General features: G+C 64.1%; 53 protein-coding genes and 1 pseudogene (1 of these 54 running past the window's edge). 30 read left to right on the top strand and 24 right to left on the bottom strand.

Annotated elements, in window-relative coordinates:
• The 15 genes from CHB90_RS07985 to folD form a co-directional block, all read left to right on the top strand.
• Nucleotides 1-230, top strand: the 3' portion of a protein-coding gene (locus CHB90_RS07985) for an HNH endonuclease (RefSeq protein ID WP_089277337.1). Its footprint begins 73 nt before the window's first position; the window shows 230 of its 303 coding nt (coding positions 74-303); its start codon lies beyond the left edge, outside the window; it ends in the stop codon at nt 228-230.
• An 88-nt stretch (nt 231-318) separates the two neighbouring features.
• Nucleotides 319-705 (top strand): tol-pal system-associated acyl-CoA thioesterase, encoded by a 387-nt coding sequence (gene ybgC / locus CHB90_RS07980; RefSeq protein ID WP_089277336.1) that lies wholly within the window; start codon nt 319-321, stop codon nt 703-705.
• 134 nt (nt 706-839) lie between these two features.
• The gene (gene tolQ / locus CHB90_RS07975) at nt 840-1,535 is read left to right on the top strand and encodes a protein TolQ (protein ID WP_089277335.1); all 696 of its coding nucleotides are present in this window, start codon (nt 840-842) and stop codon (nt 1,533-1,535) included.
• A gap of 3 nt (nt 1,536-1,538) precedes the next feature.
• A complete protein-coding gene (tolR, locus tag CHB90_RS07970) occupies nt 1,539-2,015 on the top strand; it encodes a protein TolR (RefSeq protein ID WP_089277334.1) in 477 nt (158 codons plus the stop codon).
• Between the two features lie 7 nt (nt 2,016-2,022).
• On the top strand, nt 2,023-3,210 hold the full coding sequence (locus CHB90_RS26110; RefSeq protein ID WP_141135821.1) for a cell envelope biogenesis protein TolA: 1,188 nt from the start codon (nt 2,023-2,025) through the stop codon (nt 3,208-3,210).
• Between the two features lie 197 nt (nt 3,211-3,407).
• A complete protein-coding gene (gene tolB, locus CHB90_RS07955) occupies nt 3,408-4,733 on the top strand; it encodes a Tol-Pal system beta propeller repeat protein TolB (protein ID WP_089277332.1) in 1,326 nt (441 codons plus the stop codon).
• 67 nt (nt 4,734-4,800) lie between these two features.
• Nucleotides 4,801-5,322, top strand: coding sequence for a peptidoglycan-associated lipoprotein Pal (pal, locus tag CHB90_RS07950; RefSeq protein ID WP_089277331.1), 522 nt, complete (start codon nt 4,801-4,803; stop codon nt 5,320-5,322).
• A gap of 3 nt (nt 5,323-5,325) precedes the next feature.
• Nucleotides 5,326-6,156: a tetratricopeptide repeat protein gene (locus CHB90_RS07945; protein WP_089277330.1), complete on the top strand. Its 831-nt coding sequence runs from the start codon at nt 5,326-5,328 to the stop codon at nt 6,154-6,156.
• Between the two features lie 46 nt (nt 6,157-6,202).
• Nucleotides 6,203-7,552, top strand: a complete 1,350-nt coding sequence (tilS, locus tag CHB90_RS07940) for a tRNA lysidine(34) synthetase TilS (protein WP_245823196.1) — start codon at nt 6,203-6,205, stop codon at nt 7,550-7,552.
• Nucleotides 7,553-7,629: 77 nt separating this feature from the next.
• The gene (gene ftsH / locus CHB90_RS07935) at nt 7,630-9,549 is read left to right on the top strand and encodes an ATP-dependent zinc metalloprotease FtsH (protein ID WP_089277328.1); all 1,920 of its coding nucleotides are present in this window, start codon (nt 7,630-7,632) and stop codon (nt 9,547-9,549) included.
• The gene (locus CHB90_RS07930) at nt 9,546-10,361 is read left to right on the top strand and encodes a methyltransferase domain-containing protein (protein ID WP_089277327.1); all 816 of its coding nucleotides are present in this window, start codon (nt 9,546-9,548) and stop codon (nt 10,359-10,361) included. The genes ftsH and CHB90_RS07930 overlap by 4 nt, the downstream gene beginning before the upstream one ends.
• A gap of 11 nt (nt 10,362-10,372) precedes the next feature.
• On the top strand, nt 10,373-10,957 hold the full coding sequence (locus CHB90_RS07925; RefSeq protein WP_089277326.1) for an MOSC domain-containing protein: 585 nt from the start codon (nt 10,373-10,375) through the stop codon (nt 10,955-10,957).
• Nucleotides 10,958-11,195: 238 nt separating this feature from the next.
• Nucleotides 11,196-12,872 (top strand): formate--tetrahydrofolate ligase, encoded by a 1,677-nt coding sequence (locus CHB90_RS07920; RefSeq protein ID WP_089277325.1) that lies wholly within the window; start codon nt 11,196-11,198, stop codon nt 12,870-12,872.
• A 100-nt stretch (nt 12,873-12,972) separates the two neighbouring features.
• Entirely contained in the window at nt 12,973-13,287 is a 315-nt protein-coding gene (locus CHB90_RS07915; protein ID WP_089277324.1) for a chorismate mutase, read from the top strand.
• Entirely contained in the window at nt 13,284-14,186 is a 903-nt protein-coding gene (gene folD / locus CHB90_RS07910) for a bifunctional methylenetetrahydrofolate dehydrogenase/methenyltetrahydrofolate cyclohydrolase FolD (protein ID WP_089277323.1), read from the top strand. The genes CHB90_RS07915 and folD overlap by 4 nt, the downstream gene beginning before the upstream one ends.
• Before the next feature lie 113 nt (nt 14,187-14,299).
• Here folD and CHB90_RS07905 read toward each other — a convergent pair whose 3' ends face one another.
• Complete coding sequence (locus CHB90_RS07905) at nt 14,300-15,034, bottom strand: helix-turn-helix transcriptional regulator (RefSeq protein WP_170941008.1); 735 nt, start codon at nt 15,032-15,034, stop codon at nt 14,300-14,302.
• A gap of 128 nt (nt 15,035-15,162) precedes the next feature.
• Here CHB90_RS07905 and CHB90_RS07900 point away from each other — a divergent pair, with 128 nt between their 5' ends.
• Together CHB90_RS07900 and CHB90_RS07895 are read left to right on the top strand one after the other, a co-directional pair.
• Nucleotides 15,163-15,519, top strand: coding sequence for a VOC family protein (locus tag CHB90_RS07900; RefSeq protein ID WP_089277322.1), 357 nt, complete (start codon nt 15,163-15,165; stop codon nt 15,517-15,519).
• Nucleotides 15,520-15,596: 77 nt separating this feature from the next.
• Nucleotides 15,597-16,484 carry an NAD-dependent epimerase/dehydratase family protein gene (locus CHB90_RS07895; RefSeq protein WP_089277321.1) on the top strand — a complete coding sequence of 296 codons (888 nt, stop codon included), beginning with the start codon at nt 15,597-15,599 and terminating at the stop codon, nt 16,482-16,484.
• Nucleotides 16,485-16,489: 5 nt separating this feature from the next.
• Here the strand turns inward: CHB90_RS07895 and CHB90_RS07890 are convergent, their stop codons facing one another.
• The 3 genes from CHB90_RS07890 to CHB90_RS07880 form a co-directional block, all read right to left on the bottom strand.
• On the bottom strand, nt 16,490-17,047 hold the full coding sequence (locus CHB90_RS07890) for a PaaI family thioesterase (RefSeq protein WP_342744949.1): 558 nt from the start codon (nt 17,045-17,047) through the stop codon (nt 16,490-16,492).
• 286 nt (nt 17,048-17,333) lie between these two features.
• Complete coding sequence (pdeM, locus tag CHB90_RS07885) at nt 17,334-18,014, bottom strand: ligase-associated DNA damage response endonuclease PdeM (protein WP_089277320.1); 681 nt, start codon at nt 18,012-18,014, stop codon at nt 17,334-17,336.
• Between the two features lie 68 nt (nt 18,015-18,082).
• Entirely contained in the window at nt 18,083-20,506 is a 2,424-nt protein-coding gene (locus tag CHB90_RS07880) for a ligase-associated DNA damage response DEXH box helicase (RefSeq protein WP_089277393.1), read from the bottom strand.
• Between the two features lie 318 nt (nt 20,507-20,824).
• Here CHB90_RS07880 and CHB90_RS07875 point away from each other — a divergent pair, with 318 nt between their 5' ends.
• Entirely contained in the window at nt 20,825-21,901 is a 1,077-nt protein-coding gene (locus tag CHB90_RS07875; RefSeq protein ID WP_089277319.1) for a CaiB/BaiF CoA transferase family protein, read from the top strand.
• On the top strand, nt 21,898-22,566 hold the full coding sequence (locus tag CHB90_RS07870) for a nitroreductase (protein ID WP_245823195.1): 669 nt from the start codon (nt 21,898-21,900) through the stop codon (nt 22,564-22,566). The genes CHB90_RS07875 and CHB90_RS07870 overlap by 4 nt, the downstream gene beginning before the upstream one ends.
• A gap of 64 nt (nt 22,567-22,630) precedes the next feature.
• On the opposite strand, the gene CHB90_RS07865 is transcribed toward CHB90_RS07870, so the two are convergent.
• Entirely contained in the window at nt 22,631-23,560 is a 930-nt protein-coding gene (locus CHB90_RS07865; RefSeq protein ID WP_089277318.1) for an aldo/keto reductase, read from the bottom strand.
• A gap of 126 nt (nt 23,561-23,686) precedes the next feature.
• Here CHB90_RS07865 and CHB90_RS07860 point away from each other — a divergent pair, with 126 nt between their 5' ends.
• From CHB90_RS07860 to CHB90_RS07850, 3 genes are all read left to right on the top strand, one after another.
• Entirely contained in the window at nt 23,687-24,442 is a 756-nt protein-coding gene (locus CHB90_RS07860; protein WP_245823194.1) for a vWA domain-containing protein, read from the top strand.
• Nucleotides 24,443-24,555: 113 nt separating this feature from the next.
• Nucleotides 24,556-25,062 (top strand): pilus assembly protein N-terminal domain-containing protein, encoded by a 507-nt coding sequence (locus tag CHB90_RS07855; RefSeq protein ID WP_089277317.1) that lies wholly within the window; start codon nt 24,556-24,558, stop codon nt 25,060-25,062.
• A 99-nt stretch (nt 25,063-25,161) separates the two neighbouring features.
• Complete coding sequence (locus tag CHB90_RS07850) at nt 25,162-26,268, top strand: hypothetical protein (protein ID WP_089277316.1); 1,107 nt, start codon at nt 25,162-25,164, stop codon at nt 26,266-26,268.
• Nucleotides 26,269-26,340: 72 nt separating this feature from the next.
• On the opposite strand, the gene CHB90_RS07845 is transcribed toward CHB90_RS07850, so the two are convergent.
• From CHB90_RS07845 to CHB90_RS07800, 10 genes are all read right to left on the bottom strand, one after another.
• Complete coding sequence (locus tag CHB90_RS07845) at nt 26,341-27,417, bottom strand: BMP family ABC transporter substrate-binding protein (protein WP_089277315.1); 1,077 nt, start codon at nt 27,415-27,417, stop codon at nt 26,341-26,343.
• Nucleotides 27,418-27,461: 44 nt separating this feature from the next.
• Nucleotides 27,462-28,385 carry an ABC transporter permease gene (locus CHB90_RS07840; RefSeq protein WP_170941007.1) on the bottom strand — a complete coding sequence of 308 codons (924 nt, stop codon included), beginning with the start codon at nt 28,383-28,385 and terminating at the stop codon, nt 27,462-27,464.
• 103 nt (nt 28,386-28,488) lie between these two features.
• Entirely contained in the window at nt 28,489-29,574 is a 1,086-nt protein-coding gene (locus CHB90_RS07835; RefSeq protein WP_089277314.1) for an ABC transporter permease, read from the bottom strand.
• An 81-nt stretch (nt 29,575-29,655) separates the two neighbouring features.
• Entirely contained in the window at nt 29,656-31,179 is a 1,524-nt protein-coding gene (locus tag CHB90_RS07830; RefSeq protein ID WP_089277313.1) for an ABC transporter ATP-binding protein, read from the bottom strand.
• Complete coding sequence (gene xdhC / locus CHB90_RS07825; protein ID WP_141135820.1) at nt 31,115-32,125, bottom strand: xanthine dehydrogenase accessory protein XdhC; 1,011 nt, start codon at nt 32,123-32,125, stop codon at nt 31,115-31,117. The genes CHB90_RS07830 and xdhC overlap by 65 nt, the downstream gene beginning before the upstream one ends.
• Nucleotides 32,122-34,464 carry a xanthine dehydrogenase molybdopterin binding subunit gene (gene xdhB, locus CHB90_RS07820; RefSeq protein WP_089277312.1) on the bottom strand — a complete coding sequence of 781 codons (2,343 nt, stop codon included), beginning with the start codon at nt 34,462-34,464 and terminating at the stop codon, nt 32,122-32,124. Before xdhB ends, xdhC begins: the two co-directional genes overlap by 4 nt.
• The gene (gene xdhA / locus CHB90_RS07815) at nt 34,461-35,876 is read right to left on the bottom strand and encodes a xanthine dehydrogenase small subunit (protein WP_089277311.1); all 1,416 of its coding nucleotides are present in this window, start codon (nt 35,874-35,876) and stop codon (nt 34,461-34,463) included. Before xdhA ends, xdhB begins: the two co-directional genes overlap by 4 nt.
• 198 nt (nt 35,877-36,074) lie before the next feature.
• A complete protein-coding gene (locus tag CHB90_RS07810) occupies nt 36,075-36,572 on the bottom strand; it encodes an SRPBCC family protein (RefSeq protein ID WP_089277310.1) in 498 nt (165 codons plus the stop codon).
• Nucleotides 36,573-36,704: 132 nt separating this feature from the next.
• On the bottom strand, nt 36,705-37,034 hold the full coding sequence (locus tag CHB90_RS07805; protein WP_089277309.1) for an ArsR/SmtB family transcription factor: 330 nt from the start codon (nt 37,032-37,034) through the stop codon (nt 36,705-36,707).
• A gap of 54 nt (nt 37,035-37,088) precedes the next feature.
• On the bottom strand, nt 37,089-37,691 hold the full coding sequence (locus tag CHB90_RS07800; protein ID WP_089277308.1) for a MarR family winged helix-turn-helix transcriptional regulator: 603 nt from the start codon (nt 37,689-37,691) through the stop codon (nt 37,089-37,091).
• A 164-nt stretch (nt 37,692-37,855) separates the two neighbouring features.
• Between CHB90_RS07800 and CHB90_RS07795 the strand changes: the two genes are divergently transcribed.
• The 3 genes from CHB90_RS07795 to CHB90_RS07785 all read left to right on the top strand — a co-directional run bounded on the left by CHB90_RS07795 (nt 37,856) and on the right by CHB90_RS07785 (nt 43,804).
• A complete protein-coding gene (locus CHB90_RS07795) occupies nt 37,856-39,364 on the top strand; it encodes an MDR family MFS transporter (protein WP_089277307.1) in 1,509 nt (502 codons plus the stop codon).
• 53 nt (nt 39,365-39,417) lie between these two features.
• Complete coding sequence (gene dnaE, locus CHB90_RS07790; protein ID WP_089277306.1) at nt 39,418-42,933, top strand: DNA polymerase III subunit alpha; 3,516 nt, start codon at nt 39,418-39,420, stop codon at nt 42,931-42,933.
• Nucleotides 42,934-43,030: 97 nt separating this feature from the next.
• On the top strand, nt 43,031-43,804 hold the full coding sequence (locus CHB90_RS07785) for a hypothetical protein (RefSeq protein ID WP_141135819.1): 774 nt from the start codon (nt 43,031-43,033) through the stop codon (nt 43,802-43,804).
• Between the two features lie 72 nt (nt 43,805-43,876).
• On the opposite strand, the gene CHB90_RS07780 is transcribed toward CHB90_RS07785, so the two are convergent.
• Entirely contained in the window at nt 43,877-44,083 is a 207-nt protein-coding gene (locus CHB90_RS07780; protein WP_089277304.1) for a SlyX family protein, read from the bottom strand.
• 131 nt (nt 44,084-44,214) lie between these two features.
• Here CHB90_RS07780 and hisS point away from each other — a divergent pair, with 131 nt between their 5' ends.
• From hisS to hisG, 3 genes are read left to right on the top strand one after another with little or no spacing between them, the layout of a single operon-like run.
• The gene (hisS, locus tag CHB90_RS07775) at nt 44,215-45,687 is read left to right on the top strand and encodes a histidine--tRNA ligase (protein WP_089277303.1); all 1,473 of its coding nucleotides are present in this window, start codon (nt 44,215-44,217) and stop codon (nt 45,685-45,687) included.
• Nucleotides 45,684-46,769, top strand: coding sequence for an ATP phosphoribosyltransferase regulatory subunit (locus CHB90_RS07770; RefSeq protein ID WP_089277302.1), 1,086 nt, complete (start codon nt 45,684-45,686; stop codon nt 46,767-46,769). The genes hisS and CHB90_RS07770 overlap by 4 nt, the downstream gene beginning before the upstream one ends.
• Nucleotides 46,766-47,458, top strand: a complete 693-nt coding sequence (gene hisG, locus CHB90_RS07765; RefSeq protein WP_089277301.1) for an ATP phosphoribosyltransferase — start codon at nt 46,766-46,768, stop codon at nt 47,456-47,458. Before CHB90_RS07770 ends, hisG begins: the two co-directional genes overlap by 4 nt.
• A gap of 34 nt (nt 47,459-47,492) precedes the next feature.
• Here the strand turns inward: hisG and CHB90_RS07760 are convergent, their stop codons facing one another.
• Nucleotides 47,493-48,647: a hypothetical protein gene (locus CHB90_RS07760; RefSeq protein ID WP_141135818.1), complete on the bottom strand. Its 1,155-nt coding sequence runs from the start codon at nt 48,645-48,647 to the stop codon at nt 47,493-47,495.
• A 310-nt stretch (nt 48,648-48,957) separates the two neighbouring features.
• Nucleotides 48,958-49,788, bottom strand: coding sequence for a glutathione-dependent disulfide-bond oxidoreductase (gene yghU / locus CHB90_RS07755; protein ID WP_089277299.1), 831 nt, complete (start codon nt 49,786-49,788; stop codon nt 48,958-48,960).
• Nucleotides 49,789-49,885: 97 nt separating this feature from the next.
• Between yghU and CHB90_RS07750 the strand changes: the two genes are divergently transcribed.
• Entirely contained in the window at nt 49,886-50,380 is a 495-nt protein-coding gene (locus CHB90_RS07750) for a YdcF family protein (RefSeq protein WP_089277298.1), read from the top strand.
• A 26-nt stretch (nt 50,381-50,406) separates the two neighbouring features.
• On the opposite strand, the gene CHB90_RS07745 is transcribed toward CHB90_RS07750, so the two are convergent.
• Complete coding sequence (locus CHB90_RS07745; protein ID WP_089277297.1) at nt 50,407-50,790, bottom strand: hypothetical protein; 384 nt, start codon at nt 50,788-50,790, stop codon at nt 50,407-50,409.
• An 83-nt stretch (nt 50,791-50,873) separates the two neighbouring features.
• Nucleotides 50,874-51,305, bottom strand: coding sequence for a DUF1489 family protein (locus tag CHB90_RS07740; RefSeq protein WP_089277296.1), 432 nt, complete (start codon nt 51,303-51,305; stop codon nt 50,874-50,876).
• 194 nt (nt 51,306-51,499) lie between these two features.
• On the opposite strand from CHB90_RS07740, the gene CHB90_RS07735 reads away from it, so the two are divergent.
• Entirely contained in the window at nt 51,500-54,001 is a 2,502-nt protein-coding gene (locus tag CHB90_RS07735; RefSeq protein WP_089277295.1) for an adenosylcobalamin-dependent ribonucleoside-diphosphate reductase, read from the top strand.
• A gap of 427 nt (nt 54,002-54,428) precedes the next feature.
• On the opposite strand, the gene CHB90_RS07730 is transcribed toward CHB90_RS07735, so the two are convergent.
• The 4 genes and pseudogenes from CHB90_RS07730 to istB all read right to left on the bottom strand — a co-directional run.
• On the bottom strand, nt 54,429-54,827 hold the full coding sequence (locus tag CHB90_RS07730) for a hypothetical protein (RefSeq protein WP_141135817.1): 399 nt from the start codon (nt 54,825-54,827) through the stop codon (nt 54,429-54,431).
• Nucleotides 54,817-55,167, bottom strand: coding sequence for a hypothetical protein (locus tag CHB90_RS07725; RefSeq protein ID WP_089277293.1), 351 nt, complete (start codon nt 55,165-55,167; stop codon nt 54,817-54,819). The genes CHB90_RS07730 and CHB90_RS07725 overlap by 11 nt, the downstream gene beginning before the upstream one ends.
• 317 nt (nt 55,168-55,484) lie before the next feature.
• The gene (locus CHB90_RS07720) at nt 55,485-55,898 is read right to left on the bottom strand and encodes a hypothetical protein (RefSeq protein WP_089277292.1); all 414 of its coding nucleotides are present in this window, start codon (nt 55,896-55,898) and stop codon (nt 55,485-55,487) included.
• A 630-nt stretch (nt 55,899-56,528) separates the two neighbouring features.
• Nucleotides 56,529-56,744: pseudogene (gene istB / locus CHB90_RS07715) on the bottom strand (IS21-like element ISPkr1 family helper ATPase IstB); the annotation flags it as partial.

Genomic DNA, 56,744 nt, shown 5'->3' with positions numbered 1-56,744 from the left:
ATCACCTTGTGCCCAAGCTGAAAGGTGGCAAAGGCGGGCCGGTGGTCCTGTTGCACCAGATCTGCCACAACGAAATCCATGCGCGGTTTACCGAGGCCGAACTTGCCCGCGATCTGAACACTCCGGAAAAACTGCGCGCGCATCCCGATCTGGCGGGATTCCTGAGCTGGGTGGCCAGGCGTCCGCCGGGGTTCCACAGCCGCAGCGCGGGCGGGCGGCGCAAGCGATGAGTTGGGTTTCGTATGAAATTCGGCGCGCGGGCTGCTTGCCGCTCAGGATTGGCCCGCCTAGGGTCACCCTGCCAGAGAGGAGCCCGGCATGCACAGTTTCCCGATCCGTGTTTATTACGAAGATACCGACATGGCGGGGATCGTCTACCACGCCAACTACCTGAAATTCATCGAACGTGCGCGCTCGGACTGGGTCAAGGAACAGGGGCTGGACCAGAACGTCATGCGTGAACAGGACGGCATTGTCTTTGTGGTGCGGCGGATCGAGGCGGATTATCTGATGACCGCGAAATACGACGACGCGCTGGAGGTGCGCACCACGGTGCGCAGCATGACCGGCGTGCGGCTGGTCATGGGCCAGGAGGTGCTGCGCGGCCAGGAGGTTGTCTTTCGCGCCGAGGTGACGGCGGTCTGCGTGACACGTGACGGCCATCCCGCGCGCCTGCCGGCCAAACTGCGGCAGCGGGTACACTAGCCGATTTGCGCCGACACCCGTCCGGCGCGTCCTGCGGAATGCCGCCTATTCAGTAGCGTTCCCCCTGCAAATCGGGTAAAGAACGCGGTAATCAGAGCCCCGGTCACAGGGGCCGACAGGAAATGAGCAGGTCTATGGAAGCAGGAACGCTTGCACTCGCGTCGGAGATCGACTTCTCCTTCTGGGGTCTTTTCATGCGCGCGACGCTGACGGTGAAACTCGTCATGCTGTTGCTGATGGTGGCCTCGGTCTGGGCTTGGGCGATCATCGTCGAGAAATTCGTCAGCTACCGCAAGGCGCGGCGCGAGGCGACGCGCTTCGACCGCGCCTTCTGGTCCGGTGAGCCGCTGGATGAACTGTTCGAACAGTTGGGGCCAGAGCCCAAGGGCCGGTCTGAACGGGTGTTCGCCGCTGGCATGATGGAATGGCGTCGCAGCCACCGTGAGGACGGCGGGCTGATCGCCAATGCCCAAAGCCGGATCGACAGGTCGATGGATGTGGCTATCCAGAAAGAGGCCGACGTGTTGCAACGCGGCCTGCCGGTGCTGGCGACGGTCGGCTCGACCGCACCGTTTATCGGGCTGTTCGGGACGGTTTTCGGGATCATGAACGCCTTTATCGAGATCGCGGCGCAGCAGAATACGTCACTGGTGGTGGTCGCGCCCGGCATCGCAGAGGCGCTGTTGGCCACAGGCCTTGGCCTGCTGGCGGCCATCCCGGCGGTGATCTTCTACAACAAGTTTTCGGCGGATGCGGACCGGATCGTGGGCAACTACGAGGCGTTTGCCGACGAGTTCGCCACCATCCTCTCACGCCAGCTGGATTCCTGAGCGATGGGCGCAGGGGTCGTCAAATCCGGAGGGGGCAAGCGGCGGCGCGGATCGCGCCGCAGCCGCGCCCAGCCGATGGCCGAAATCAACGTGACGCCTTTTGTGGACGTCATGCTGGTGTTGCTGATCATCTTCATGGTGGCCGCCCCATTGCTGACGGTCGGCGTACCGGTGGAACTGCCCAAGACGGCGGCGCAGGCGCTGCCTGCGGAAACCGAAGAACCGCTGACAGTAACCCTGTCGGCGGATGGCGAGGTGCTGATCCAGACCACGGTGGTCTCACGCGATGAACTGGTGGGGCGGCTGCGGGCGATTGCGGCGGAACGGTCGGATGACCGGGTCTACCTGCGCGCGGACGGGTCAGTGCCCTATGAACAAGTGGCCCAGATCATGGGTGCGTTGAACGCGGGTGGATTTTCGTCGATCGGTCTGGTGACGGATGTGGGTGGCCCGGCACTCGACGGACCTGACGGCGGCTGAGGCGCAAATGAACCGCTATCTGTACATATCAGGCGGGGCGCATGCCCTTGTGCTTGCTTGGCTGCTGCTGGGCAATGTGTTTGCGACGGATCCGCCGCAGATGCAGGTGGCAGACGTGACAATCCTGAGCGAAGCGGATTTCGCCGCGCTGACCGCGCCTCCGACACCCGAGCCGGTGGCAGAGCCTGTGACGCCAGTGGTGACGCCTGAACCGGCACCCGAGCCAGCGCCAGAACCGACGCCAGAACCGACGCCAGAACCAACCCCCGCACCGACACCAGAGCCGGAGCCTGCCCCGACGCCGGAACCTGTGCCCGAACCTGTGCCAGAGCCGGAGCCTGTGCCTGAACCTCAACCGCTTCCAGAACTCGTGCCGGAGCCAACGCCGGTCCCCGCGCCACTGCCCGAACCTGAACCGATCCCGGTGCCTCCGGCCCCGCTGCCCGCACCGCCGCCCGCGCCAGTCGCGCCGACCGCGTCGCTGCGTCCCAAGGCGCGCCCGGCGGACCGGGTGGCCAACACCCCCGTGGCGCCGCCGGACCCGAACACCGAACGCGCCGAAGAACGGGTAGAGGCCGCCGACCCGGATGCCGTCAGCCCTGACGTGGCCGAGGAGTTGCGCGAGGCGACTGCACCGCCCGAAACCACGACCGAGATCGTGACCGAAGCGGACGAACGCTTTGCCCCGTCCGAGTCGATCCGTCCGCAGGCGCGACCGCAACGCGCCGCGCAGGCGGCCCGACCCGATCCGGCGCCGCAACCTGAGGCCGCGCAACCCGATCCCGATCCGATCAGCGGGGCGGATGACGCCATCACTTCGGCGCTGGCCGAGGCGCTGTCGGCCGCCCCCGCGCCCGCCGCGCCCTCAGGTCCGCCGATGACCAGCGGAGAGCGCGAGGCGCTGCGGTTGGCGGTGCAGGCGTGTTGGGTGGTGGATGTCGGGTCCGAGGCGTCAAGCATCACGGTCACGGTGGGCTTTGAGATGGAGCAGGACGGCCGCGTCGTTCCGAGCAGCCTGAAGATGGTGGGTGCGTCGCAGGGCAGCGCCGCTGCGGTCCAGACCGCCTTTCAGGTGGCGCGGCGCGCAGTGCTGCGGTGTCAGGGGGCCGAAGGCTATGGTCTGCCTGCCGAAAAATACGATCAGTGGCGAGAAATCGAGATGACCTTCAACCCCGCCACCATGCGGTTGCGATGACTGCTGGAACCGCGACCCGTCGGGCGGTGTTATACTCTGAAGGAATTAGATGGAAATGAGCGGCTTCCTGCGCAAATTCCCCCTTGCGCCCCATGTATTGCCTGTTTTGCGACAGGCCAAATGCGGATAGGTTGATGCAGGGCGGGCACAGACCCGCCGCATCCGGTCCGAGCAGCACCCGAAGGAGGGTCCCCGAGATGATCGCACGCCTTGCCGCCTTGGTTCTAGTCTGTGCCACGGCGCTTTTGCCGGTGCAGGCCACGGCCCAGTCTGGTCCGCTTCGTATCGAGCTCACCGAAGGTGTGATCGAACCCATGCCGTTTGCGGTGCCTGACTTCGTCGCCGAAAGCCCGGCGGCGCAACAGTTTGCCACCGACATCAGCCGCGTGATCGCCGCTGACCTGACGGGCACGGGACTGTTCCGCGAAATTTCGCGCGATGCCCACATCGCACGCGTCAGCAGCTTTGGTGCGCCGGTGCAATTCGCCGACTGGAAAGCGATCAACGCGCAGGCGCTGATCACTGGATCGGTCGCGGCGGATTCCTCTGGTCGCGTGGTGGTCAAATTCCGCGTCTGGGACGTCTTTGCCGGGCAAGAGCTGGGGCAGGGAATGCAGTTCGTCTCGGACGCCAGTGGGTGGACCCGACTGGCGCACAAGGTTGCCGATCAGGTCTATAGCAGGCTGACCGGCGAGACGCCCTATTTCGACAGCCGAGTGGTCTTTGTTTCAGAAACCGGACCCAAGGATGCGCGCCAGAAGCGGCTGGCAATCATGGATTACGACGGCGCAAACGTGCAGTTCCTGACCGATGACTCCTCTCTGGTTCTGGCCCCGCGCTTTTCACCGAACGGCGAGCGGGTGCTGTACACCAGCTATGCCACCGGGTTTCCGCGCATCCATGTTCTGACCGTCGGAAACGTCGATAGCCGCATCTTGCAGGTGGGCGATGGCGAGATGAGCTTTGCGCCGCGCTTTTCTCCGGACGGGCGCATGGTGGTCTTTTCGCTGACCCAAGGGTCCAATACGGACATATACGCCATGGATCTTGCCTCGGGCGCGACCCGGCGGCTGACGTCGACCCCGGCGATCGAAACTGCGCCCAGCTTCTCCCCCGACGGCAGTCAGATCGTATTCGAATCCGACCGATCCGGCAGTCAGCAGTTGTATGTCATGCCCGCCATGGGCGGAGAGGCGCAGCGGATCAGCTTTGGCGAGGGCCGGTATGGCACACCGGTCTGGTCGCCGCGCGGTGACCGGATCGCCTTTACCAAGCAGAACGCCGGGCGCTTTCACATCGGGGTGATGCGCACCGATGGCAAGGAGGAACGCCTGCTGACCGCCTCTTTCCTGGATGAGGGCCCGACATGGTCACCCAACGGGCGCGTTATCATGTTCGCCCGTGAGACCCAGGGCGCGCAGGGCTCATCGGCGCTGTATTCGGTCGACATCTCGGGGCGCAATCTGAAACGGGTGCGCACACCCGCCGGTGCCTCGGACCCCAGTTGGGGCCCGCTTCAATAACATCAATTCCCATATGTTGCGTGTTGTGGTAAACCAAACGCAACAACCAGAGCAGGACCGCTAAACAATGAAACATACAACCATGGCCCTCCTTATGGTCGCGGCGCTGGCCACCGCGGCCTGTACAAACCCCAACAGGTTTGGCGGACCGGACGCCAGCCGCGGCGCCGGCGGACCCGATACATCGACGGTTGTACCGGGCAGCGTGGACGACCCCCGGTCGCCTGCCTATTTCTCGGCCCGTGTCGGGGACCGGGTGCTGTTTGCCGTCGACCAGTCGTCGCTCAGCCCCGAGGCGCGGGTGGTGCTGGACGGTCAGGCGACATGGCTGCAAACCAATCCGGACTATCTGGCGATCATCGAGGGTCATGCGGATGAGCAGGGCACACGGGAATACAACCTTGCGCTGGGCGCCCGGCGAGCCAACGCGGTGATGGAATATCTTGTCGCCAAGGGTATCCCGCAAAACCGGCTGAAGTTTGTCAGCTACGGCAAGGAACGCCCGCTGGAGATCTGTTCCGAAGAAGCCTGCTACGCCAAGAACCGCCGCGCCGTGACGGTGATCTCAGCCACTGGACTGACGGGATAAGACATGTTGCGGGGGATGGTGTTCGGAGCCTGCCTGCTGGCAGGCAGCATGGCCGCAGCGCAGCAGGGTGAAACGCTGGCCGACATAAAGCAGGATCTTGCGGTCCTGACGGTCGAGCTGCGCAAGCTGCGCAGCGAGTTGAACACCACCGGATCACCCGCGCTGGGGATCAGCGGATCGGCTCTGGACCGGATCACCGCCATCGAGGGCGAATTGCAGCGCGTCACCGCCAAGGCGGAGGAGCTGGAGTTCCGGATCGGTCGCGTGGTTCAGGACGGCACCAACCGCATCGGCGACCTGAAATTCCGCATCTGCGAGCTGGAGGCAGGTTGTGACATCGGCAAGCTGAGCGAAACCGATCCGCTGGGCGGCGATGCCGTGCCAACGGCCCCGGTCGCGCAACCCGCGACACCGCCCGCCACCGATGCGCTGCCGTTTGACGGCGAATTGGCGATCAGCGAAGAGGCGGATTTCCGATCCGCTTTGGACGCGTTGGATGAAGGTGACTACGCAGGCGCGGAGTTGCTGTTCGCGCAGTTCCGCGAGACCTATCCCATGGGACCGCTGGAACCTGCGGCGCTGGTCGGTGAAGGCCGTGCGCTGGAGGGTTTGGGCGACTCGAGAGAGGCCGCGCGGCGCTACCTGTCAGCCTATTCCGGCTTTCCGGATGCGGCGATCGCGCCAGAGGCACTGTGGCGGCTGGGCGATGCCATTGCATCGTTGGGGTCGATTGACGACGCCTGCATCACGTTGGGTGAGGTCAGCGTCCGGTATCCGGGATCGGATGCGGTGTCACAGGCCGAGGCGAGCCGACAGAAACTTGGCTGCCAATAACCGACGGCCACCATCGGAGAGCCTTGACCAGAGGTTCGCCGCCGCGATGGGGCAATTGCTTGGGCCGGATTTTCCCTCCGATATCGGGCTGGCGGTTTCCGGCGGCGGGGACAGCATGGCGATGCTGTATCTTGCACACAACTGGACACGGGTCTGGGGTGTGCGGCTGCATGTGGTCACGGTTGATCACGGGTTCCGTCCCGAAAGCGCCGATGAGGCGGCGATGGTGGCGCGCGAATGCAGCGAACTTGGCTGGCCCCATGCCACACTGCGCTGGCACTGGGACGGACTGGGCAACAAGATGGATGCCGCCCGCCGCGGGCGGCTGGAAATGATCGACCGTTGGCGCGGCGTCTTGGGGCACGTCCTGATGGCGCACACCCGCGACGATCTGGCCGAAACCTTTCTGATGAGACTGGCACGCGGGTCTGGGGTCGAGGGGCTGTCGGCGATGACGGCCAGTCGCACGGTGCGTCACGGTGGCGCGCATCCGCTGACCGCGCCCGAGTTCGACGGTGCATTGCCGCAGCAATCGAAGGTGGTCAAAGGCGGCCCCGGGCGCTCTGGCGCGTTCCGGGTGGTCCGTCCTTGCCTGACCATGACCCGTACCGAGTTGCGCCATTATCTGCGCACATTGCAGGGTCGCTGGGTCGAGGACCCGTCGAACGATGACCCCGCTTACCGGCGCGTCCGGGTCCGGCAGGCTCTGCCAGCGCTGGCGGAACTGGGGCTGGATGTGACGACTTTGGCCGACACGGCCGAACGCATGGCGCGCGCGCGGGACGCCTTGGGCGCGCGCGCCGTTCAGGTCTGGAAAGAGGTTGGGCAGGAGGGACGGGCAAGCCATACACCTACGGGGGAAATCCTGCTCGACCGCTCCGGCTATGAGGCGGTCGAACGCGACACGCAGTTGCGACTGTTGGCCGCTGCGCTGCAATGGGTATCATCCGCCGAATACCGCCCGCGCATCGCCCCCCTGGACGCTTTGCTGGAGCGTCTGTTGGCCGGCGGTGCCGGCACGCTGCATGGATGCGAGGCGCGGATGGAGCGGGACACGCTGCGGGTCTTCCGCGAATTCAAGGCGGTGCAGGGCCTGATCCAGCCGCTTGGCCAGGGCGATGGACGTGTTCGGCTGTGGGATGGGCGCTGGCAGATCCAAGGAACCGGAGCAGAGGGTGACTTCATACGCGCGCTGGGGGAAGACGGCTGGACGCAGATCGGCGAAAAACCGGAGGCGGCGCCGCCGTTTCATTCCGCCAGATCGCTGCCCAGCCTGTGGCGGGGCGATACGCTGGTCGCCTGTCACGCGCTTGGCCGGACCGAAACGCCGGGCACGCGTCTTTGGCCGATGGGGCAGGAGACGGGCAGCTTTGCCCGGTTCCTGCTGTCGCATTGAACCCGGCCCAGTGATGTCTATTTTACACACCAAATCGCTGTGCTATGACGCACCAAAGTTTTCAAAGGAGTTCCCCCTTGGGTAACGCGAGAAACATCGCCTTCTGGGTCGTCCTCTTCCTGCTGATCCTGGCGCTCTTCAACCTGTTCTCGGGCGGCGGAACCACGCTGCAAAGCCGCGAAGTCAGTTATTCCGACTTTGTACGCGCCGTTGAATCGCAGAACGTCAGTTCTGCGACGGTCGACGGAGAGCAAGTGCGCTATCGGACAGAAGACGGGCAGGACTATGTGACGATCAAGCCGCAGGACGCGGAATTGACCAACCTGCTGCTGGACAACAACGTCCCGATGAAGGCCGAGGCGCAAGAGCAATCCGGCTTTCAGTCCTTCCTGCTCAGCCTCTTGCCCTTCCTGCTGCTGATCGGTGTCTGGATCTATTTCATGAACCGGATGCAGGGCGGCGGCAAAGGCGGCGCGATGGGCTTTGGCAAATCCAAGGCCAAGCTGCTGACCGAAAAGCATGGTCGCGTGACGTTTGACGACGTGGCGGGCATTGATGAGGCCAAGGAAGAGCTTGAGGAAATTGTGGAATTCCTGCGTAACCCGCAGAAATTCAGCCGTCTTGGCGGCAAGATCCCCAAAGGCGCGCTGTTGGTTGGCCCTCCGGGCACGGGTAAGACGCTGCTGGCGCGGGCGATTGCCGGTGAGGCGGGTGTGCCGTTCTTTACCATCTCCGGCTCTGACTTTGTCGAGATGTTTGTGGGTGTCGGTGCCAGCCGTGTCCGAGACATGTTCGAACAAGCGAAGAAAAACGCCCCCTGTATCGTCTTTATCGACGAAATCGACGCCGTGGGCCGTGCCCGTGGTCAGGGCTATGGCGGTGGCAATGACGAACGCGAGCAGACGCTCAACCAACTGCTGGTCGAGATGGACGGTTTTGAGGCGAACGAGGGTGTGATCATCGTCGCCGCCACCAACCGTCGCGATGTTCTGGACCCGGCTCTGCTGCGTCCCGGTCGTTTTGACCGTCAGGTGACGGTGCCGAACCCGGATATCAAGGGCCGGGAAAAGATCCTTGGCGTGCATGCCCGCAAGACCCCGCTGGGCCCCGATGTGGACCTGCGCATCATCGCGCGCGGCACACCGGGCTTTTCCGGTGCCGATCTTGCCAACCTTGTGAACGAGGCGGCGCTGATGGCGGCGCGCATCGGCCGCCGGTTTGTCACGATGGAGGATTTTGAGCAGGCCAAGGACAAGGTCATGATGGGCGCAGAGCGCCGCAGCATGGTTCTGACCGATGAGCAAAAGGAAAAGACCGCGTATCACGAGGCCGGTCACGCCGTTGTCGGTCTGGCCCTGCCGCAGTGTGATCCGGTCTACAAGGCAACGATCATCCCGCGCGGCGGCGCGTTGGGCATGGTGGTGTCTCTACCCGAAATCGACCGTCTGAACTGGCACCGCTCCGAGTGTGAGGAAAAGATGGCGATGACCATGGCGGGCAAGGCCGCCGAGATCATCAAATACGGCGAAGACAACGTCTCCAACGGACCGGCGGGCGACATCCAGCAAGCCAGCGCGCTGGCGCGCGCCATGGTGCTGCGCTGGGGCATGTCGGACAAGATCGGCAACATCGACTACGCCGAGGCCCACGAGGGCTATCAGGGCAACACTGCCGGTCTGTCGGTGTCCGCCCACACCAAGGAGATGATCGAGGAAGAAGTGCGCCGCTTCATTCAGGAAGCCTATGAGCGCGCCTTCCAGATCCTCACTGACCGTCACGACGAATGGGAGCGGCTGGCGCAGGGACTGCTTGAGTTCGAAACCCTGACCGGCGAAGAGATCAAGCGCGTCATGCGCGGTGAGGATCCGCATTCGGGTGACGATGATGGTGGATCGGGTGTGGCTGACGAAAAACCGTCTCTGACCGCCATTCCCAAGACCAAGCCCAAGGCAAAACCGTCGGACGATGGCGGGATGGAGCCTGAACCCACCGCATGAGCGGCGTGGGCCAGAATGACTGGGACCCCGGGATCTATCACAGGTTCCGGGGTCAACGTCTGCGCCCCGCACTGGATCTGCTGGCACGGGTCGGCCCCTTGCCCAAAGGGGATGTGGTCGATCTGGGATGCGGCGCGGGGGACGTGGCGTCGGCCCTGCATCTGCGGTTCTGCGAGACACAGAAGGCCCGACTGATCGGGGTCGACCGGTCTCCGGCGATGATGCAGCAGGCGCGCGCGCTGGACGTATATGACCGGCTGGATGAGGCGGATATCGCCTTGTGGACCCCGGATGAGGCACCGGCGCTGATCTTTTCCAACGCGTCGCTGCACTGGGCCAGTGATCATCAGACCCTTTTGCCTCGGCTGGTCGCGGCCCTGGCGCCGGGGGGCACCCTTGCAGTGCAGGTCCCACATCAGAACAATGCGCCGTCACATCGCCTGTGGCGCACGCTGGCGGATGAACTGTGTCCGGGGCGGATGGACGATGTGGATCTGCCATCGGTCCTGTTGCCCGCGCAGTATTATCATCTTCTCGAAACCATGGGGGATGTCCGCCTCTGGGAGACGGACTATTTCCAAAAGCTGCCGCCGTCGGAGGACGGGCATCCAGTGCGCTGCTTTACAGAGGCAACCTATGCGCGGCCGATCCTGCAAGCCATGCCCGACCATGAGAGTGAGCGGCTTGTCCGGGCCTATGACGAGTTGATTCCCAAAGCCTATCCGCTGTCGGCGGACGGGAGCGCGCTGTTCCCCTTCCGCCGCCTGTTCTTTACCGTCGTCCGCGCCGGGCACGGTGCGCCTGCACCATAGGAAAGCCGACAATGCCTGCCTTGAAACCCACCGACTATTCCGCAACCGTGATCTGGCTGGGCGTCGTGACGAATGACGACCGCGTGGAATTGCTGGCCGAAAAGCGCAATGCTGTGGACCTGACCTTTGACGGGATTGCCGGGTCGGTGCATGGCGGGGCGACACGGGAGTCGTGCTCGCGGGTCAAATCGCAATACTCGCGCGGCACCCGCATCCGCAATGAACGCCAGTTGAGCATCATCAGTGCCGAGGATCTGGCCGAGATCGCCGCCCGGATGGGGGTCGAGACGATTGACCCGGCTCGACTGGGCGCATCCATGGTGATTAGCGGCCTGCCGGATTTCAGCTTTGTGCCGCCGTCGTCGCGGTTGCAAGCCCCATCCGGTGCGACGCTGACCGTGGACATGCAGAACCGGCCCTGCCAATTCCCGGCCAAGAGCATCGACAAGGTTGCGCCGGGTCTGGGCAAGGGGTTCAAGCCTGCCGCAACAGGCCGCCGTGGTGTCACAGCCTCTGTCGCGTGTGAGGGGCGCGTGGCGTTGGGGGACGTTCTGCGTCTGCACATACCGGACCAGCGTGGCTGGCAACCCGATTAGGTCGCCGCTTTCCGGCCACCCCGACCGGCCGCTGCGCGGCCAGCGGCCCGCCCTCCAAGCCGCGTCCGGTACACCAGAAAGACACAATCGTTTCCGATGGGCGGCGAATTGTTCGCCGGGTGACCGATCTGCGCCGCAACACAGCCGGAATATGTCGGATTCGCTTTCCCAGCGCGGCGCCCGTCTCTGTATGCCTTGAGGCAAGAGATCACCGCCCCCCAACAGGAAGCGCAGCAGAATGGCATTCAAGTCCGACATCGAAATCGCCCGCGAGGCCAACAAGAAACCGATTCAGGAAATCGGTGATCGCCTTGGCATCCCGACAGAACATCTGCTGCCCTATGGCCATGACAAGGCCAAGATCAGCCAGCCGTTCATCGACAGCGTTCAGGACCGCAAGGACGGCAAGCTGATCCTTGTCACGGCGATCAACCCGACGCCTGCCGGTGAGGGCAAGACCACCACAACTGTGGGTCTGGGCGACGGTCTGAACAAGATTGGCAAGAACGCGATGATCTGCATCCGCGAGGCCTCTCTTGGGCCGAACTTTGGCATGAAGGGCGGCGCTGCTGGCGGCGGCAAGGCGCAGGTTGTTCCGATGGAGGAAATGAACCTCCACTTCACCGGCGACTTCCACGCGATCACATCAGCGCACTCGCTGCTGTCGGCGATGATCGACAACCACATCTACTGGGGTAATGCGGCCGAAATTGACACCCGCAGAGTTGTCTGGCGCCGTGTTGTCGACATGAACGACCGTTCGCTGCGTCAGATCACCTCGTCCTTGGGTGGCGTCGCCAACGGCTTTGCCCGTGAGGATGGGTTTGACATCACCGTGGCGTCCGAGGTCATGGCGATCCTCTGTCTTGCCAAGAACCTCAAGGATCTGGAACAGCGACTGGGCGACATGATCGTGGCCTATCGCCGCGACAAGACCCCGGTCTTCTGCCGCGACATCAAGGCCGAAGGTGCCATGACTGTCCTGCTCAAGGACGCGATGCAACCGAACCTCGTGCAGACGCTGGAGAACAACCCGGCCTTTGTGCATGGCGGTCCCTTTGCCAATATCGCGCATGGCTGTAACTCTGTCATTGCCACCTCTACCGCGCTGAAACTGGCGGATTACGTGGTGACGGAGGCGGGCTTTGGTGCCGATCTGGGTGCCGAGAAATTCATGGACATCAAGTGCCGCAAGGCCGGTCTGCGCCCTGATGCGGTGGTGATCGTGGCCACGGTGCGCGCGATGAAGATGAACGGCGGCGTGGCCAAGGCGGATCTGGGCGCGGAGAACGTGCAGGCGGTCAAGGACGGCTGCCCGAACCTGGGCCGTCACATCGAGAACATGAAAAAGTTCGGCGTGCCGGCGGTTGTGGGCATCAACCACTTTGTCACCGACACCGACGCCGAGGTGCAGGCGGTCATGGACTTCTGCGCGTCGCTGGGAGTCGAGGCGATCCTGAACAAGCATTGGGAGTTTGGCGGCGAGGGCATCACCGAGACGGCCAAGAAGGTGGTCGAACTGTGTGAGGCCGGTGAGGCGGATTACCGCCCGCTCTATGCCGATGAATTGTCGCTGGCCGAGAAGATCGAAACCGTCTGCAAGGAAATCTACCGCGCCGACAACGTCGTGATGGACAGCAAGATTCGCGCTCAGTTGAAGGAGTGGGAGGATCAGGGCTATGGCAAATTGCCGGTCTGTCTGGCGAAAACCCAGTACTCCTTTACCACCGACCCGACCATGCGCGGCGCGCCGACCGGCTTTGATATCCCGGTGCGTGAGGTGCGCATCTCCGCCGGGGCGGGCTTTGTCGTCGTGGTTTGCGGTGAGATCATGACCATGCCGGGCCTGCCGCGCACCCCTGCGGCGGAAAGCATCCGTCTGAACGAGGACGGTATGATCGAAGGGTTGTTCTAACCGTTTCGCCCTCCCTAGGTCATCGGGGAGGGCGGCGCGTTGCACGCAAGGGCCGTTATCGGCTACGGCGGTCGGGACCAGACGACAAAGAGGAAACTTCATGGCGCGTCCTGCCCCCGAGACCATCGAAACCATGGCGGACCTGCGGGTTTGCATCGACGAGATCGACAGCGCCTTGGTGGCGCTTTTGGCGGAGCGGGAGCGGTATACGAACCGCGCCCCGGCTCTGAAGGCGCGTGAAGGCATCGCTGCGCGGGCCCCTGGACGTATTGAGGCGGTGCTGGGACATGTCCGGGACAAGGCGGCGGCGGGTGGTTTGGACCCGGATCTGGCCGAGGCGATGTGGCGGATCATGATCGAGACGGTGATTGCCCGCGAAGAGCGGGTGATTGGCACAGAAGGAAAAGACGGATGAGCGCGACGATCATCGACGGCAAGGCCTTTGCGGCCAAGGTGCGGGAAAAGGTGGCGGTGCATGTGTCCCGCCTGAAAGAAGAGCATGGCATTACGCCGGGACTGGCCGTGGTGCTGGTGGGTGAGGATCCGGCGAGCCAGGTCTATGTCCGGTCCAAGGGCAAGATGACCACCGAGGTCGGCATGAACTCTTACGAGCACAAGCTGGACATCGACACCTCCGAGGCGGATCTGCTGGCGTTGATCGACAAGCTGAACGCTGACCCGGCGGTGCATGGCATTCTGGTGCAGCTGCCGCTGCCCAAGCATCTGGACGAGGATCTGGTGATCAACGCCATTGATCCCGCCAAGGATGTGGATGGGTTCCATATCTCGAACGTGGGCCTGTTGGGGACCGGGCAAAAGTCGATGGTGCCCTGCACGCCGCTGGGCTGCCTGATGATGCTGCGGGATCATCACGGGTCTTTGTCGGGCATGGATGCGGTGGTGATCGGGCGGTCCAATATCGTGGGCAAGCCGATGGCGCAGCTGTTGCTGGGCGATAGCTGTACCGTGACCATCGCGCATTCGCGGACAAAAGACCTGCCCGATGTGGTTCGCCGCGCGGATATTGTCGTGGCCGCCGTGGGCCGGCCGGAGATGGTGCCGGGCGATTGGATCAAGCCGGGGGCGACGGTGATTGACGTGGGCATCAACCGGATTGATGCGCCCGAAAAAGGCGAAGGCAAGACCCGGCTGGTGGGCGATGCCCACTATGAAAGCTGCGCTGCGGTGGCCGGGGCGATCACCCCTGTGCCGGGCGGTGTGGGGCCGATGACGATAGCCTGCCTGCTGGCCAATACGGTGACGGCCTGCTGCCGGGCCAATGGGCTGGAAGAGCCTGAGGGGCTGACTGCCTGAAAATGGGTGTCCACGCGTGGACAGATGTCGGCCTGTGTAAAATCAAGGGGTTACAGAGGCATTTTTACGTTTGGGTAACCTTTGACCGCCTCTGGATAGGGGGCGAGCGGCGATCACACCAGTAGATCGTCGCCAACAAGGGACGCGCCAAACTCTGCCTTGGGCCGCAGGCGGAACGGGGTGCCGGTGGCCTTGGCCGTCAACAGCCGGTCACAGCGAAAGGTGCGCGGCCCATCCCGCAGGTGGTCAAAGGCGACGACGTACCAGACCGGGTATTTCAGCAAGAGATACTGCGGGTCGATCCTGCGCCGGGATGTCTGGCCATCCTCGCGCCTGTATGTGATCTCCAACACTTCCTGATCGACAAAGGCCCGGTGCAGCGCCCGCACGACCCGGTCCGGCGGCGACGCGACACCGGCCTGAACGTAGGTCGACGCGGTGACGCCGATCAGGATGCGGGATTTCAACCGGGTCACCTGCTTGCGTTTTTCCGGCGAAAACGAGGCCACCAACTGCCGTTTGACCGCCCCGAGCTTGGCCAGGAACATGGGCGAGTTCATCTGTTCCGCCACCGCGATGCTGATCAGCAGGTCAACCGCCTCTGCATAGGACAGGTTCATCCGGCCCACGCCCCAGGTGCGGTCCAGCCGCACGCCGCCGCCGCGCCCGCGATCCGCGTCAAGCGGCATCCCCTGATCCCGCATCAAGGACAGATCGCGGGCGATGGTGCGCGCGCTGACACCGAACTGCGCCGCCAGATCCGCGATTGTGCAATGCGTCTCTTGTTTCAACTGCACGGCCAGCAATTCCAGCCGCCGCAGTCTGCCCTGCGTGTTTGTCCGTGTCATGGATGAAATAGGACATAAACTGTCCTGTTTATCAATATCACGATGCCGTCCTGCCACCCTATCCAAGCCAACCGTCAGGGGGCCGCCGACCCAAACGGCAGGGCATCGGCGTATATGGAGAGAACAGTATGAAAATGAACTATTGTGTTGTCGGCACCAACGACATGGCCGCCGCACGGACATTCTACGACGGGCTTTTTGCGCCCCTCGGCGTCAGCGGGTTTTCCCCGGTGGAGCGCATGACTTACTGGCTGGTCGAGGATTTCGCCTTTGCCGTCGCGATCCCGTTTGACGAACAGCCGGCGACACGAGGCAACGGCACGATGGTTGGCTTTTGCGTCGGCACCCCCGACGACGTGACGGCGTTTCACGCCCGTGCCATCGCCCTGGGCGGGTGCTGTGAGGGCGCGCCGGGTGCGCGCGGCCCCCGGTTTTCCGCCTATGTGCGGGATCTGGATGGCAACAAGCTGTGTTTCTCTGACTAAAACGCCCCGCGCCGCACCTGCTGGTGTTTCGCGGGTCGGCGCGGCATGCTGCGCGTCAAAAGTGGAGGAGTTTGATCATGCGTATTCTGTTCACCGGCGGATCGGGCAAGGCGGGGCGTCATGTGGTGGCCTACCTGCTGGAACAGGGGCATCGGGTGCTGAACGTGGACCGGGTGCCGCTGGATCTGGCGGGCGTCGACAACCGGATTGCCGACATCACCGACGCGGGCCAGATGTATGACGTGATGCACAGCCTTGCCGGTCTGGATGAGCTGGAGCCGGGGACCGGGGTGCCGTCCTTTGACGCGGTTGTGCATTTTGCCGCCGTGCCGCGCATCCTGATCACTTCGGACAATGAATGTTACCGGGTGAACACGATGGGGACGTATAATGTCATCGACGCGGCGGTGAAATCCGGCATCCGCAAGGTGATCTTTGCCTCATCCGAGACCACTTATGGCGTCTGTTTCGCCGATGGTGAGCGCAAGCCGGAGTACCTGCCGATTGATGAGGACCACCCGACCACGCCCGAGGACAGCTATGCCCTGTCCAAGGTCTGTAACGAGGTGACGGCGCGCGGGTTTCAGGCGCGCTTTGGCGTGGATATTTATGGGCTGCGGATCAACAACGTGATCGAGCCGCATGAATACGCGCAGGATTTCCCGGGCTATATGGCCGATCCCGGCGTGCGGCGGCGCAATATCTTTGCCTATATCGACGCGCGTGATCTGGGGCAGATGGTGGAGTGCTGTTTGCACACTGACGGGCTGGGCTATGAGGTGTTCAACGTCTCCAACGACGATCATTCGGTGGGGTTGAGTTCAGCCGAGCTGATAGAGCGGTATTATCAGGGCGTGCCGGTCAAGGGTGAGATCGGCGCGGCGGAGACGTTTTATGCCAACGCCAAGGCCAAGCGGATGCTGGGCTATCAGCCCGCGCATAGTTGGCGGGATGTACTGGGTTAGGCGGGTTAGGCTGGGGAGGCGGGGACGCGCACCATCGTTCCGGTCAGCCGGGCGATGTGGCGTTCCTTGCCCTGATCCTGTGCGTAGACATCGGCCTGCGTGACCAGCATCCGTTTGCCCGGTTTGATCACCGATCCGCGCGCAATCAGGCGCTGGCCGCTGCCGGGGGCAAGGTAGTGGATCGCCATTTCCGAGGTCACCACCTCGCTGTCGGCGTCCAGCAGGGACAGGGCGGAATAACCCGCCGCGCTGTCGCCGATGGCAAAGGCCAGCCCGCCGTGGGCATAGCCCTGTTGTTGTGAGACTTCTGGTCGGATCGGGACGGCAATCACGACCTTTCCGGGCGTGATGTCGAGCAGGGTTGCGCCAAGGGTGACAAGCATGCCCTGCCGGTCAAAGCTGGTGCGGATGCGGGTTTCCAGATCGTCCATGCGCCCAGCGTTGCCCATCTTGCCGGTGGCACGCAAGGGGCTCTTGCAGAGACGTGGCGGCGTACCGATATCCTGTGTCGTCCCGCGCAATGCCGCCGGATGTCGGCGGTGGGATCGCGTGGCATGCATCATTGGGACAACAGGATTATGCATATTCTTGAGGGGGTTGCCGTCCTCCTGGCGGCGATTGGCCTGTATCTTTGGGCCTCTGCCCTGCACCACCGCGAGACGGCGCCGCGCTGGGCGCGCGGACAGCTGTTTGCCAGTGGCGTGGGGCTGCTGCTGGTCTGCATCGCGCCTGCGGCGGCGGGGCTGGTCACCTTTGGGTTGGGAGAGCCGATGACCCCGGCGTCCTGGTTAGGGGTGGCGGGTCTGGGCCTTGCGCCGCTGGCGCTGTGGGCGGGGACGCGCGGTCAGGTCAGGCGCGTGATGCGGCCCGGCGGGGCATCGGGATGGCGACGGGGCGCGAGCCGGTCAGGATGGCCTGTGCGTCCGGGCGCATCAGCGCACTCAGCACCGGGCTGTCGCTGAACAGCCCGCCGGTATAGGCACCGTAGGCGGGCAGGATCAGGCGGTCCGCGTCCAGCAGGAAACAGGGCCGGGTCAAGCTGCGCCCGCGTACTGTCAAGCGGGCCTTGGGGTGGTAGTGGCCAGACACTTCGGCGGTGGTGCCCTGCGTGGCGATGTGGCGAAAGGTTAGCGGGCCGTCGCGATGTTCGGCCCGGTGCGCGCCGGTCAGCGCCACAGGCGCGGGGTCGTGGTTGCCCGCGATCCATGTCCAGTCGCGCCCCGCCTGCAGTCGCGCGATCCACAGCAGATCGTCCTCTGGCAGATGCGCGTCGATGCCCGGCGCGTCAAAGCTGTCGCCAAGGCAGATCACGCGAGTGGCCCCTGTGGCGGCCAGATCGGCGTCCAGCCGTTGCAGCGTCTCGCGCGTCTCGTAGGGCGGCAGTTGCGCGCCGCCTACGGCAGAGAGGCGGGCGGATTTCCCCAGATGCAGGTCCGACACCACCAGTAGTCCCGTCTGCTCCCAGTATAATGCCCCGGAGGGCAGGGCGTGCAGGGCTGCGCCGTGGAAGGTGAAGGGGTGCGTGTTCATGGCTTGTTCTTGCCATGCCGCCCGGCCCGCCGCAAGAGGCGCGCCGCTGTGCGCTGTCGTGGGGCGGATCAGGGGCGCTTGGGCCCAACCTGCGCCAGTCCGCTTTCGTTCAGCAGGCGCGTGACCTCTTCTTCCATCAACCGCTCATCCGCCGAGCCGCGCACCGGAACGCGCCCTTGCTCAAGAAACAAGGGTGCCGCCAGCGGCGTGACGCGGGTCAGGCGCAGATGGTCGATGCGGTCCCCGACGCGGGCGCTCATCTCGCGGATGCGGGCGAAATCGACCAGCCCGCGCATCGCCTCTTCGCGGGTGATCTGCATCAGCAGGTGGTCGGGGTCGTATTTCAGCAACGTGTCATACAGGATGTCCGACGACATGGTGGCCTGCCGCCCGGTCTTGCGCTGGCCGCCGATCTGCCGCTCGATCAGCCCGGCGATGGTGGCCGACGCGCGAAAGGTGCGTTTCATCACCGCGTTGCCCGCCAGCCAGCCGTCCAGCCCCGCCTCAAGGGCGGCCAGATCGAACAGCGGCACCGGGTCCGTCACCGCGTCCAGCCCCCAGATCAGCGTGGCGTAATCGGTGGCGACAAAACCCATGGGGGCAAGGCCGATCTCTTCCATCCGTTTGGTCAGCAGCAGGCCCAGCGTCTGCTGCGCGTTGCGCCCGGCAAAGCCGTAGACCACCAGTTGCTGCCGCCCGTCGTGCGGAAAGCTTTCCACCAGCAGGCGGCCCGGTTCCGGCAGGCGCGAAACCCGCCGTTGCAGGTGCAGCCAGTCGCGCGTGTGGGGCGGCAGATCGGGCCAGTCGTCCTGCTGGAACAGCCGCAGGATACGGTCGGAAAGCTGGGTGGAGGTGGCGAACTTGGTGCCCATGAAGGTGGCGATCTTGGGTTTGCGGCCCGGATCGCGGCTGACCTCCACCGTCAACTCGCGCAGCCCCTCATAGCGCACGATCTGGCCGCCGATCAGAAAGGTGTCGCCCTTGGTCAGCGAGGCGGCAAAGCTTTCTTCGACCTCGCCCAGCGGCTTGCCGCCGCGCCCACGCCAGCGCACCTTGAGCGTGTCGGTGTCCTGAATCGTGCCGATGTTTTGGCGGATGCGCACGGCAGAGCGGGGATCGCGCAATTGCCACAGCCCGTCGGGACGCTGCATCAGGCGCTTCCACTGGTCGTAGGCGCGCAGGGCGTAGCCGCCGGTGGCGCAAAACTCCAGGCAGGCGTCAAACTGCGGCCGTGTCAGCCCGGCATAGGGGCCAGCGCCACGCATTTCCGTGTACAGCGTATCGGCCTCGAACGGGCCAGAGGCGGCGGCGATCAGGATATGCTGGCACAGCACGTCGCGGGGGCCGGGCCCGCGCGGCTCTCCATCCAGATCATGCGCCCTGACTGCCTCCAGCGCGGCCAGGCACTCGACCACCTCGAATCGGTTGGCGGGGACAAGGATCGCCTTGGACGGCGCGTTGTAGCGGTGGTTGGCACGGCCGATCCGCTGCACCAGCCGCTTGACGTTTTTCGGCGCGCCGACTTGAATCACAAGATCCACATCGCCCCAGTCGATGCCCAGATCCAGCGACCCGGTGCAGACGATGGCGCGCAAGTGGCCCGCGACCATGGCCGCCTCGACCTTTTCCCGCTGGCCCCGGTCGAGCGAGCCGTGGTGGATGCCGATGGGCAGCGAGTCCTCATTGGCCAGCCACAGGTTGTGGAAATAGATTTCCGCCTGCGCGCGGGTGTTGTGAAAGATCAGCGTGGTGCGGTGTCGTTTGACCTGTTCCAGCACGGCGGGGATGGAATACTTGGCCCCGCCACCGGCCCAGGGCGGGGCCTCATCGGTGATCAGCATGGAAATATCCGGGTCGGGGCCGGGATCGGCTTGCAGGATCTCACAGGGGAAATCGCCATGCGCCAGCAGGCGGGCGATGGCCTGCGGGTCCTCGACCGTGGCGGACAGACCGACGCGGCGCAGGCCGGGGCAGAGCGTTTGCAGCCGCGCCAGCGCCAGCATCAACTGGTCACCCCGTTTGCTTTCGGCCAGCGCATGGATTTCATCCACCACAACCCGTTGCAGGCCCGCGAAAATGCGCGGCGCGTCCTCGTATGAGGTCAGCAGCGCCAGGCTTTCAGGCGTGGTCAGCAGGATATGCGGCGGGTCGGCGCGCTGGCGTTTCTTGCGGCTGGCGGGGGTGTCGCCGGTGCGGTCCTCGACCCGGATTGGCAGGTTTGCCTCTTCGATAGGGACCCGCAGATTGCGCCGGATGTCCGCCGCCAGCGCCTTGAGCGGTGAGATATACAGCGTGTGCAGCCCGGTGCGCGGCTCTTCGGTCAGTTCCGACAGGGTCGGCAGGAACCCTGCCAGCGTCTTGCCGCCGCCGGTGGGGGCGATCAGCATCAGGCAGGCGGCATCGGCGCGGTCCAGCATGGCCTTTTGGTGCGGATGGACCTGCCAGCCGCGCGTGTCGAACCAGTGTTGCAGAGCGTCGGGGAGCCTTGTCATGGTCGAGAAGTAACCCGGCGGCGGCAAAAGCAAAACGGGTTTGACAGCGGCGGTCAGTGTCGCCCGCGCGCCGAGGTAACTCCGGTCAGGAACAGGGTCGATCACCTTGCGACCGACCCGGAAAGCAAACGCAGCAGACCCCTTGTGTTTCTTCTGGCCGAAAATATCCCGGGGTGAATTGGCCACTTGTGGCCAAGAGGGGCAGAGCCCCCGGGGCGCGGGCTTGCCCGCGCGCCCCCCCGGCGGCGCCGCAGGCGGCGCAATCCCGCTTTCCATTCGCGCCGACATCCGCTTTCCTGCCAGGCAGGGAGGACCGACATGCTGACAGGCATCCGCATCGTGGAATTCGAGGCGCTGGGGCCCGCGCCCTTTGCTGCCATGCATCTGGCCGATCTGGGGGCCGAGGTGATTGTGGTGCAGCGCAGGGGTGGCGCGGAAAACCCGGCCAAGGGCGCAAGCGGCCTGCTGGACCGGGGCAAGCGGGCGATTGCGCTGGACCTCAAGGACACAGGCGATCTGGGGATCGCGCGGGCGCTGATCCGCAGCGCGGACGGTCTGATAGAGGGGATGCGCCCCGGCGTGATGGAGCGGTTGGGGCTGGGGCCGCAGCAGGTGCGGGACGCGCATCCGGCGCTGGTCTACGGGCGGATGACGGGCTGGGGGCAGGAGGGGCCGCGTGCGTGGCAAGCGGGGCATGACCTCAACTACCTCGGGCTGTCGGGGGCGCTGTTTTATGGCGGGCTGCCGGGGGCGGTGCCGGGGGTGCCGCCGACGATGTTGGGCGATATCGGGGCGGGGGCGCTGTATCTGACGGTGGGCATGCTGGCGGGGCTGGTGCAGGCGCGGACCAGCGGTGTGGGCTGCGTGGTGGATGCGGCGATTGTCGACGGGGCGCAGCATATGATGGCGCTGTTGCGGTCGCTGGGGTCGGCGTTTGATACCGGCGCGCGGGGGCGATCCTTGCTGGACGGGCCGCATTGGTCGCGCTGTTATGCCTGTGCTTGCGGGGGGCATGTGGCGGTGCAATGCCTGGAGCCAAAGTTCTACGCGCTGTTTCTGGACAAGATGGGCTTGGCGAACGATCCGGATTTTGCGGTGCAATTCGATCCCGATCAGTGGGCGGCGCAGGGCGTAAAGCTGGGTCGAATTTTCGCCGAAAACTCGTGCGCCCATTGGGTTGGGATTTTCGACGGAACTGATGCGTGCGTGGCGCCGGTGCTGAGCCCGGATGCGGCGGCGCAGGATGCGCATATGGCGGCGCGGGGGCATGGGGCGGGCAGCGCCTTGCCCGCGCCGCGCTTTGACGGGGCGGTCTTGCCGGTGGGCACGCCGCCGCGCCACGGGCAGGATGGCGATGCGATATTGGCGGAATTGGTGGAAAAGGGATTGCTGTGAGCGTGGATGAGACATTTGCCGATCTGTTGGGCGCGCGGTTTTCCTGCCGGGGGTTTCTGAGCGACCCGGTGCCGCGCGCGGTGATCGACGCGGCCTTGAGCGATGCGCAAAAGGTGCCAAGCTGGTGCAATTCCCAGCCCTGGCAGGTGATCGCGCTGTCGCAGGAGGAAACGGCGTCATTTGCCGATGCGCTCTATGACCATGTGGCAGAGGCGGCGCATCACAGCGATATTCCGTTTCCGGCCCGCTATGAGGGCGTCTACAAAGACCGGCGCAGCATCTGTGGCTGGCAGTTGTATGATGCGGTGGGGGTGCAGAGGGGCGACCGTGCGGCATCGGGGCGACAGATGCGGGAGAACTTTCGCCTGTTCGGCGCACCGCATTTCCTGTTGATCACAACGCCAAAGGCGCTGGGGACTTATGGCGTGCTGGATTGCGGGGCCTATGTGACGGGCGTCTTGCTGGCGTTGCAGGCGCGGGGCGTGGCCAGTTGCGCCATGGCCTCTGTGGCCGGGTTAGCGCCGTTTGTGCGAGACCGCTACGGCATTGCCGAAGATCGCGACCTTCTGTGCGGGATCGCGCTGGGCTACGCCGCCCCGGATCACCCGGCAAACAGGTTCAGGACAGACCGCGCACCGCTGGATGAGGTGGTGGACTGGCGCTGAGCGCCAATGCCCCTGTTCGGGCCCCAGTTCAGGCCCCAGTTCAGGCCCCAGTTCAGACTCCTGTTCAGGCCTCTTCCAGCCGGTCCGTGGCCGGAGGCGGCGTGGGGCTGAGCGCGCAGAGGCGGGTATAGAGCGCGTCATCCATCGGGTAGCGCATTCCGGCCAGCGAGGGCGCCAGCTGTTCGGCGGTGCGGGCGGACAGGATCGGGGCGGGGCCTGCGGTGTGGGCCGCGACCCAGGCCACGGCCAGTGTTGCCGGGTCCGTGCCCAGCTCGGTTGCCAGATCCGTCAGCGCCTGCGCGGTTTCATGCATTTCCGGGCGGCCATAGCGGCTGGCATAGCGCGTGTCCTCGGTCAGGCGTCCGGTGCCGCCGCCCGCGTATTTGCCGGTCAACAGTCCGCCGCCCAGCGGCGAGTAGGGTACGGCCAGGATGCCTTCGGAGGCGCACATGGGCAGGATTTCGACCTCTGCCTGCCGTTTCACAAGATTGTACATCGGTTGGATCACGTCGATGCGGGTGCCGTAACGGGCGGCCACGCCTTGTGCCTTCATCACCTGCCAAGCGGCGTAGTTGGACACGCCGATATAGCGGATCTTGCCGTCCGATTGCAGCGTGGCCAGCGTCTCGAACGTCTCGTCCAGCGGCGTGTCGCCGTCCCAGCGGTGCATGTAATAGAGGTCGATCACCTCCATGTTCAGGCGGGCGCGGCTTTCGTCCAGCGAGGCAAGGATATTGTCGCGGCTGGCGCCGCAGGTGAATTTGGCCTTGGTGGCGATGAACAGGTTTTCACGCTCGGCTTCGGCATAGCGGCCCAGCATCTGTTCCGACTGGCCATCGGTGTAGACATAGGCCGTGTCGAAATGACGGATGCCGGCGGCGCGGCAGGCGTCGAACATGGCGCGGCTGTCGGTGTCCGACGCGCGGCCCCCGAATTGCATGCAGCCAAAGGCGAAGGGCGCGGGCGTGTCGCCCGAAAGGGTTGTCAGGGTCATGGACGGACCCTGACACGACAGGGGCGGCAGGCAAAGCGGATTTGTCCCGTCGCCGCATGGCGCTGCACGACCTTGGTCGGGTGGTCGGCACGCGGCTGTTACTCGACAGGGGGCCAAGTGCCTGCCATGCTGGCCCAGAGAGGAACCCTGCCGATGCGTCCCTTTTCCTACATGGCTGGTGCGGTCTGTCTGGCAGCTTCCCTGAGTGTCGCCGCTGCGACGGGCGCCGGGGAAAGCTGTACCGAAGACGCGATGATCGTCTTTGACGGCTCTGGCAGCATGGCCGAGATCGGCTACAACGCCATCGGCGTGCCGCGCATCTCCGAGGCGCGCGCGGCGATGCGGCGGGCGATCCCCTCTATCGCGACGGTGCGGCGGCTGGGTCTGGTGATCTACGGGCCGTCCGGCGACCGCACCTGCGCCAACACCGATCTGCGCTTTGCCCCGCAATGGCAGGCGGGGCCGCGCATCCTGGCGGATGTGGACGCGCTGCGGCCCGCCGGGGGCACCTCACTGACCGAGAGCGTGCGGCGGGCGGCGGAAACGCTGGATTATACCCGGCAATCGGGCACCGTCGTGCTGGTGACGGACGGCAAGGAAACCTGCGGCGGCGCGCCTTGCGTGTTGGCCGCCGAAATTGCCGCCATCGCGCCGGGGCTGACGGTGCATGTCATCGGTTTCAAGGTGCGCAGCGATCATTTCGACTGGGCCAAACCGGATGATCCCGCTGGCACCACGGTGGCGCGCTGTCTGGCGGACCGCACCGGCGGGCACTATGTGAGCGCGGAAACCGTGGATCAGCTGATTGGCGCGCTGCGCACGACGTTGGGGTGCAACGTGCTGGGGGCGCTGGACGTGAGGTCCGCGCGGCGGCTGCCCTAGGACCGCCCCCGGGGCGTCAGGTTTTCCATGCTTTACGCAGTAATGACCATTCGGCAGGCTGACCGCATGTACGGACCCCCGTGGCCCGTGCGACGCTTTTTCAGGAGGGTCTTATGAACAAATTGCTTTTCTCCGCAGCCTGCGGTGTCGTCTTCAGCCTTGGCCTGTGCGCCCCGGTTCTGGCGCAGGAGGCGTCATTCAAGGTCATGGGGGCGGGGGAAACCGTCGAGGTGCAGGCCGGACACGCCGTCACCCTGGACTTTGCCGTGCCGTTTTCCGAACTGTCGATTGGTGATCCGGATATTGCAGACATCAGCACCCTGAGCGACAAGGTGGTCTATCTGCTGGGCAAGACCGTGGCCAGCACGACGCTGACGACGATCTCCAGCCGCAACCCGCCGGACATCGGCCATGTGACCGTGGTGGTCTACCGCGACATCACCCCCATGCAGGCCTTTCTGGACACAAGCGCCGGTGAGGTCGCCCTGACGCGAGACGGGACGGTGGTGACGGCGCTGGGCTGCGTGGCGGGCGACCGCCAGCGGGCTGCGTTGGATAGCGTTTTGGGCCAGTTGGACAAATGGGGCTATGTGACACTGGCGGATGTGGGGGACTGCTGAACCCGCCTTGCAATCAGCACGGAACATGCATGTTTTCCTTGGCCGATGCCGGGGGCTTGCCTAGTCTGGAGGGCCGGATCCTCAGGAAAGGCATGACAGATGAAGATTGGACACTGGGTTCTGGCGTTGACCCTGACGGCAGGACAGGCGTTTTGCGGCGAGATCGTGGAACTAGGCGGTTTCGACGCGGAGTGCAGTTATAAATTCACCGGGAAGGTGGCCACGGGCGATGCGGCCAAGATCGATGCGTTGAACACTTACGGGTCGGCGGGGGCCTCGCTGTGTCTGGACAGCCCCGGCGGGTCGCTGCTGGAAGGGATCGCCATGTTCAACGCGATCTGGAATTCGCAGATGCACACCCGCGTGGTCGATGGCGACCGCTGCGAATCCGCCTGTGCGATTGCCTGGCTGGGCGGCGGCGTACAGGAAGGGACATTGGCAGTCCGGTTTCCGTCGCGCAGCATCGAACCGGGCGGCATTCTGGGATTCCATGCACCCAGCCTGAACTTGCCGGCCGGAGGCAGCTATCCGGCAGGGGATGTCGAAAACGCCTTTCGCATCGCGTTGACAGCGGCCGAGGGCTATTTCGACATCAAGCTGACCACCGATGACAACGTCGAGGCGCTGAACGATTTCCTGTACGCGCGGATCCTGGAGACACCCGGGGAAAGCATGTTCCGTATCCAGTCGTTGGCCGAGGCGTTGATGGCGAATGTGGCGGTTTCGGCAGCAAAGGCACCGGAGAAGATCCTCAAGACCAATCTGGTTCACCTATGTGAGAACGCCTACCTGGTGCATCGTGGGGTCGATGTCGCCCTATCGGACGCTGCGGCGCATCTGAAGAAACTGCGCGACGCGGCAGAGCCGGGGGAGCGTGTGGGCTATGTCGATGAGACATCCTGGGTGATCCGCATGGATGGTGAGCGGCGCTCACAGCATGTCTGCGTGATCAGTGACAGCACCTTCGGGTTCTTTCTTGAACGGGCAAAGCGCTACAACGCCGGGGGGCTGTATCCCAATGGTCGCGCGGATTTCCCGACGATTTCATTGAGTTTGCAGAAGGTGGACGTCTGGCCGGGTGAGCCGGCGCAAAAAGTCTGGGATGCGGTATCGGACGAGATGATCCTGACACGGGACTCGATCGAGATGCCTCATTATGCCTTCTATGACGGATTGACCCGGCTGACGGACCTGCCGCCGCACTGAACGTCAGGTCGGTTGGCAGAAAAAGGCCCCGCATGATGCGGGGCCTATGTGGTTTCGCGAGGAAGATCCGGCTTATTTCGGGATGTCGCCGGTGATGCCTTCGACGTAGAAATCCATGCCCAGCAGCGTGCCGTCATCGGCCACTTCGCCGTCGGCCAGCCAGACCGAACCGTCCGCCTTGTTCAGCGGGCCGGTGAAGGGGTGATAGTCGCCCGCCGCGATGGCATCCTTGAGCGCCAGCGCCTGCTCTTTGACCTCTGCCGGTACCGCGTCAGAGATTTCACCGATGCCGACCATGCCCGGGCCGATGCCGTCCCATGTGTCTTTCGATTCCCACGTGCCGTCCATCACCGCCTGTACGCGGTCGATGTAGTAGGGCGCCCAGTTGTCGATGATCGACGAGACGCGCGGCATGGGGGCATAGTCGCCCATGTCAGAGGCCTGGCCAAAGGTGATGACGTTGCCCGCATCGGCGGCGGCGGCCTGCGGTGCGGTGGAATCAGTGTGCTGCAGGATCACGTCAGCGCCGTTTTCGATCAGCGCGCGGGCGGCGTCCGCCTCTTTGGCCGGGTCGAACCAGGTGAAGGCCCAGATGACCGAGAATTCCACATCCGGGTTCACCTTTTTGGCGTGGATGTAGGCGGAGTTGATGCCGCGAATGACCTCGGGGATCGGGTAGGAGGCGATGTAGCCGATCTTGTTGGTCTTGGTCATCGACCCGGCGATATGGCCCTGAATGGCGCGGCCTTCGTAGAAACGGGCCGAATAGACGGACACGTTGTCGGCGGTCTTGTATCCGGTGGCATGTTCGAACTTCACGTTCGGGAATTTCGCAGCCACGGAAACGGTCGGGTCCATGTAGCCGAACGAGGTGGTAAAGATGATGTCGGCGCCGGACAGGGCCATCTGGGTTATTGCGCGCTCAGAGTCGGCGCCCTCGGGGACGCTTTCCTGGTAGATCGTCTTGACCTTGTCGCCAAAGGCATCTTCGACGGCAAGGCGGCCCTTGTCGTGCTCATAGGTCCAGCCGCCGTCGCCGATCGGGCCGACGTAAATGAAACCGGCGGTGACGTCCTGTGCGGCAGCGGCGGTGCCAAAGCCAAGGGTCAGCGCGAGGGCTGCGGTCGAAAGGAGCGTTCTTCTTTTCATGATGTTCCCCTGTTGGAGTGGTTTTTTAAGAGTGACTATTGGCCTCAGGATGAGGCGTGGAATGGTCGGCCCAGCGAGGCGGGTGCGCCATGTGCGCCCAAGGCCGAGATGATCACCAGAACGATGATCGTGACAAGATAGGGTGAGGCCGACAACAGCGCGACCGGCACATCCGCGCCAGCGGCCTGCAGGTTCAGTTGCAGTACGGTGACGCCGCCAAAGAGGTATGCGCCAATGGCGACGCGGCCCGCGCGCCAGCTGGCAAAGACCACGATGGCCAGCGCGATCCAGCCTGCGCCAGCGGTCATGCCCTCGGTCCATTGCGGCACCCGCACAAGGCTGAGGTAGGCCCCGCCAAGTCCCGCGCAGGCGCCGCCGAACAGGATGGCGATCAGGCGGATGCGCACCACCTTGTAGCCCAGTGCATGGGCGCTGTCGTGGCTTTCGCCCACCGCGCGCAGGATCAGCCCGGCGCGGGTGTATTTCAGGAAGGCCCAGACAAGAGCGACAAGCACAAGGCTGAGGTAGACCATCAGATCGTGGCTGAACAGCATCCGCCCCACAACGGGCAGGTCCGAGAGCAGGGGAATGTCCAGTTTTGGCAAGGTGGGGCTTTTCATGCCCTCATAGGGTTTGCCGATCAGGCTGGACATGCCCAGACCCACCAGCGTCAGACCAAGGCCGGTCGCGACCTGATTGGACAGCAGGAATTGGGTCAGCACGCCAAAGGCCAGCGACAACAGCGCGCCTGCGACGGCGGCGGCCAGGAAACCGGCGGCGGGCGAGGTGGAATTGACCGCCACGGCAAAGCCGACCACCGCGCCGGTGATCATCATGCCCTCGACCCCGAGGTTCAGGACGCCGGACTTTTCCACCACCATTTCACCGATGGCGGCCAGCAGGATCGGTGTCGCCGAGACCATGATAGAGGCGACCAGGAGGATGGGGTTGATTGAGCTCAGGTCCATGCGGTGTCCCCTGTGTCAGCCGGGGCAAGGGGGCGCTGCCCCCCTGCGCCTGCGGCGCATTCCCCCCGGGATATTTTTGGCCAGAAGAAACGGGTGTTGCGGGTCATGCGATTTCCCTCCGGCCGATGCGCAGGCGGTAGTTGGTGAAGACATCCACCCCCAGCAGGAAGAACAGCAGCATCCCTTGGAACAGTTGGATCGAGGCACCCGGCACGCCGAGCATCAGTTGCGCCAGTTCGCCGCCGATATAGGTCAGCGCCATCAGCAGCCCGGCGAGCAGGATGCCGATGGGATTGAGGCGGCCAAGGAAGGCCACGATGATGGCGGTGAACCCGTAGCCCGAGTTGAAGTCGATCGAGATCTGGCCGGCAGGGCCGGTGACCTCGAACAGCCCGGCCATCCCGGCCAGCAGGCCCGAAAGTCCAAGGCAGATCAGCACGATACGCGCCGGGCGCACACCCGAGAACCGCGCGGCGCGCGGCGCCTCGCCGGTGAGGCGGATGTTGTAGCCAAGGATGTGGCGGGTCAGCAGAACGTAGGCGCCGATCACCGCGATGAAGGCAAAGACCACGCCCCAGTGCATGCCTGTCCCTGCGAAGATCTCGGCGTTGTGGGCGGCGTCCCATTGTTTGAAGTTGCGTGAACCGGGAAAGCCGCGGCCTTCGGGGTTGCGCAGGAGGCCGGTGGCGACCGATCCGAGGATGGTTTCGGCGACATAGACCAGCATCAGCGACACGAGGATTTCATTGGTGCCGACGCGGGTTTTCAGGATGGCGGGGATCATCGCCCAGACCCAGCCGCCAAAGGCCCCGGCGATAACCATCGCCGGAAAGATCAGCACGCTTTCGGAGGGGTAAAGCGCCAGACCGGCGGCGGCGCCGCAGATCGCGCCCATGATGTATTGGCCCTCTGCTCCGATGTTCCAGATCCCGGCGCGAAACCCGATGCTGAGGCCGATGGCGATCAGGATCAGCGGCGCGGCCTTGACCAGCAATTGCGGCCGGGTGAAAGACGCGAATTGCGCGTTGAAGATCGGATCCCAGAAGATGGTGCGGATCGCCTCGAAGGGGTTGGCGCCAAGGGCGGCGAACAGCAGTCCGCCGACGAACATGGTCAGCAGCACGGCCAGAATGGGGGCGAGGATGGTCCAGAGGCGCGATGGTTGGGGACGTTTTTCAAGCCGGATCATGACTGGCCTCCGGGTGTTGTGGGCAGAGGCGAATTTTCGACGAAAATTCGTGTCCCGGATTGGGGAATTGATTGGGGGCGGTCAGACATCCACATGGGCCACCTCCATGTCATGCGCGCCGCCCATCATCAGGCCGATCTGTTCGATGTTCAGGCTGGCGACGGGGGGCGTCTGCGACAGGCGGCCCTCGTTCAGGGCGCCAAAGCGGTCCGAGACCTCCATCAATTCATCCAGATCCTGGCTGATGACCACAACGGCTGCCCCTTTGGCAGCGAGGTCGAGCACGGATTGCCGGATAAAGGCTGCCGCCGCCGCGTCCACGCCCCAGGTGGGTTGGTTCAGCACCAGCACCTGCGGGCTTTGCAGGATCTCGCGTCCGACCACGAATTTCTGCAGGTTGCCGCCTGACAGCGCCCGGGCTGCCGTGCCCGGGCTGGGTGTGCGCACGTCGAAATGGGCGATCACCTCTTCGGCAAAGGTCCGCGCCTTGGTCCAGGAGATGAAGCCGCGCGTCAGCATGCCCTCGCTCCGCGCGGCTGTCAGCACGCCGTTTTCGATCAGGCTCATGTCCGGGGCGGCGGCGTGGCCCAGCCGCTCTTCGGGGCCCGACAGCACCCCCATCCCGCGCCGCGCCACCGGTCCGGCGCGGCTGATGTCCTTGCCGTCCAGCATGATGCTGCCCGCAGGGGCGGCACGTTCGCCTGACAGAGCCGACAGCAATTCATCCTGTCCGTTGCCCGCCACGCCACCGATGCCCAGCACCTCACCGGCGCGGACCTCAAAGCTGATGCCGCGCAGCGGGGTGCCAAAGGCGCCGGGGGCGGGCAGGTGCAGATCGCGCACCGCCAGCAGCACCTCGCCGGCTGTGCCGCCGCGTGCCTCGGGTGTGGCAAAGCTGGACCCGACCATCATTTCAGCCATCTGCCGGGCCGAGGATTGCGACGGAATGCAGGTGTCCACCTTCTTGCCCAGCCGCAGGATGGTGGCGTTGTCACACAGGGTGCGGATTTCTTCCAGCTTGTGCGAGATATAGAGGATTGAGGTGCCTTCGGCTTTCAGCTTGCGCAGGGTTTCGAACAGGATCTCGACCTCTTGCGGGGTCAGCACGCTGGTCGGTTCGTCCATGATCAGCAGGCGGGGATTTTGCAGCAGGCAGCGAATGATCTCGACCCGTTGCCGTTCGCCCGCCGACAGCGTGCCAACGGTGCGACCGGGGTCCAGCGGCAGGCCGTAGGTTTCCGAGACCTCGCGGATCTGGCGGGCAAGGTCGGACATGGGCGGCGGCGTTTCCATCCCAAGCGCCACGTTTTCCGCCACGTTCAGCGCATCGAACAGCGAGAAATGCTGAAACACCATGGCGATGCCGGCGCGCCGCGCCTCTGACGGTTTGGTGGGCGCATAGCGCGCCCCGTCCAGCTGCATCTCGCCCTTGTCGGGGGCGACCAGCCCGTAGATCATCTTGACCAGTGTCGACTTGCCAGCGCCGTTTTCCCCCAGCAAGGCGTGGATTTCGCCGCGCCCGATATCAAAGGACACGTCGTCATTGGCGATCACGCCGGGATAGATCTTGGTCAGGCCCCGGAGGCTGAGAAGTGCATCGGCCACGCCCTGTCATTCCTTGTTTTTGCAATCTGAGTAGCTGGGTCGCGGTGCCGATGGCAATGGCCTGCGGATGTTTGCCCAGGTCTTTCTGCCCGATCGGGCAGCAAATGGCGTCGATTTGCGCAGCCGCGTGGCCAAGCGCCAGCAGCCGTTTGCGAAACCGTGCTTTCTTGGTGTCCGAACCGATCAAACCGCAAAAGCCAAAGCCGTGCCGGAGCGCGGCATGGCACAGCGACAGATCCAGCTCATGGCTGTAGGTCAGGATCAGATGCGCGGCCTGTCGGGGGGCCAGGGCCATCGCGCGGTCAGGGGCAGGTGTGGGCAGGACAGTCACGCCCTCCGGCACATCGGCGGGAAAGCGGTCCGGCCCGGTATCCACCCAGGTCAGCGCCATTCCCGGAAGCGGGGCCAGCGATGCGATCATGGCGCGCCCGACGTGGCCCGCGCCCCAGATCCAGACCGGCAGCGCAGGCGGGGCCACGGGCTCGATCATCCAGCCCTGTACCAGGTGTGGCTCTGGCACGTCGCCGCGGGCGCGGGCGCGGTCCAGCAGGCGGCGCACGGCAAGCGGCATCTGCCCGGTGCCGCGCGCGATCACGGTCTTGTCCGCCAATGCGGTGGTCAGTGTGGCAATCGCTTCGGCGTCATAGACCTCTGTCAACAAGGTCACCGCGCCGCCACAGCATTGGCCCAGCGATGGCCCCAGCGGATGCCGCGTCAGCCCCTCATGGTCAAAGGCCGCCCGCGCGGCGGCAAATTCCAGCGCGCCGCCGCCGATGGTGCCGACCTGCCCAGTGCCGACCTGCCCAGTGCCGTCCTTGTGGGACCAGACCAGCATCGCTGCGCCGACCTCGCGCGGGGTCGATCCCGCCACTTCGGCCACAACCACGCGCGCAACCCGGCCATGTGCGGCGACGGCGCGGGCAAGGACGTCAAGGTCAAAGCTCATGCGCGAACCGTCCCGATTGCGGCCAGCACCCTTTCGGGCGTCGCGGGCGCATCCAGCGCCGGATAGGACGACCCGCAGGCCGCCACCGCATCCGACAGCGCCATCAAGGCTGAAACGCCCAACATCAGTGGCGGCTCACCGACCGCCTTGGACCGGTACACCGTGTCCTCTTGGTTCTCACCGTCCCAAAGGGCGACGTTGAACACCTCCGGCGCGTCGGAACAGGCGGGGATCTTGTAGGTCGAGGGCGCATGGGTGCGCAAACGGCCATGGTCGTCCCAGACCAGTTCCTCGGTCGTGAGCCAGCCCGCGCCCTGCACAAAACCGCCCTCGACCTGGCCGATGTCCAGTGCCGGGTTCAATGACCGGCCCGCATCGTGCAGGATATCGGTGCGCAGCATCCGGTATTCGCCGGTCAACGTGTCCACGACCACCTCGGTACAGGCGGCCCCATAGGCGAAATAGTAAAACGGCCGCCCCTCGCCGCGCAGCCGGTCCCATGTGATGTCGGGTGTCTTGTAGAACCCGGTGGCCGACAGGCTGACGCGGCCCGCGTAACAAAAGGCGGCGGCCTCGGCAAAGTCCATGTCCTGCCCGCCAACCGACACACGCCCACCATCAAAGACCACCTCCTCTGGCGGGCATTGGTGCATCCCGGCCAGATACTCTGCCATGCGGGTGCGCAGCGTCTCACAGGCGATCCTGACCGCCGCGCCGTTCAGATCCGACCCGGAAGAGGCCGCCGTGGCCGAGGTGTTGGGCACCTTGCCGGTGTCGGTGGCGGTGATGCGCACCTTTTCGGTGCGCACCCCGAAAACCGCCGCCGCCACCTGCGCTACTTTCTGGAACAACCCCTGTCCCATTTCGGTGCCGCCGTGGTTCATGGCGATGGACCCATCCTGATAGACATGCACCAGGGCACCGGCCTGATTGAGATGGGTCAGTGTAAAGGAAATCCCGAACTTGACCGGCGTCAGCGCCAGCCCCCGCTTGAGCAGCGGATGGGTGGCGTTCCAAGCCGCCACATCTGCCCGCCGCGTGGCATAGTCGCAGGACTTGGCCAGCGCGTCGGTCATCTCGTGCAGGATGAAATCACGCACATCCTGCCCGTAGGGCGTGACGTTTCGTGGCTTCTTTGCTGCAAAAATACCCCCGGGGGGGCTCGGCTTGTCCGAGTGGGGGGCAGCGCCCCCCTCTGACCTGTCGTAATAATTCGCCCGGCGGATTTGCAGCGGGTCGCGGCCCAGCACATGCGCGATATGATCCATGACCCGCTCAATCCCGACCACGCCCTGCGGCCCGCCAAAGCCGCGAAAGGCGGTGGCGCTTTGGGTGTTGGTCTTCAGCCGATGCGATTCAATCCGTACGGCGGGCAGGAAATAGGCGTTGTCAGCGTGCAACATGGCGCGGTCCGCCACCGGCAGCGACAGATCCTGCGCCCAGCCGCAGCGGGTGTAGTGCAGAAATTCGATGCCCTCGATCACGCCGTCCTCGTCGACACCCACGCGGTAGTCGATGCGGAAATCATGCCGTTTGCCGGTGATGATCATGTCATCGTCGCGGTCATAGCGCATCTTGGCGGGTCGCCCGGTGGCGGCTGCCACCACGGCGCAGGCAATGGCCAGCGCGTTGCCCTGACTTTCCTTGCCGCCAAAGCCGCCGCCCATGCGCCTGGTTTCCACCCGGACGTTGTGCATCGACAGGTTCAGCGCATCCGCCACCTTGTGCTGGATCTCTGTCGGGTGTTGCGTGGACGAGACGACGTGCATGTCGCCGTCTTCCTGCGGGGTCACGAGGGCGGCCTGACCTTCGAGGTAGAAGTGCTCTTGCCCGCCGATCTCGATGCGATCGTCGATTTGGTGGGCGGCTCTGTTGATGGCGGTTTCCACATCGCCGCGCGTCCAGATGCGGGGGCCTTCCTCAAATCGGCTGTCGGCGTCCAGCGCCTGTTCGATGGTCAGGATCGGCGTTGCGGCCTCGGTCTCAATCCCGGCCAGCGCCACGGCCTTGCGGGCGGCAAGATGGCTGTCAGCGGCCACAAGGAACAGTGGCAGGCCCTGATAGTGGATCGTGCCGTCCGACAGCATGGGTTCATCATGGTTCGAGGGCGAGCAATCGCAGCCCGAAGGCAGATCCGTGTGTGTCCAGACACCCGCGACACCGGGGGCTGCGCGCACGGCGTCAAGGTCCAGCGCGGTCAGCCGCCCGGCGGCAATGGGCGAGATCCCGAATGCGAGGTGCAGGCAATTGGCCGGTGTCGGAATGTCATCGACGTAACGTGCGCGGCCGGTGACATGCAGGCGGGCGGCGTCATGCGGCAGGGGTTTGTTCACGCTCATGGGCGGACCTCCAGCACGCGGGTGGCGTGGCCTTGATCCTCGGCCCACGCGCGGCGCAGCATGTTGCGCGCGGCGGTCAGGCGGTAATCGGCACTGGCGCGCATGTCCGACATCGGCGCGAAGTCCTGTGCCCAGGCGGGGGCTGCGGCCTCTACCGTGGCCTCTGTCCAGGGCTGGCCGGTGATCGCGGCCTCAACCTGTGTCGCGCGTTTGGGGATGCCTGCCATGCCGCCGAAGGCAATGCGCGCCTCAGTGACATGGCCGTCGGTGATCGTCAGGTTGAAGGCCCCGCAGAGGGCGGAGATGTCCTGATCAAAGCGTTTCGACAGTTTGTAGACCCGCAGGGTGTCGGCTTGTTTGGGGATCGAGACAGCCTCGATAAACTCGCCCTTGGCGCGGTCCTGTTTGCCGTAGTCGAGAAAGAACGCCTCGATCGGCAGGTCGCGCCGGGTGTTGGCGTGGCGCAGGTGCAGGGTGGCCCCCAGCGCGATGAGCGCGGGCGGGTTGTCCCCGATGGGAGAGCCGTTGGCGTTGTTGCCACCGATGGTGGCGGCGTTGCGCACCTGGGTCGAGCCATAGCGGCGGATCATCTCGGCGTAGCTGGGGTGATGGGTTTTCATCAGCGTATGGACGCGGTCCATGGTGACGCCTGCGCCGATGCGCAGCGCAGTGTCCGTTTCGGTGATCTCTTGCAGATCTGTGCAGCGGTTGAGAAAGATCACCTGGTCCAGATCACGCAGCTGTTTGGTCACCCAGAGGCCCACATCCGTGGCCCCGGCCACCAGCGTAGCATCGGGGTATGCGGCGTAGAGCTGCGCCAGGTCATCGGCGGTGTGCGGGGCATGACAGGTGGGAGGGGGGCTGTCTGCCCCCCGCCCGGCTGTGCCGGGCCCCCCCGAGGATATTTCCGGCCAGAAGAAATCCTGGTCCGCTTTGAGCCAGTCCGGCGCGGGCTGGTCCGTGGCGGCGCGGGCGGCGCGCAGGATCGGGGCGTAGCCGGTGCAGCGGCACAGGTTGCCGGCCAGCGCGTCGTTGTGGTTGGTGTCGCCGTTCAAGTGGGCGGTGGCCATGGAGACGGCAAAGCCGGGGGTGCAAAAGCCGCATTGGCTGCCGTGACAGTCGATGAGCGCCTGTTGCACCGGGTGCAGTGTGCCATCCGGGCTGGACAGCCCCTCGACCGTGCGGACGGCCTTGCCGTGCAGTTGCGGCAGGAACAGGATGCAGGCGTTGAGGGTGCGCGCGCCGTCGGCATCCGTCACCATGACACTGCAGGCACCGCAATCGCCCTCATTGCAGCCTTCCTTGGTGCCGGTGAGGCCGCGCGTTTCGCGCAGCCAGTCGAGCAGCGTGACGGTGGCCGGGACCTCCCGCAGCTCCACGCTCTCTCCGTTCAGAAGAAAGGTGATGTCCATTTGTTCAGTGACCCGCCGCCTTACCCATTGCCCCGGACTGGGCCCCCGGATCGGTCCGGGGGGCGCGCCTTCGATGCGGCGTAGAAAGCGCGCGTCCCTGTTGTTCGGCGATCAGGCTAGGCGCGGGGGGGCCGGATTGGCAAGGAAAAATCACCGTCGTTCTGGCGGATGCTGCGGGTTCGCCGTTCCTTTGGGCGCTCAGAGGGTTTGAGCGAGCGCCTCCATCTGCCGTGCTGCCGTGCCCCAGCCGCCCTCAAAGCCCATGTCGGCGTGGATCTTGCATCCCGCGGCGTCGGCGTGTCGGACAGTGGCGATGTAGCGGCACCCGTCGCCTTCGGGCGACAGGGTGATCTCGACCGAGAAGGCAAAGCTGCCGGGTGCATCGAGCGTGACGGGGCGAAAGCCCGCCTGCATTGTGTTTGTCCAGACCAGTCGGCGATCCGGTTCGGCCACCAGAAAACATCCCTCGCCGGGCATGTCGCCCATGTCGGGAATGCGCATCACCGTGAAACAGCGGCCACCAGGGCGCGGGTCGATCACCGCCTCGACGGTCTCGACCGGTTTGGGGGCGAACCATTGCCGCAGCAGGTCGGGTTCTGTCCAGCAGCGCCAGACGCGCGCTGGGCTGGCCTGGATCAGCCGGTCAAGGCGCAGGTCGAGCGCCGGGTCGAAGTAAGTTCCGGGGGGTGTGGTCATGTTCAGGTTCCTTTTGCGGGCGGATCAAGGGGGGGGCTTTCGGCGCGGCGGGGCAGGTGATCGTGGCCGATGGTCAAGCCGTTGCAGGTGTCGTCTGGCAGGGCGGGGCGCCCCGTCGGGGTTACAATCCCATCAGTCTTTTCCAGGGTCCATGCGTTCGGCGAGCGCTGTCAGCCGGTCCAAACGCCCCTCCCAAAGGGCACGCTGCCGGGCGAGCCAGCTTTCCACCTCGACCAAAGGGGCCGCTTCGATATGGACGATGCGGGTGCGCCCGCGCTTTTGCGAGCGGACGAGGCCAGCCGCTTCGAGTTTGCCGAGGTGTTTGAGAAAAGAGGTCAGGGCCATGTCATGTCCCCGGTGCAGGTCAGAGACCGGGGCCGGGCCGGACATCAGCCGTTCGATCACCGCGCGGCGGGTCGGATCGGAGAGGGCACCGAAGAGTGTGTCAAGATGGTTAGCCATGTGGCTATCTTTTTCGATGCAAAGGGCCGCGTCAAGGAAAACTTATCCACTTGGCTAGGTGTCGTGCTTGGTGTCTGACAATCTGTCCCGCAGTGTAGCGATTTCCTCGACCACCGGGCCGGACGGGCAGGCGGCGCGTTCCGACCAGGCCGAAAAGCGGTCCAGCAAGGGCAGGAAGGTGGCGATTTCCTCTGGCGTCCAGTCCTTGAGATAAGAGCCAAGCACCAGAAACTTGTAACTGCGCACAGCCTCGATGGCGCGTTCGCCGGTGTCGGTCAGTTCCAGAACGGCGCGGCGCGCGTCCTGCTGGCTGACCGCGCGGCGGAGAAAGCCGCGTTTGATCAGGGCGCTGGTCAGGCGGCTGGCGCGGGAGGGGTCGATGGCCAGACGTGTCGCCACGGTCGAGACCATGGTTTCCTCGCCCTTGGCGTCGGCAAATTCATTCGACGGCGCGCGGACCGCCATCAGCACATCCAGTTCGGCCAGTTCGATTTGCAGGCCCAGCTCTGCGATTGCGCGCAGTCCGATTTCGCGCTTGAAGACCTTACGGCGCCAGACCTGCAGGATCGCGTCGACGTCCAGCGCCGCCTGCGCCACGTCGCTGCCGATCCCGGCGCGCGCCAGCTGTGCCTTCAGTCTGTCGTCCCGTGCGCTCATGCGACCCTCTGTGTGCGAAACCGCGTGCTTTCGACAAAAGCGTGCCGTTGACATGTATTTGTACTTGGCACATATCTAGGCCCAGTTCAGACCCGTTGCAATCCTTGCGCCTGCCCCGGACCTCCCGTGTGCGGGGGCAGGTTCGATGTTTCAAGGATTTTTCCATGTCTCTTGCCGAAGCCCCCGCCAGTCCCGCCATAGAGCGACCGGACCCTGCGACGCTGCGCCTTGCGCTGGTGGCGATTGCGGCGACGCTGTTGTTTGCCTCGCTTGGGCAGACCATCGTATCGACCGCGATGCCGATCATGGTGGCCGACCTTGGCGGAATGGATCACATCACATGGGTGATCACGGCGTATCTGCTGGCCTCGACCATTGGCGCGCCGGTGGCGGGCAAGCTGTCGGATCTGTATGGTCGCAAGGTGATCCTGCAGGGCGGCATCCTGATCTTTGTGGTGGGCGCGGTGATCTGCGGCACCGCCGGGAGCATGAGCACGGTGATTGCCGGGCGCGTGGTGCAGGGGCTGGGCGGCGGCGGGCTGATCGTGACCTGCATGACCGCAGTGGGCGACCTGATGCCGCCGCGTGAGCGCGGCAAGGCGCAGGGCTTTCTTGGCGCGGCCTTTGGCGTGTCGACGGTGATCGGGCCGCTGCTGGGCGGCGCCATTGTTGAAAGCATCGGCTGGCACTGGATCTTTTTCGTGAACCTGCCGGTTGGCGTGGTGGCCTTTGTGGTGCTGAACCGGGCGCTGCCGACGCCGGTCACACGGTCGAAGAAGAAGGTGGATTACCTGGGCGCGCTGTTGCTGGCGGCGTTGCTGGGCAGTGTCGTGCTGATCCCCAATGTTGCGGGCAGTTATGGCTGGGGTGGCGTGCAGACCCTTGGCCTGGTTCTGGGCGTTGCGCTGGCGCTGATCGGGTTCGTGTTGGTCGAAAGGCGCGCTCAGGAGCCGATCCTGCCGCTGTCGCTGTTCACCAACAACACTTTTCTGGTGGTCAATGCGGTGGGGTTCCTGGTGGGCATGGGCATGTTCGGCACCATCACCTTTTTGCCGCTGTTCCTGCAAATGGTGAAAGAGGTCAGCCCGACCGTTTCGGGCCTGTTTCTTGTGCCGATGATGGGCGGGCTGATCCTGTCGTCGATGGTGGCGGGCCGGATCATGTCGGCGACCGGGCGCTACAAGCTGATGCCGACGCTGTCGACGGGCGTGCTCGCGTTGGCGATGCTGGCGATGTCGCGGCTGGATGCAGGCAGCGCGCTGTGGGTTATCGGCGCGGTGATGGTCATGGTCGGCCTGGGTCTTGGCCCGGTGTTTGCCGTGGGCGTGGCGGCGATCCAGAATGCGGTGCCGCCGTCGATGATGGGGGTTGGCACGGCCTCGACCAACATGTTCCGGCTGATTGGCGGGTCCTTTGGCACGGCGGTCTTTGGCGCGATGTTCAGCGCGGGCCTGATGCGCAATCTGGCGGGGGCGCTGCCGGGTGAGATGTCTGGCGGGATTGGCGGGTTGGGCGCAAATGTGGTGCACGCGCTGCCGCCGGAAACACAGGTGCGGGTGCTGGAGGGGTTCTCTGAGGCGCTGCACCCGATCTTTTGGGCGGCGGCCGCGGCCGCTCTGGTGGCGTGCATTGCCTCGATGCTGCTGCGCGAGGAACCATTTGCAGAGGTGTGATCCGCAAGGACTTCGCGCTTTCGCACCTGCGGGACACAAGATACCGTAGCTGGATGGCTGATCCTCGATTCATTCACCTGCGTGTCCATTCCGAATATTCCCTGCTCGAAGGGGCCATGCGGCTGAAAAAGCTGCCCGGTCTCTGCGTGGACATGGGGATGCCGGCGGTGGCGCTGACCGACACCAACAACCTGTTTGCCGCGCTGGAGTTTTCGGTGGGGGCGGCGGGTGCGGGCGTGCAGCCGATCATCGGCTGTCAGATGGACCTGCGCTATGTCGATCCGCAGCCCGGAGAACGGGTCAAACCGCCCGCGCCGATCGTCCTGCTGGCCCAGACCGAGGCCGGGTATGAGCATCTGATGAAGCTCAACTCCTGCCTCTACATGCGCCGCGACAATGAGTTCCCGCATGTGACGCTGGACGAGCTGGAAAAGCACGCCGAGGATGTGATCTGCCTCAGCGGCGGACCGGACGGGCCGCTGGGCCGCCACCTGCGGCAGGGGCACCGGGGGGCGGCGCAGGCGCTGATGACGCGGCTGGCGCAGATCTTTGGCGACCGGCTGTATGTGGAACTGCAACGCCACGCGGGTGAGGACGGCATCCCGCCCGAGGCAGAGCGTTTGTCAGAGCGCGGTCTGGTAGAGATGGCCTATGAGATGGACCTGCCGCTGGTTGCCACCAACGATGTCTATTTCCCCAAGACTGAGATGTACGAGGCCCACGATGCGATGATCTGCATCGCGGACGGTGCCTATGTGGACCAGCAGGAACCGCGCCGCCGCCTGACGCCGCAGCATTACTTCAAGACGCCGCAGGAAATGGCGGTGTTGTTCGCCGATCTGCCCGAGGCATTGGAAAACACGGTCGAGATCGCCAAACGCTGTGCCTTTATGGCCTATCGGCGCGATCCGATCCTGCCGAAATTCGCCGACGATGAGGTGGCTGAACTGCGCCGCATCGCCAATGAGGGGCTGCAAAAGCGTCTGGCGGTGATCCCCCATGCGGTGACGGTCGAGAAATATCAGGAACGGCTGGATTTCGAGCTGGGCATCATCGAGGGCATGGGCTTTCCCGGCTACTTTCTGATCGTTGCGGATTTCATCCAGTGGGCCAAGGACAACTTTATCCCGGTGGGACCGGGGCGGGGGTCTGGTGCCGGTTCACTGGTTGCCTACGCGCTGACCATCACCGACCTTGACCCGTTGCGTTATTCGCTGCTGTTCGAACGGTTCCTGAACCCCGAACGGGTGTCGATGCCCGACTTTGACATCGATTTTTGCATGGATCGCCGAGAGGAAGTGATCCGCTATGTGCAGGACAAATACGGCCACGACCGGGTGGGGCAGATCATCACCTTTGGCGCGCTGCTGTCCAAGGCGGCGGTGCGCGACATGGGCCGGGTGTTGCAGATGCCCTACGGGCAGGTGGACCGCCTGTCCAAGATGATCCCGGTGGAGGGGGTCAAACCTGTCAGCATCGAACAGGCGCTGCGGGATGAGCCGCGCCTTGCCGAAGAGGCCAAGAACGAAGAGGTAGTTGACCGGCTGTTGAAATACGGCATGCAGGTCGAGGGGCTGTTGCGCTCTGCCGGTACGCACGCCGCCGGTGTTGTCATCGCCGACCGGCCTACGGACGAATTGGTACCGCTGTACCGCGATCCGCGATCCGACATGCCCGCGACGCAGTTCAACATGAAGTGGGTCGAACAGGCCGGATTGGTCAAGTTCGACTTTCTGGGTCTGAAGACGCTGACCGTGATCCAGAACGCGATGGACCTGATTTTCAAGTCCGGGCGTCCCCTGCATGTGGCCGCCGACGGCACACAGCTGTATGAGCCCGCCGAGGGCGCCGAGAACCAGATCAACGCTATCCCGCTGGACGATGAAGCATCCTACAAGCTGTACGCCAGCGCCAAGACGGTCGCCGTGTTTCAGGTTGAAAGCTCGGGTATGATGGATGCGCTCAAGCGCATGAAACCCACCTGTATCGAGGACATCGTGGCGCTGGTGGCGCTGTACCGTCCCGGCCCGATGGAAAACATCCCGACCTATTGCGAGGTCAAGAACGGGCTGAAAAAGATCACCTCGGTCCATCCGCTGATCGACCATATCCTTGAAGAGACGCAGGGCATCATCGTCTACCAGGAACAGGTGATGCAGATCGCGCAGGTCATGGCGAATTACACGCTGGGCGGCGCTGACCTGCTGCGCCGGGCGATGGGTAAAAAGATCAAGGAGGCGATGGACGCCGAACGCCCCAAGTTCGAAAAGGGCGCGGGCGAAAACGGTGTGGATGCCAAGAAGGCGTCCGAGGTGTTCGACCTTCTGGAAAAGTTCGCCAACTACGGTTTCAACAAATCGCACGCGGCGGCCTATGCGGTGGTCAGCTATCAGACCGCCTGGCTAAAGGCGAACCACGCGGTCGAGTTCATGGCCGGGGTGATGAACTGCGATATCCACCTGACAGACAAGCTGGCGGTGTACTTTGAGGAGGTCCGCAAGGGGCTGAAACTGCCTTGGGTGCCGCCCTGCGTGAACCGGTCACAGGCGACATTCGACGTGGTGGACGGCGAACTGGTCTATGCACTGGGCGCGCTGAAAAACGTCGGGCTGGAGGTCATGCGGCTGGTGGTGGCCGCCCGCGAGGACCGCGCGTTTGTCAGCATCTTTGATGTCGCGCGGCGTGTGGACCTTAAGAAGGTCGGTAAGCGCCCGCTGGAGATGATGGCGCGGGCGGGGTGTTTCGACGTTCTGGATTCGAACCGGCGGCGGATCTTTGACTCGCTGGATGCGCTGGTGGCCTATTCGGCGGCGATCCATGAACAAAAGGCCAGTGCGCAGGTGTCGCTGTTTGGTGAGGCCGGCGAGGATCTGCCCGAACCGCGCCTGTCGCCGGTGGCCGACTGGCTGCCCGCAGAACGGTTGGCCGAAGAGTTCAAGGCGGTGGGTTTCTACCTCTCCGGGCATCCGCTGGACGACTACATGCCGCGCCTGCGCCGGGTCGAGCGCACCGGCGCGTTCATGACGCTGGATGAGTTGACCCACAAGGTGCAAGGCAATGGCGCAATGGTGGCCAAGCTGGCAGGCGTGGTCGCCGGGCGGCAGGAACGCAAGTCGGCGCGCGGCAACCGTTTTGCCTTTTGCCAGATGTCGGACCCGACTGGCGCCTATGAGGTCACGCTGTTTTCCGAGGCTCTCGAGGCATCGCGCGAGTTTCTGGAAAGCGGGGCCAAGGTTCTGGTCACGGTCGAGGCAACGATGGAATCGGACCAGCTGAAACTGCTGGGCCGGTCGGTTGCACCGGTGGATGTGATCGTGGCCGGGGCGGGGGTGACAGGACTGCGCATCTTTGTCGAGACGGCGGATGCCTTTGGCCAGATCGCCTCTGTGCTGGGGCGGGCGGCGGAACAGATGCCCAAGGCCGCGCGCGGGCCGATCACCTTGTGCCTCAACGACCCGGCATTGCCGGGAGAGGTCGAACTGGATGCGGGGCTGGATTATCCGGTAACACCCGAGATCAAAGGCGCGGTAAAATCGCTGGACGGGGTGCTTGCGGTCGAGGAAATTTGAGGCCGCTGCGGGCTGAACTCAGCCAGTTGGCGAGACGGATGGTGGACGCGGACCCCTTGCGCGCGCTACAACCCCGTGGATTTGCCGGGAGAACGACATGCGCGCAGGCGTTTCAAGAGCCGGAGTGACCTTGGGTCTGGGCCTTTGTCTGGGGCTTCTGCTGTCAGGCTGCGCCGATCCTTTGTCCGATGTTCCGCGCTATAGCGATGTGCCATTGGCGGACGATACCGGGCAGGCGGATGCGCTGGCGCCGGATACGCCGCGCACGCCGGTAACCGATGACGCGCCGCAGCGCGGGCTATTGGGTCTCTTCGGGGCCAAGGCGGCGGCGGCGACCGGGGACGACGATGCGCCGGGGCCTGCACCGCGGCCCGGTGCACCCGACGCGCGCGAAGTGTCGTTGGGTGTCACGCTGCCTTATGGCGAGCTTGCCCGGGTCTGCGGCGTGCCCAACCGCAAACTGGGCAAGAAGATCGAGGGCTACCCCGAACGGGGCAGTCAATACGTCTTGTACGACAGCGCTCCGGGCACAACGGCACCGCATACATTCTACCTGACCGGATTCAAGGACCGTTGCGCGCGCCAGTTCACGGCGGCGCTGGTGATTTTTGGCGCTCCCGAGAGTTATGAGCAGTTGCATTACGGGCCGTCCGGCGCCGAACTGCCGGTCGCGGCCACCGACGCGGCCTATGAAAAACTCAAGAGCAAGGTGTGCCGCGTTCGCAAGGGCAAACCCTGTGGCAGCAAGATGCGCAAATTGGCGCGTGATACGGTTTTTGTCAGCGTTTATGAACGGTTCGGCAGCAATCCGCGCTGGAAGAACATCCTGCTGCATGACGGTGAAGTGGTTGCCGTCGATCTCAAGACCTGACGCCGCACGGCGCTCCTGCGGCCCTGCGGGCGCGCATATCGCCCCGCCCGCCGTCTCATGTGGGCGCGCGCGTCAGTAGTGCGGTGGGCGTTCATCGCCCAGCACGATCCCGCCGGTGCCATCGGATTCTCGCGTGGCCTCACGTTGTAGCAGCATCTCGACCCGCGCGGTCAGGCGGGCGATTTCACGGTCTTGCCGGGCGACCGTATCGGACAGGTCGTCGAGGGTCCTCAAGGCATGAGAGAGGCGCTCTTCGAGCAGGTCGGTTCTGTCATTCATGGCGGTTGCCCCTTTGCTGGCCTTGCGTGTGAGTATTTTCACCAAGAAGAAGCTGCAAGGGGGGTGTGCTTGCCCCTTCGCAGCCGAAGGGCTAGAGGAAGCGCGAACGCAGCGACAACCGGGGACGATCCATGGCCAAAGAGAAGAAATCTCCTCGCCCCAAGGCGCAGACGCCCAAGGGGTTCCGCGACTATTTCGGCCCGGAGGTGACAGAGCGGGCGGAGATGTTGCAGACCATCGCCGGGGTTTATCACCAATACGGGTTCGACGCGCTGGAAAGTGCTGCGGTGGAGACCGTCGAGGCGCTGGGCAAGTTCCTGCCCGACGTGGACCGCCCGAATGAGGGTGTGTTTGCCTGGCAGGACGAAGACGACAGCTGGATGGCGCTGCGCTATGATCTGACGGCGCCGTTGGCGCGGGTCTATGCCCAGCATCGCAACGATTTGCCTCTGCCCTATCGGCGCTATGCGATGGGGCCGGTCTGGCGCAATGAAAAGCCGGGACCGGGGCGGTATCGCCAGTTTTACCAGTGTGACGCGGACACGGTCGGCGCGGCAAGCGTGGCGGCGGATGCCGAGATTTGTGCCATGCTGGCGGATACGTTGGAAAAGGTCGGCATTCCGCGCGGCGACTATCTGATCCGGGTGAACAACCGCAAGGTTCTGAACGGTGTGCTGGAGACGATGGGGCTGTCGGATGACGCGCAGCGCGATGCGGTTTTGCGGACTATCGACAAGTTCGACAAGGTCGGTGAGGCCGGTGTGCGTGAACTGCTTGGCAAGGGGCGGCTGGATGCCTCGGGGGCGTTCATCGACGGTGTTGGCCTGACCGAGGAGCAGGCCGAACCGGTGGTGGCCTTCTTGACCTCTGGACGGCTCGACCCGGCGGATACGCTTGCCAATCTGCGCGCGGCGATTGGCGGCGCGGCGATTGGCGAAGAAGGTGTGGCGGAGCTGGAGCAGATCGCGGACCTGCTGGCGGCGCAGGGCTATGGCCCAGACCGCATCATGATCGACCCCTCTGTTGTACGCGGTCTTGGCTACTACACAGGCCCGGTCTACGAGGCGGAACTGACCTTTGAGATCTTCGACGAGAAGGGCCGCAAGCGGCAATTCGGGTCTGTCGCAGGGGGCGGGCGCTATGACGATTTGGTCAAGCGCTTTACCGGGCAAGCTGTACCTGCGACGGGTGTGTCAATCGGCGTCGACCGTCTGCTGGCGGCACTGCGCGAAAAGGGCCGCATTGGCGGCGCGGTGCAGGGCCCCGTCGTGGTGACGGTGATGGACCGGGACCGCATGGCCGATTATCAGGCGATGGTCGCGGACCTGCGCAACGCTGGGCTGCGGGCCGAGGTCTATCTTGGCAACCCCAAGAACTTTGGCAACCAGTTGAAATACGCGGACAAGCGCGGCTCTCCGGTGGCAGTTATCGAGGGCGGCGATGAGAAAGAGCGCGGCGTGGTGCAGATCAAGGATCTGATCCTTGGGGCAAAGCTGGCCGCCGATGCCAGCCTTGAGGAATGGAAAGACCATCCCAGCCAATACGAGGTGCCGCGCGGCGACCTGGTCGCGAAGGTGCGTGAGATCCTGGACCTGCACAAATGACACTTGCCGCGATCAAGACAAAGGCCGCAACGCTGAAGGCCGGGTTTGCGGAGGCGGGTGCGTTGCCGGTGGATTGCCCGGTCTTGTTGCCCGCTGAGACCCTGCTGGACCTGTACGGCGAGGATATCCGCACGCGCGCGTTCCTGACCCATGATCCGGTGCGGGGTGAGGTCATTCTGCGCCCGGATTTCACCTTGCCAGTCGTGCAGCGTCACATGGCCGAGGGGGCGGAACCCGCGCGCTACACCTATGCGGGTGAGATATTTCGGCGGCAAGAAGAACACCCGGAGCGGCCATCGGAATACCATCAGGTTGGCTATGAGGTCTTTGACCGCGCCGACCCTGCCGGTGCGGATGCCGAGGTCTTTGCCCGTTTTGCCGATGTGCTGGCCCCTTACGGGTTGCGGGCCGTTGTCGGCGATATCGGTATCCTGATCGCTGCCGTGTCCGGTCTGAACACCAGCGCCGCGCGCAAGGCGGCGATGATGCGACACATCTGGCGGCCCCGGCGGTTCCGGGCTTTGCTGGAACGCTACTCGGGCCGCGCGCCGGTGCCGCCGACTCGGGCCGCGTTGCTGAAAAGCGCCGATCCGTTGGCTGAGGCCGGTCCGGTGATCGGCCTGCGCGACCACGATGAAATTGCCACTCGTCTGGCGGCGCTGCGCGCCGACGCCGCCGAACCGCCGCTGGCTGCCGGTCAGGTCGATCTGATCGAGGCCTTGGTGCGGGTGTCGGAAACCTGCGGCTATGCGCTTGAACGGTTGCGCGACATTGCCGTAGACATGCCTGCGATTGCCGGTGCGGTGGACCGGCTTGCCGCCCGGTGCGATGCGCTGTCCGCGCGCGGGGTCGACGTGGGCAACCTGCCGTTCGATGCGAATTTCGGACGCACCTCGATGGAATATTACGACGGGTTTGTCTTTGGCTTTTCGGCACCGGGGCATCCCGACTGGCCCTTGGTGGCCTCGGGTGGGCGCTATGACGCGCTGACCCGGCAGTTGGGGCAGGGGCGTGAGATCCCGGCGGTTGGCGGGGTGATCCGTCCCGGTCTGCTGGTCGATCTTGAGGAGGCCGAGACATGAGTATCAAGCTTGGGGTGCCCTCAAAGGGCCGGCTGATGGAAAAGACCTTTGACTGGTTCAGCACCTATGGCATCGGCCTGACCCGCACCGGTTCAGAGCGGGAGTATTCGGGTCAGGTGGACGGCGTCGATGATGTGGAACTGGTGCTGTTGAGCGCGGGTGAGATCCCGCGCGAACTGGCGGCGGGGCACATCCATCTGGGGGTGACCGGCACCGATCTGATTCAGGAAAAGCTGGTGCAATGGGACCAAAAGGTCGCCCCGCTGGCGGAACTGGGCTTTGGCCATGCGGATCTGATTGTTGCGGTTCCGGCCTGTTGGGTCGATGTGGACACGCTGGATGATCTGGACGCGGCGGCGGCGGCCTTTCGCGCGCGGCACGGGTTCCGGATGCGGATCGCGACCAAGTATCACCGGCTGGTGCGCGCCTATCTGCACGACGGCGGGGTTGCGGATTACCAGTTGGTCGACAGTCAGGGCGCAACCGAAGGCACGGTCAAGAACCTGACCGCCGAGGCCGTGGCCGACATCACCTCGACCGGGGAAACCTTGCGGGCGAACCACCTCAAGGTGCTGGCAGAAGAGCCGGTTTTGCGGTCACAGGCGACCTTGTTCCGGTCGCGTGTGGCGGCGCAGTCAGAGGCGGAACGTGCGACCCTGCGCGCGGTCGAGGACCGGCTGGGCCTGTGACGCACGGGGGGCAGCGCGGCTGATGCCCGGTCGGTCAGCCCGGCTCAAAGCAGAACGTATTGCCCGACCCTTGGTTGAGCCAGCATGACCCGGCCATGCCGGGTGGCGGATCCCATTCCCAGAGTTTATTGGCCGAGCGACCATTGACGGTGGGTTTCCAATCCTGGATTTTTACGACCGTTTCGGCCCCGGAAGGCCAGCGGTAGCGGTGTAGATCAGTGCGGACAAGGTCCGGTGAAACGGTCTTGAGCCGGGCTTCCGTGCAGGGGTCTTCGTCTTGCAATGTGTCGCCCCGCCAAACGGTGCAGCGGCCGGTTGTGGTTGTATCAATGTCGGGTCGGCGAAAACGGGCGGTATCGACTTCTGCAAATGCGCCATCGGCCACGGTAACGATTGCGGAAAGGGGTGTGGCGCTAGGGAAGAACATGAAGGGCAACAGGTTGTTGTAGTCGCCGCCGCTCCAATTCGCTTTGGCAAACCAATTTGGATCACCGTGTTCATTGACGGCCCGCATTGCCTGCGCCTTGGGCGCAATTTCACCGGGGTTGTTACCGTAAAAGGACACTAGGCAGGTTTCAGCGGCCCCTTCATCCCCAAATCCGCCGATATGTATCGAGGGGCCATTGTCGATATCGTCGACCCGTGCAGGTTCATAGCCGTGCAGGTGTTCAGGTCCGATGGGGATTTCAGAAAGTGCAGCCTGCCCTGTTTCGCGACGGTGCGAATATGCCTTGGAGCACGCTTCGGCGGCATTCAGAAATGAGTTGGTCTCAGGGTGGACCGTTCCCACCACAGCGATACCCCAAAGCGCCGCGTCAAAGACGGTATCAACGTCGTACATTTGGGTCGGTGGGGTACGCAACAGGGTCGTCAGCAGAGAATCCGCCAGTTGCCAGTCTGCTTTGCGGGCGCTGACTTCGGCCAGAGAGGCGATGGCCAAATCATAAGCGTCGGCGATGTCTTTTTCGGTAAAGGAGCCTTTTGGAACTGGCAATGAAGGCGCGTGAAACCCTAGCCTGCCTCCTGCGTGCAACAGGCGTTGTGGTGAAGGGGGGGTGCCGTCATTGAACCACTCCAACCCTGCCAGAAACAGCACCGCGCAGGCCGACAGGCATTCCGCGTCTCGCGCAACCGCTGTTGGCACGCCCCTCTCGCGCAAGATGTCGCCGATCCTTGTGCCTTCGGCCAAACTGCCGCCGGGGCTGTTCAGGCAGACGATATGGAACTCATCGTCGCTTTGTTCAAAATAGGCAGTGACATGATCAGCGTCACCGGGCCGTAGAAGGCCCGAGAGCGTGGCGGTACAGCCCATGTAGGCATTGCCGCCTGCGGTGATGTCTGCTGCTGCAGCCGGATCAGCCGCGCCGAAAAGAGTAAGAGGAAAAAGAGCGGGTAACAGAATGCGCATGGGTGGAAACTCCTAGAATTTCCACCCACTTAAGCATGTGGCCGTGTCTGTCGGCCAGAGAAAATCCGCCAGTCCGGGGGCTGTGGCCGGTTCAGACCAACCCGTCGAAATCCGAGGCGTTGTGGCGTTCCTCCAACATTCCCTCACCTGTCCGGTTCACCAGACGGCCGCGTTGCACGGCAGGGCGTTCGAGGATCTCATCGGCCCAGCGGCGCACGTTGGTATAGCTTTGTACATCCAGGAAATCGCCTGCGTCATAGCTTTCGCCATGCACGGTGCGCCCGTACCACGGCCAGATCGCCATGTCGGCGATGGTATAGTCCTCGCCCACCATGAAACGGTTGTCTGCAAGGTGCTTGTCCAGAACGTCCAACTGGCGTTTGACCTCCATCGCAAAGCGGTTGATCGGGTATTCCATGGGGTGGGGCGCATAGGCGTAGAAATGGCCAAAACCGCCGCCCAGATAGGGCGCGCTGCCCATCTGCCAGAACAGCCACGACAGCATTTCGGCCCGTTTGGCCGGGTCGCCCAGGAAAGCGCCGAATTTCTCGGCCAGATGCATCAGGATCGCCCCGGATTCGAACACGCGGACCGGCTCGGGATCGGAGCGGTCCAGCAGGGCGGGGATCTTTGAGTTCGGGTTGATCTCGACAAAGCCGGAGCCGAACTGATCGCCCTTGCCGATGCGGATCAGCCAGGCGTCGTATTCGGCGTCATGTCCGGCGGCCAGCAATTCCTCCAGCAGGACGGTGACTTTTACGCCGTTGGGAGTGCCTTGCGAGTAGAGCTGGAAAGGATGTTCGCCGACGGGCAATTCCTTGTCATGGGTGGGCCCGGCAATCGGGCGATTCAAAGAACCCCAGGTGCCGCCATTTTCCTTGTCCCAGGTCCAGACTTTGGGCGGGGTGTAGTTTTCGGTCATGCTGTTCCTCCTGTCGCGTTGAGCAGACCGTACAACTCTTGCGCCGGAATGCCAGAGGGGGCTGGGCGGCGCACAGGGTCTGTGCGACTCTGTGGAAATGAACGATCTCTGCGACAAACCCCTTGCGCTGGTGCTGGGCGCGGCGGTGCGGCCGGGTGGTGCGCCATCCCCCGCCCTGGAGCGGCGCGCGCGTCATGCGGCAGCGTTATGGCACACCGGCAGCGTCCGGGGAATTGTCCTCACCGGGGGAGAGCGGACGCACCCCCCGTCCGAGGCCGAGGTCATGGCGCAGGTCTGCCGTGAGGCGGGCGTGCCGGATTCGGTGCTGTTCCTGGAGCGGGCGGCATGGACAACCGAGGACAACATGCGACTGGCACGACCGATCCTGCAGGCCTTGGGCGCGCGGGAGGTGATTGTGGTGACCGACCGCTACCACGCGGCACGGGCGCGACTGGTGGCGCGGCGGGTCGGCCTGCGGGCGCGGACTGACTGCCCGCGCCTAACCGGCGCTCCGCTGTGGCGCGTGGTACGGGCCTGGGCGCGTGAAGGGGTTGCGCTTGGCTGGTACTGGGTGCGCGGGGCAGGGCGCTAGGCCATTGCCCCGCAGAAGGCGGATGATCAGCCGGGGACAATGATCTCGATATATTGCATCCAGCCGTTCTGACCGTAGACGTTCACGACGATATGGATGTTGCCGCTCATGATGGCGTTGGCCACATAGGGCGGCAAACCGCGGTTGTTGACCAGTTGTTCCAGCCGACCCCGGTTGTTGATGTCGCCGAAATAGGGATCCCAGTCGTCGCCGTACTGCGAGATGCCGAAACGGTGATAGTTTGCCCTGTCCTGACGCAACACCTGCGCTGCGGACGACAGGCGCACACCGTTGGAATTGAACAGATCCTGCTGCCCGATAAAGGCGTTGTAGGATCCCATCAACTGCTGTGCCTGGGCGGCCAGTGGCGCGACAAGCACCAAGGTCAGGGCGAGTAAAAGACGTTTCATGTGAACCTCCTCATGACTGTATTCAACAATTGAATTTTATCAGACCGGGTCGGCATTCACATTGATACAAGCCAATCCTGACCTCAAAGGACGCCAATTTGTGCCAAAACGCCAGCCAGTTCGGGTGGCAGCGGCTCTTCGTTGGCGCGGGTTCTGGGCAGGTCGGGCGGCGCATCGGCGGGCAACAGATAACGCCAGCCCTGAAAGGCGCGCTTGGGCGCGGCGGCGGTGCGGATCAATTCGGGGTCAAGCACCAGCGCGCAGCGGTTGATTCCGTCCTGCCCGGTGACCGGGTCAAACCGCAGGATGCGCTGGCGGCACTGGATCAGCCCCTTGATCACCCAGTAGATGGAACCGCCGTTCAGCACCTCTTCCTCGCGACGCGGCCACATGCGCGTCACATGCCGGGGCAGTCCGTCATCGCCATGGGCGCGCCGCGTGCCTTGCCAGTCGATCAGGCTGTCGACGCTTTCGGTGCCGGCGCTGAGTTTGAGCAGATGGGTTGTTCCGGGCATGACAGGCCTTTCGTGTCCGGGAGATCATAGCGGGGTGGTGGCCGGGTTCAAGATCGGGGTGTCCGTGCGCAGATCCGGGGGCGCGCGGGCAACCAGTCCCTTTCCGCCGGACGTCAGGATATGGTACAAGGCGTCTCGCAATCTTCAACCTGTTGGATGGATTGCCAGTCTGCCACCTGAGGGAATCGCCTGACATGACGCGCTTTGCCGCCCCGATCGCACACCAGATATGGGACATGAAATACCGCCTGAAACAGGCGGACGGGACGCCCATCGACCTGAGTGTCGAAGACACCTGGCGCCGGATCGCCCGGTCGCTGGCCTCTGTCGAGGCTGATCCGGCCCTGTGGGAGGATCGGTTCTACACCGCGCTGGAGGATTTCAAATACCTGCCCGCCGGGCGGATCACGGCGGGGGCGGGGACAAACCGCTCTGTCACCTTGTTCAACTGTTTTGTCATGGGCACCATCCCCGACAACATGGGTGGCATTTTCGAGATGCTCAAAGAGGCGGCTGTGACCATGCAGCAGGGCGGTGGCATCGGCTATGATTTCTCTACCATCCGGCCCAAGGGCGCTCCGGTGGCCGGGGTGGCGGCGGACGCCTCTGGCCCGTTGTCGTTCATGGATGTCTGGGATTCCATGTGCCGCACCATCATGTCGGCAGGGTCGCGCCGCGGGGCGATGATGGCCACCATGCGCTGCGACCACCCGGATATCGAGGATTTCATCGGCGCCAAGTCGGATTCGGCCCGCTTGCGCATGTTCAACCTGTCGGTGCTGGTGACGGATGCCTTTATGGCGGCGGTCAAGGCGGATGGCCCGTGGGAGCTGCAATTCGACGGTGTGGTCTATCACACGCTGCCGGCGCGCGACCTGTGGAACAAGATCATGCGCGGCACCTATGACTATGCCGAACCGGGCGTGATCTTCATCGACCGGATCAACAAGGCGAACAACCTGAACTATTGCGAGACGATCAGCGCCACCAACCCCTGTGGTGAACAGCCTCTGCCGCCCTACGGGGCCTGCCTGCTGGGGTCGATCAATATGGCGCGGCTGGTGAACGATCCCTTTACCGGCGACGCGCATCTGGATGAGACCGCGCTGGACGACCTTGTCGCCACCGCCGTTCGGATGATGGACAATGTGGTCGATGCCTCGAAATTCCCGCTGGAGGCGCAGCGCCAAGAGGCGATGAACAAGCGGCGGATCGGGCTGGGTGTGACCGGGCTGGCCGATGCGCTGTTGATGGTGCGGCTGCGTTATGGCTCAGAGGAGGCGGCGCGTCAGACCGAGCGCTGGCTGAAGCGGATCGCCCGCGCCGCGTATCTGGCCTCGGTGCAATTGGCGAAGGAAAAGGGGGCTTTCCCCTTGTTCGAGGCCGAGGGATATCTGGCAAGCGACACCATGATGGCGATGGATGAGGATGTCCGCGAGGCGGTGCGCGCCCACGGCATTCGCAACGCCTTGGTGACGTCGATTGCGCCGACCGGGACAATTTCGCTGTATGCCGGGAACGTGTCGTCGGGGATTGAGCCGGTCTTTGCCTATTCCTACACCCGCAAGGTGCTGCAAAAGGACGGATCGCGGACCGAGGAAGAGATCGCCGACTACGCCGTGACGCTCTACCGCGAGATGCACGGCGCGGATGCGGAGCTGCCCGAGTATTTCGTGAACGCCCAGACGCTGGCCCCGCTAGAGCATGTGCGGATGCAGGCGGCGGCCCAGAAATGGGTGGATTCGTCGATCTCCAAGACCATCAACTGCCCCGAGAATATCTCGTTCGAGGATTTCAAGGATGTGTACCTTGAGGCGTTCGAGACCGGGTGCAAGGGCTGCACGACCTACCGGCCCAATGCGGTGACCGGGAGTGTGTTGAGTGTGTCGGCGGAGACCCCGGAGGCGACCTTTGGCGACTTTGGCAAGGCTCTGAAATGGCACATGGAAACCTCCGGGAAGAAAGCTTCGGAAGTCGCTGCTGAAGCGAAGGTTTCACTGGATGTCTTGAAAAAACTCATGTCTCGAAAGGGCAGTTCCACTAGCGCAGAAAACGCCATCGCGATTTCGGCGGCTTTTGGCAAGGAATTGTCGGAGTTCATGAAGGTACCTTCGTCGCCCGAAGTTGTCTCCAAAACCGAGGCCGAACCCCTCCAACCCCACGGCGACGTCGTCTACATGTCCGAACCGCTGGACCGCCCACAGGCGCTTGAAGGCAATACCTACAAGCTGAAATGGCCCGACAGCGAGCATGCGATTTATCTGACGATCAACGACATTATCGTCAGCGGACACCGCCGTCCGTTTGAGGTGTTCATCAATTCCAAGAACATGGAGCATTTCGCCTGGACCGTGGCGCTGACTCGGATGATCTCGGCGGTGTTCCGGCGCGGCGGCGATGTGTCCTTTGTGGTGGAGGAACTCAAGGCCGTCTTCGACCCGCGCGGCGGTGCCTGGGTGCAAGGCAAATACATCCCCTCGATCCTGGCCGCGATCGGTGGCGTGATCGAACGGCACATGATCTCGACCGGGTTCCTTGAGGGTGAGGGTATGGGCCTGAAAAGCGACCCTCAGGCGCAGGTCGTCAACCTCGATCAACCCCGCGGCCCGGCCTGCCCGAACTGCGGCCAATATGACCTGCGCATGGTCGAAGGCTGCATGACGTGCGGGTCGTGTGGGCATTCCAAGTGTCAATAGCCATCGGCTAGGTCCACTTGTTGTATTCTGACTGCCAATTAGTGGCCATCGGCGGACTTGAAATGTCCATTTCGCAAGCGAATAAGGTCAATCGGGTAAAAGAGCCTGATTTTCCGCTATTTCGGCCATTTCGCGCATGAAGGCGCTTTCGGCTCTGTCCTGAGGGATATGGGCACCGGAAACGGGCGACAGAAACGGTTTTCGGAATTTTTCTTGGACTTGGTTGGGGCGGATAACGCTATTGAATCAGTGGCTCGCAGCGGCTTTTGCTCACCGTAGGCCTATTCGCCAGGAAGCGCACGTCAGCGACCGTTTCGGAGACTTCCCGAGAAGTAGATAAGCAAGATCGGCAGGTATTGGACCAAGGAACGACACGCAAAAAAAAGGGCGGCTTTCGCCGCCCTTCTCCGAGGTGCTTACGAATTTCCTATGGTGATCGCCAGCACAGTAGCGCGCTCTCGATGCGCGCGTAGGCCCGTATGGCCTCGTGCCTCGAATGATGGCCATCGCAGTGTTGGTGACCGTAGATATCTGCGCGCGTATCTTCGATCGTGTAACCGAGTGCGACGAACGCCTCGTGCGCCGCTTCGGTCAGCCGCGCCGGATTTCTCGGCGAGGTCATGACGGTGACGCCGGCCATTTCACGGCCGACATGGATGTAATGCCGATCCACAAAAACGTGGACCCGAGACAGGCCATACTTTTCGACGAGCCACATTGTCACGTCGCAGATGTCCTGCTCCATCCCGAACCGATCGGGATAGACGCTCAGGCGGCGCTTGCGCGCCACCTGAAGGGCACAGCGTGCTCCTGCGTCAGTCGGCATGGCGGAACCGCACGAGGAACTCGCTGACGCGCGCGCCGTGCCACCGCGTCATGTCGGAGGGCGGCAGACCGCGTTCATGACCGATCCGATCGAGCGACGATGGCGTCTGGTCGGCCAAGATTCGCTGGATATCCTGAAGCGCGCCCTCGACGGCATCGGCATCCGGGATCGGCTGCCCGAAGGCGCCGTGCAGGTCGCAGAGCGCCGAGAACCCGCTTGGGTCGTCGAGCGCGTCGAGCAGGTCGCAGAGACTCGCGCCGTGACGGCGGAGGTGCTGCTCCGCCGCGTAGGCCGCGCCGAGGCGGGCCTCGGCGGTATCGAGGGTGGTCGTATTGAGCATGATGTTCTCCCTTTCATGCGGTGGCGGAAACGGTGCTGGTGTGCCTGATTCATCGGCGTCATGTTCCGTCGCGGGGAGAAGTCGGGCGTTGCAGGGTCCTTTCGGTTGGTCTCAAAGGCTGGTCTTCGGTGCTGGTGACGAGAACATTGGTCGTTCTTTTGGACGACGAAGAAGAAATTTTCCGGGCGACTGATTTTTTGCTCTTGCGCCTCAACGCCGCCGACGTTTCGAGACGATGCAATGCTGGGCATCCGGCCCTGCGGTCATCCCGGGACGTGACGCCGACCGCGCAAACTGCGCACGGTCGGTGCCGCGGTTCAGGCCGCGTCCTGCGCCTGCATTGCGAGCGCGAGCGCGTCCCGCTCGTCGTCCAGTTCGCCGATCTCGAGCAGGAGGTCATAGAGCCGGTCGGTGAGCAGACAGAGCTCTTCCACTTCTGGGCTTGCGGGGTCGAGGAGTATCCAAGACGACAGGTCCGGTTCGAACGCGTCGATGACGGGGTCGAGAGACAGGAGCCGATGCAGATCGACCAGCCGCCGTCGCGTCGCCCGATCCAGGCGCGACGCTTCGCGCAGTCCGGACATGAGGCGCAGGACGCGGGCGGTACCGGCCTCGCCGTCGATCAGCCCGGCGGCATTGCACAGCGCGGCCCCGTGCTCATCGAAAAAGGCGCGCACGGCGGCGAGTTGCGGGTCTGCGGACAGGGTCTTCGTTGGTAGCTTGCGCAGCATGTTGGGTCCTCCTCTGGTTGCGCGTCTGCCAATCGCGGCAGCATCAAGCCTGTCCGTTTTCTGGGATGCCCCTCCGTGTTGTTGCCTCGACGGAACGACCTTTCTTGGCCGTCAATCGAAATAGAGATTGGCCAACAGCCCGCGGCACGAAGAAAAAACTTCGGCTCTGTTCGACGCTGCTGCGGAATTGCTCTGCCTGGGTTGTCAATCGGCCCCATGACGCCGAATGACTACCTTGGCCCCAAGACCCGTGGCATTCCGCCGGGAGATCGGCGTCCCCGTCCGCATCGGCCACCTCCTCGGGAGCGCCGACAGGGATCAAGGAGAGCCGCCTCAGTGGGGTCCGCCAGAATATTCTGGTGTTGCAGGCCGGAAAATTTTTCTGCGTGCACTGGACCGTTCCATATCTTCGCAATGACGGACGGAATGAAGGTGCCGTTCAGGACCGCACGATGAGCGCAGAGAAAGGAGGCAGCGCGAAATCCGGCACGGCTGGACGTGTCAATCGGCACGCAATCCTGACCCCCTATCGGCGCCCAAAAATGACCCCCTTATTTTGCGCAGGGGTAGCTGGCCCGATGCGGTGTAGCCATCACACAGCGCAGCCGCGTCGGGCCAGCGGGGCCTGGGTTACTCCCTGGTCTTGAAGCGCCAGCTCTCGTTGCCGGTTTCGACGATGTCGCAGTGGTGGGTAAGGCGATCAAGTAGCGCTGTCGTCATCTTGGCGTCTCCGAAGACCGATGGCCATTCACCGAAGTCGAGGTTGGTCGTCACGATGATGGACGTGCGCTCGTAGAGACGACTGACGAGGTGGAACAGCAGCTGGCCGCCGGTCTGAGCAAACGG

It is taken from the genome of Antarctobacter heliothermus (assembly GCF_900188425.1).
In the GTDB taxonomy this organism is placed as follows: Bacteria; Pseudomonadota; Alphaproteobacteria; order Rhodobacterales; family Rhodobacteraceae; genus Antarctobacter; species Antarctobacter heliothermus.
The sequence above is the reverse complement of the archived record's forward strand: the minus strand, read 5'-3'. Positions and strand labels throughout refer to the sequence as shown.

Coding starts and splice junctions, on each gene's coding strand:
- ybgC (WP_089277336.1), top strand. CDS start 319: ATGCACAGTTTCCCGATCCGTGTTTATTACGAAGATACCGACATGGCG.
- tolQ (WP_089277335.1), top strand. CDS start 840: ATGGAAGCAGGAACGCTTGCACTCGCGTCGGAGATCGACTTCTCCTTC.
- tolR (WP_089277334.1), top strand. CDS start 1,539: ATGGGCGCAGGGGTCGTCAAATCCGGAGGGGGCAAGCGGCGGCGCGGA.
- CHB90_RS26110 (WP_141135821.1), top strand. CDS start 2,023: ATGAACCGCTATCTGTACATATCAGGCGGGGCGCATGCCCTTGTGCTT.
- tolB (WP_089277332.1), top strand. CDS start 3,408: ATGATCGCACGCCTTGCCGCCTTGGTTCTAGTCTGTGCCACGGCGCTT.
- pal (WP_089277331.1), top strand. CDS start 4,801: ATGAAACATACAACCATGGCCCTCCTTATGGTCGCGGCGCTGGCCACC.
- CHB90_RS07945 (WP_089277330.1), top strand. CDS start 5,326: ATGTTGCGGGGGATGGTGTTCGGAGCCTGCCTGCTGGCAGGCAGCATG.
- tilS (WP_245823196.1), top strand. CDS start 6,203: ATGGGGCAATTGCTTGGGCCGGATTTTCCCTCCGATATCGGGCTGGCG.
- CHB90_RS07930 (WP_089277327.1), top strand. CDS start 9,546: ATGAGCGGCGTGGGCCAGAATGACTGGGACCCCGGGATCTATCACAGG.
- CHB90_RS07925 (WP_089277326.1), top strand. CDS start 10,373: ATGCCTGCCTTGAAACCCACCGACTATTCCGCAACCGTGATCTGGCTG.
- CHB90_RS07920 (WP_089277325.1), top strand. CDS start 11,196: ATGGCATTCAAGTCCGACATCGAAATCGCCCGCGAGGCCAACAAGAAA.
- CHB90_RS07915 (WP_089277324.1), top strand. CDS start 12,973: ATGGCGCGTCCTGCCCCCGAGACCATCGAAACCATGGCGGACCTGCGG.
- folD (WP_089277323.1), top strand. CDS start 13,284: ATGAGCGCGACGATCATCGACGGCAAGGCCTTTGCGGCCAAGGTGCGG.
- CHB90_RS07905 (WP_170941008.1), bottom strand. CDS start 15,034: ATGACACGGACAAACACGCAGGGCAGACTGCGGCGGCTGGAATTGCTG.
- CHB90_RS07900 (WP_089277322.1), top strand. CDS start 15,163: ATGAAAATGAACTATTGTGTTGTCGGCACCAACGACATGGCCGCCGCA.
- CHB90_RS07895 (WP_089277321.1), top strand. CDS start 15,597: ATGCGTATTCTGTTCACCGGCGGATCGGGCAAGGCGGGGCGTCATGTG.
- CHB90_RS07890 (WP_342744949.1), bottom strand. CDS start 17,047: ATGATGCATGCCACGCGATCCCACCGCCGACATCCGGCGGCATTGCGC.
- pdeM (WP_089277320.1), bottom strand. CDS start 18,014: ATGAACACGCACCCCTTCACCTTCCACGGCGCAGCCCTGCACGCCCTG.
- CHB90_RS07880 (WP_089277393.1), bottom strand. CDS start 20,506: ATGACAAGGCTCCCCGACGCTCTGCAACACTGGTTCGACACGCGCGGC.
- CHB90_RS07875 (WP_089277319.1), top strand. CDS start 20,825: ATGCTGACAGGCATCCGCATCGTGGAATTCGAGGCGCTGGGGCCCGCG.
- CHB90_RS07865 (WP_089277318.1), bottom strand. CDS start 23,560: ATGACCCTGACAACCCTTTCGGGCGACACGCCCGCGCCCTTCGCCTTT.
- CHB90_RS07860 (WP_245823194.1), top strand. CDS start 23,687: ATGCTGGCCCAGAGAGGAACCCTGCCGATGCGTCCCTTTTCCTACATG.
- CHB90_RS07855 (WP_089277317.1), top strand. CDS start 24,556: ATGAACAAATTGCTTTTCTCCGCAGCCTGCGGTGTCGTCTTCAGCCTT.
- CHB90_RS07850 (WP_089277316.1), top strand. CDS start 25,162: ATGAAGATTGGACACTGGGTTCTGGCGTTGACCCTGACGGCAGGACAG.
- CHB90_RS07845 (WP_089277315.1), bottom strand. CDS start 27,417: ATGAAAAGAAGAACGCTCCTTTCGACCGCAGCCCTCGCGCTGACCCTT.
- CHB90_RS07840 (WP_170941007.1), bottom strand. CDS start 28,385: ATGGACCTGAGCTCAATCAACCCCATCCTCCTGGTCGCCTCTATCATG.
- CHB90_RS07835 (WP_089277314.1), bottom strand. CDS start 29,574: ATGATCCGGCTTGAAAAACGTCCCCAACCATCGCGCCTCTGGACCATC.
- xdhC (WP_141135820.1), bottom strand. CDS start 32,125: ATGAGCTTTGACCTTGACGTCCTTGCCCGCGCCGTCGCCGCACATGGC.
- xdhB (WP_089277312.1), bottom strand. CDS start 34,464: ATGAGCGTGAACAAACCCCTGCCGCATGACGCCGCCCGCCTGCATGTC.
- xdhA (WP_089277311.1), bottom strand. CDS start 35,876: ATGGACATCACCTTTCTTCTGAACGGAGAGAGCGTGGAGCTGCGGGAG.
- CHB90_RS07810 (WP_089277310.1), bottom strand. CDS start 36,572: ATGACCACACCCCCCGGAACTTACTTCGACCCGGCGCTCGACCTGCGC.
- CHB90_RS07805 (WP_089277309.1), bottom strand. CDS start 37,034: ATGGCTAACCATCTTGACACACTCTTCGGTGCCCTCTCCGATCCGACC.
- CHB90_RS07800 (WP_089277308.1), bottom strand. CDS start 37,691: ATGAGCGCACGGGACGACAGACTGAAGGCACAGCTGGCGCGCGCCGGG.
- CHB90_RS07795 (WP_089277307.1), top strand. CDS start 37,856: ATGTCTCTTGCCGAAGCCCCCGCCAGTCCCGCCATAGAGCGACCGGAC.
- dnaE (WP_089277306.1), top strand. CDS start 39,418: ATGGCTGATCCTCGATTCATTCACCTGCGTGTCCATTCCGAATATTCC.
- CHB90_RS07785 (WP_141135819.1), top strand. CDS start 43,031: ATGCGCGCAGGCGTTTCAAGAGCCGGAGTGACCTTGGGTCTGGGCCTT.
- CHB90_RS07780 (WP_089277304.1), bottom strand. CDS start 44,083: ATGAATGACAGAACCGACCTGCTCGAAGAGCGCCTCTCTCATGCCTTG.
- hisS (WP_089277303.1), top strand. CDS start 44,215: ATGGCCAAAGAGAAGAAATCTCCTCGCCCCAAGGCGCAGACGCCCAAG.
- CHB90_RS07770 (WP_089277302.1), top strand. CDS start 45,684: ATGACACTTGCCGCGATCAAGACAAAGGCCGCAACGCTGAAGGCCGGG.
- hisG (WP_089277301.1), top strand. CDS start 46,766: ATGAGTATCAAGCTTGGGGTGCCCTCAAAGGGCCGGCTGATGGAAAAG.
- yghU (WP_089277299.1), bottom strand. CDS start 49,788: ATGACCGAAAACTACACCCCGCCCAAAGTCTGGACCTGGGACAAGGAA.
- CHB90_RS07750 (WP_089277298.1), top strand. CDS start 49,886: ATGAACGATCTCTGCGACAAACCCCTTGCGCTGGTGCTGGGCGCGGCG.
- CHB90_RS07745 (WP_089277297.1), bottom strand. CDS start 50,790: ATGAAACGTCTTTTACTCGCCCTGACCTTGGTGCTTGTCGCGCCACTG.
- CHB90_RS07740 (WP_089277296.1), bottom strand. CDS start 51,305: ATGCCCGGAACAACCCATCTGCTCAAACTCAGCGCCGGCACCGAAAGC.
- CHB90_RS07735 (WP_089277295.1), top strand. CDS start 51,500: ATGACGCGCTTTGCCGCCCCGATCGCACACCAGATATGGGACATGAAA.
- CHB90_RS07730 (WP_141135817.1), bottom strand. CDS start 54,827: ATGCCGACTGACGCAGGAGCACGCTGTGCCCTTCAGGTGGCGCGCAAG.
- CHB90_RS07725 (WP_089277293.1), bottom strand. CDS start 55,167: ATGCTCAATACGACCACCCTCGATACCGCCGAGGCCCGCCTCGGCGCG.
- CHB90_RS07720 (WP_089277292.1), bottom strand. CDS start 55,898: ATGCTGCGCAAGCTACCAACGAAGACCCTGTCCGCAGACCCGCAACTC.